Annotated in this window: 40 protein-coding genes, 1 tRNA gene and 1 pseudogene (2 of these 42 cut by a window edge); 22 read left to right on the top strand and 20 right to left on the bottom strand. The window is 54.5% G+C overall.

Annotated features, from left to right (window positions below; all coding sequences use genetic code 11):
- Both Pla52nx_RS13115 and Pla52nx_RS13120 read left to right on the top strand, forming a co-directional pair.
- Positions 1-434, top strand: the 3' end of a protein-coding gene (locus Pla52nx_RS13115) for a hypothetical protein (RefSeq protein ID WP_197455157.1). The gene continues 1189 nt to the left of window position 1, outside the view; the window shows 434 of its 1623 coding nt (coding positions 1190-1623); its start codon lies off the left edge, out of view; the stop codon is at positions 432-434.
- Between the two features lie 355 nt (positions 435-789).
- A complete protein-coding gene (locus Pla52nx_RS13120; RefSeq protein ID WP_146523734.1) occupies positions 790-3141 on the top strand; it encodes a hypothetical protein in 2352 nt (783 codons plus the stop codon).
- Positions 3142-3146: 5 nt separating this feature from the next.
- Here Pla52nx_RS13120 and Pla52nx_RS13125 read toward each other — a convergent pair whose 3' ends face one another.
- From Pla52nx_RS13125 to Pla52nx_RS13140, 4 genes are all read right to left on the bottom strand, one after another.
- Positions 3147-6866 (bottom strand): CHAT domain-containing protein, encoded by a 3720-nt coding sequence (locus Pla52nx_RS13125; protein WP_146523733.1) that lies wholly within the window; start codon positions 6864-6866, stop codon positions 3147-3149.
- Positions 6867-7509: 643 nt separating this feature from the next.
- Positions 7510-7899, bottom strand: coding sequence for a hypothetical protein (locus Pla52nx_RS13130; protein ID WP_146523732.1), 390 nt, complete (start codon positions 7897-7899; stop codon positions 7510-7512).
- 67 nt (positions 7900-7966) lie between these two features.
- Entirely contained in the window at positions 7967-9280 is a 1314-nt protein-coding gene (locus Pla52nx_RS13135) for a ThiF family adenylyltransferase (protein ID WP_197455156.1), read from the bottom strand.
- 498 nt (positions 9281-9778) lie between these two features.
- A complete protein-coding gene (locus tag Pla52nx_RS13140; RefSeq protein ID WP_146523730.1) occupies positions 9779-9988 on the bottom strand; it encodes a hypothetical protein in 210 nt (69 codons plus the stop codon).
- Positions 9989-11384: 1396 nt separating this feature from the next.
- Between Pla52nx_RS13140 and Pla52nx_RS13145 the strand changes: the two genes are divergently transcribed.
- The 5 genes from Pla52nx_RS13145 to Pla52nx_RS13165 all read left to right on the top strand — a co-directional run bounded on the left by Pla52nx_RS13145 (position 11385) and on the right by Pla52nx_RS13165 (position 15238).
- Entirely contained in the window at positions 11385-11585 is a 201-nt protein-coding gene (locus tag Pla52nx_RS13145; RefSeq protein WP_231742864.1) for a hypothetical protein, read from the top strand.
- 205 nt (positions 11586-11790) lie between these two features.
- Positions 11791-12054, top strand: a complete 264-nt coding sequence (locus tag Pla52nx_RS13150; RefSeq protein WP_197455155.1) for a hypothetical protein — start codon at positions 11791-11793, stop codon at positions 12052-12054.
- A 139-nt stretch (positions 12055-12193) separates the two neighbouring features.
- Positions 12194-12316, top strand: a complete 123-nt coding sequence (locus tag Pla52nx_RS13155; protein WP_261344288.1) for a hypothetical protein — start codon at positions 12194-12196, stop codon at positions 12314-12316.
- Between the two features lie 1381 nt (positions 12317-13697).
- Positions 13698-13985, top strand: coding sequence for a transposase (locus tag Pla52nx_RS13160; RefSeq protein ID WP_342190396.1), 288 nt, complete (start codon positions 13698-13700; stop codon positions 13983-13985).
- 713 nt (positions 13986-14698) lie between these two features.
- Positions 14699-15238, top strand: coding sequence for a hypothetical protein (locus Pla52nx_RS13165; protein ID WP_342190397.1), 540 nt, complete (start codon positions 14699-14701; stop codon positions 15236-15238).
- Between the two features lie 416 nt (positions 15239-15654).
- Here the strand turns inward: Pla52nx_RS13165 and Pla52nx_RS13170 are convergent, their stop codons facing one another.
- The 7 genes from Pla52nx_RS13170 to Pla52nx_RS13200 form a co-directional block, all read right to left on the bottom strand.
- Positions 15655-16923 (bottom strand): hypothetical protein, encoded by a 1269-nt coding sequence (locus Pla52nx_RS13170; protein WP_146521186.1) that lies wholly within the window; start codon positions 16921-16923, stop codon positions 15655-15657.
- Positions 16920-18614, bottom strand: a complete 1695-nt coding sequence (locus tag Pla52nx_RS13175) for an RHS repeat domain-containing protein (protein ID WP_197454749.1) — start codon at positions 18612-18614, stop codon at positions 16920-16922. The genes Pla52nx_RS13170 and Pla52nx_RS13175 overlap by 4 nt, the downstream gene beginning before the upstream one ends.
- Positions 18615-18894: 280 nt before the next feature.
- The gene (locus tag Pla52nx_RS13180) at positions 18895-20232 is read right to left on the bottom strand and encodes a Trx7/PDZ domain-containing (seleno)protein (protein ID WP_146521184.1); all 1338 of its coding nucleotides are present in this window, start codon (positions 20230-20232) and stop codon (positions 18895-18897) included.
- 413 nt (positions 20233-20645) lie between these two features.
- Positions 20646-22124: a hypothetical protein gene (locus Pla52nx_RS13185; protein ID WP_146521183.1), complete on the bottom strand. Its 1479-nt coding sequence runs from the start codon at positions 22122-22124 to the stop codon at positions 20646-20648.
- 605 nt (positions 22125-22729) lie between these two features.
- Positions 22730-24361: a hypothetical protein gene (locus Pla52nx_RS13190; protein WP_146521182.1), complete on the bottom strand. Its 1632-nt coding sequence runs from the start codon at positions 24359-24361 to the stop codon at positions 22730-22732.
- Between the two features lie 165 nt (positions 24362-24526).
- Positions 24527-28285, bottom strand: a complete 3759-nt coding sequence (locus Pla52nx_RS13195; protein WP_231742114.1) for a DUF7133 domain-containing protein — start codon at positions 28283-28285, stop codon at positions 24527-24529.
- A gap of 372 nt (positions 28286-28657) precedes the next feature.
- Complete coding sequence (locus Pla52nx_RS13200; RefSeq protein ID WP_197454748.1) at positions 28658-30343, bottom strand: sulfatase family protein; 1686 nt, start codon at positions 30341-30343, stop codon at positions 28658-28660.
- Between the two features lie 130 nt (positions 30344-30473).
- Here Pla52nx_RS13200 and Pla52nx_RS13205 point away from each other — a divergent pair, with 130 nt between their 5' ends.
- Entirely contained in the window at positions 30474-30743 is a 270-nt protein-coding gene (locus tag Pla52nx_RS13205; protein ID WP_146521181.1) for a hypothetical protein, read from the top strand.
- 140 nt (positions 30744-30883) lie between these two features.
- The gene (locus Pla52nx_RS13210; protein WP_146521180.1) at positions 30884-32341 is read left to right on the top strand and encodes a Gfo/Idh/MocA family protein; all 1458 of its coding nucleotides are present in this window, start codon (positions 30884-30886) and stop codon (positions 32339-32341) included.
- Between the two features lie 89 nt (positions 32342-32430).
- On the opposite strand, the gene Pla52nx_RS13215 is transcribed toward Pla52nx_RS13210, so the two are convergent.
- Positions 32431-35439 carry a secretin N-terminal domain-containing protein gene (locus Pla52nx_RS13215; protein WP_146521179.1) on the bottom strand — a complete coding sequence of 1003 codons (3009 nt, stop codon included), beginning with the start codon at positions 35437-35439 and terminating at the stop codon, positions 32431-32433.
- A gap of 834 nt (positions 35440-36273) precedes the next feature.
- Here Pla52nx_RS13215 and Pla52nx_RS13220 point away from each other — a divergent pair.
- Positions 36274-36346 (top strand) — tRNA-Asn (locus Pla52nx_RS13220).
- Between the two features lie 340 nt (positions 36347-36686).
- On the opposite strand, the gene Pla52nx_RS13225 is transcribed toward Pla52nx_RS13220, so the two are convergent.
- Both Pla52nx_RS13225 and Pla52nx_RS13230 read right to left on the bottom strand, forming a co-directional pair.
- On the bottom strand, positions 36687-38438 hold the full coding sequence (locus tag Pla52nx_RS13225) for a M56 family metallopeptidase (RefSeq protein ID WP_146521178.1): 1752 nt from the start codon (positions 38436-38438) through the stop codon (positions 36687-36689).
- Positions 38431-38829 (bottom strand): BlaI/MecI/CopY family transcriptional regulator, encoded by a 399-nt coding sequence (locus tag Pla52nx_RS13230; protein ID WP_146521177.1) that lies wholly within the window; start codon positions 38827-38829, stop codon positions 38431-38433. The genes Pla52nx_RS13225 and Pla52nx_RS13230 overlap by 8 nt, the downstream gene beginning before the upstream one ends.
- 749 nt (positions 38830-39578) lie before the next feature.
- Here Pla52nx_RS13230 and Pla52nx_RS13235 point away from each other — a divergent pair.
- The 6 genes and pseudogenes from Pla52nx_RS13235 to Pla52nx_RS13260 all read left to right on the top strand — a co-directional run.
- Positions 39579-40319: pseudogene (locus Pla52nx_RS13235) on the top strand (recombinase family protein); the annotation flags it as partial.
- Positions 40320-40373: 54 nt separating this feature from the next.
- A complete protein-coding gene (locus tag Pla52nx_RS13240) occupies positions 40374-41036 on the top strand; it encodes a zinc ribbon domain-containing protein (RefSeq protein WP_146521304.1) in 663 nt (220 codons plus the stop codon).
- Between the two features lie 1022 nt (positions 41037-42058).
- Positions 42059-43132: an NAD-dependent epimerase/dehydratase family protein gene (locus tag Pla52nx_RS13245; protein ID WP_146521176.1), complete on the top strand. Its 1074-nt coding sequence runs from the start codon at positions 42059-42061 to the stop codon at positions 43130-43132.
- Positions 43133-43183: 51 nt separating this feature from the next.
- On the top strand, positions 43184-43822 hold the full coding sequence (locus Pla52nx_RS13250) for an isochorismatase family cysteine hydrolase (RefSeq protein WP_146521175.1): 639 nt from the start codon (positions 43184-43186) through the stop codon (positions 43820-43822).
- Positions 43812-44426, top strand: coding sequence for an isochorismatase family cysteine hydrolase (locus Pla52nx_RS13255; protein ID WP_197454744.1), 615 nt, complete (start codon positions 43812-43814; stop codon positions 44424-44426). The genes Pla52nx_RS13250 and Pla52nx_RS13255 overlap by 11 nt, the downstream gene beginning before the upstream one ends.
- Before the next feature lie 68 nt (positions 44427-44494).
- Positions 44495-45022, top strand: coding sequence for a hypothetical protein (locus Pla52nx_RS13260; RefSeq protein ID WP_146521173.1), 528 nt, complete (start codon positions 44495-44497; stop codon positions 45020-45022).
- A 25-nt stretch (positions 45023-45047) separates the two neighbouring features.
- Here Pla52nx_RS13260 and Pla52nx_RS13265 read toward each other — a convergent pair whose 3' ends face one another.
- Positions 45048-45476, bottom strand: coding sequence for a winged helix-turn-helix transcriptional regulator (locus Pla52nx_RS13265; protein WP_146521172.1), 429 nt, complete (start codon positions 45474-45476; stop codon positions 45048-45050).
- An 85-nt stretch (positions 45477-45561) separates the two neighbouring features.
- On the opposite strand from Pla52nx_RS13265, the gene Pla52nx_RS13270 reads away from it, so the two are divergent.
- Both Pla52nx_RS13270 and Pla52nx_RS13275 read left to right on the top strand, forming a co-directional pair.
- Complete coding sequence (locus Pla52nx_RS13270) at positions 45562-46320, top strand: SDR family oxidoreductase (protein ID WP_146521171.1); 759 nt, start codon at positions 45562-45564, stop codon at positions 46318-46320.
- 165 nt (positions 46321-46485) lie between these two features.
- The gene (locus Pla52nx_RS13275; protein ID WP_342190398.1) at positions 46486-46821 is read left to right on the top strand and encodes a hypothetical protein; all 336 of its coding nucleotides are present in this window, start codon (positions 46486-46488) and stop codon (positions 46819-46821) included.
- 5 nt (positions 46822-46826) lie between these two features.
- On the opposite strand, the gene Pla52nx_RS13280 is transcribed toward Pla52nx_RS13275, so the two are convergent.
- Positions 46827-47252: a winged helix-turn-helix transcriptional regulator gene (locus Pla52nx_RS13280; protein ID WP_197454742.1), complete on the bottom strand. Its 426-nt coding sequence runs from the start codon at positions 47250-47252 to the stop codon at positions 46827-46829.
- 363 nt (positions 47253-47615) lie between these two features.
- On the opposite strand from Pla52nx_RS13280, the gene Pla52nx_RS13285 reads away from it, so the two are divergent.
- Positions 47616-48434: an HlyD family secretion protein gene (locus tag Pla52nx_RS13285; RefSeq protein ID WP_197454741.1), complete on the top strand. Its 819-nt coding sequence runs from the start codon at positions 47616-47618 to the stop codon at positions 48432-48434.
- Positions 48340-50004: an efflux RND transporter permease subunit gene (locus Pla52nx_RS13290; protein ID WP_146521167.1), complete on the top strand. Its 1665-nt coding sequence runs from the start codon at positions 48340-48342 to the stop codon at positions 50002-50004. Before Pla52nx_RS13285 ends, Pla52nx_RS13290 begins: the two co-directional genes overlap by 95 nt.
- On the opposite strand, the gene Pla52nx_RS13295 is transcribed toward Pla52nx_RS13290, so the two are convergent.
- Together Pla52nx_RS13295 and Pla52nx_RS13300 are read right to left on the bottom strand one after the other, a co-directional pair.
- Positions 50001-51572 (bottom strand): esterase/lipase family protein, encoded by a 1572-nt coding sequence (locus Pla52nx_RS13295; protein ID WP_146521166.1) that lies wholly within the window; start codon positions 51570-51572, stop codon positions 50001-50003. The genes Pla52nx_RS13290 and Pla52nx_RS13295 overlap by 4 nt on opposite strands.
- 357 nt (positions 51573-51929) lie before the next feature.
- Positions 51930-53717: a PQQ-binding-like beta-propeller repeat protein gene (locus Pla52nx_RS13300; RefSeq protein WP_231742112.1), complete on the bottom strand. Its 1788-nt coding sequence runs from the start codon at positions 53715-53717 to the stop codon at positions 51930-51932.
- Between the two features lie 209 nt (positions 53718-53926).
- Here Pla52nx_RS13300 and Pla52nx_RS13305 point away from each other — a divergent pair, with 209 nt between their 5' ends.
- Both Pla52nx_RS13305 and Pla52nx_RS13310 read left to right on the top strand, forming a co-directional pair.
- Positions 53927-54733, top strand: coding sequence for an SDR family NAD(P)-dependent oxidoreductase (locus Pla52nx_RS13305; RefSeq protein WP_146521164.1), 807 nt, complete (start codon positions 53927-53929; stop codon positions 54731-54733).
- A 109-nt stretch (positions 54734-54842) separates the two neighbouring features.
- Positions 54843-56114, top strand: a complete 1272-nt coding sequence (locus Pla52nx_RS13310; RefSeq protein ID WP_146521163.1) for a putative sensor domain DACNV-containing protein — start codon at positions 54843-54845, stop codon at positions 56112-56114.
- A gap of 56 nt (positions 56115-56170) precedes the next feature.
- On the opposite strand, the gene Pla52nx_RS13315 is transcribed toward Pla52nx_RS13310, so the two are convergent.
- Positions 56171-57397, bottom strand: coding sequence for a serine/threonine-protein kinase (locus Pla52nx_RS13315; RefSeq protein WP_146521162.1), 1227 nt, complete (start codon positions 57395-57397; stop codon positions 56171-56173).
- Positions 57398-57447: 50 nt separating this feature from the next.
- Positions 57448-57671 carry the final stretch of a hypothetical protein gene (locus Pla52nx_RS13320; protein WP_146521161.1) on the bottom strand. The gene runs 553 nt beyond the window's last position, so 224 of the gene's 777 nt are visible here — the last part of the coding sequence; its start codon lies off the right edge, out of view; the stop codon is at positions 57448-57450.

The following is a 57671-nucleotide window of genomic DNA, read 5'->3' on the forward strand; positions in this document are numbered from 1 at the left end:
GCACCGACATTCAGCCTCTGATCGATACGATCGTGATATCCCAGGACGACTTTGATGCGGAATCGAATGCGAACGCAGCGAAGAGAAACCAAGTGCAGCAAGCGATCGATCGGGACAAGCAGAAAAGCAACTCCGTATACGGCATTCACTTTCAGCCCTGCCGGACGATCCAAGATGCGTTGAACTGGATGTTGTCGGTCAATCAGTGGAAACGAGCACTCAACGAGTACAAGCTGAAACAGTGGGAAGATCAGTGGGATATTTTGCGAGATGAGAATGGAGACCCTGTGTTGCGGGACGGTAAAGAAATCAAAACCGGCTCCATCGAATACATGCAGAACCCGATCGGAGGAGCAGAGGAAACGGATCCCGAAACGGCAAGTGATTCGGACGATGACGATGAGCTGAAAGTGCCGGAGGACATGCCTGAGTGAGGTGGGCTCCGTTTGGGAAAGTCGGAGCGGATTGATCGTGCAGAGCCCTCCCCGGCCGCTTAGGCGTCCGACCCTCCCGGAGGGAGGGTGAGGTCGTGTTGAAGCGTTATTTCCGAATGCTACAAGCGGATTTGGTTCGGTGTGCATTTCGTCAGTTCACATTGCTCTCGCGAAGCAACCCGTAACAGCATCGAAGTGCATCTGGAGTAGCCCACATCTTTCTAGCGAAACTGCTATAGCTCACTGTTTCCGCGATATCTGTGATGGAGATCGCGGCATTTTTCGTGATGGCTTCATGAAAGGCAAGAACATCTGCACTACAATTCGCGGCTGTATTCCCTTTTCTTGATTCATCATGCACCCCACCAATTCTTTTACCGATTCAGGCAACCCGCCATTCATTGCGGACCAGCGGCTATCTGTTCTTGAGTTGAGCGAAAAACAGCGACGCAGCACCTTGCATTACTTGCGTCTTGCAAAGCTGCCCGACACTCGTGCGTGTCGCAGCGATCCTGTTCGGCTGCAGGGGACTACTACGCATTGGAGGGTGGAGAAGAATCGCTATGTTTTGATGGCAGATCTCCAGCACCGTTGCGTAGCGATTATCTCAGGTTCTGGCTATGGAAAAACGCAAGCGATTGACCAAATGGGCATCGCTCGCATGTCAGCGCATCCCGAGCACTTGGTCATCTCAATTCCTCTGCATGAGTTGCCCATCAATGCAGAGAAAATGTTGGATCGTCTTGCGGCCGAATACCTTTCGCAGCTGAAACAGTCGCCAGTCATTGCTAAAGACGCCGAACTGCCAAGCCGCGCCACGCTTTCCAAGCAAATCGAGAGAGCGATACGTTGCGGCGATTTCACACTTGCAGTTGATGAACTGGACGAGGCGGTCGATGACGCTGTCGCGCGGATCAGGTGTTTACGTAGATTTCTGCAATGGAACCGGCAGTGCAAGTGCGTGATCGCTGCACGCCGCACTGTGATCATTGAGGACTACTGGCGTTCACTGTTTTCGCGACAGCAGACGCTGGATGATCAGAGTTCAAGCTGGGAGTTCTGGCTCGTTGAGCCATTCAATATTGAACAGACCAAATCGTACTTTGGCACGGATTATCGACGACTGCCGGAGCCGAGGGACCAGATTCGATTCTCACCACGCGGACTACACGAAACGTTTTGCGAGCTGTCCACGACGCCCAAAAAGTGCTTTCAATCAATTGCCGAACTCTACTGGATTTGTTTGGTGGGGTCACTACGCAAGGAGTGCGAGAAACAGAGTTCGCCCGACGGAAGAAGAACACTCTCATACGAGGAATTACTCAACCTGCTTTCTGCAATTGCGGCAACTTTGGTGATGTGGAATGACAACCCACACCGCGAGCGAAAGCCAGGAAAGGGATTAGCCCCCGCAGGGAGCTCACCAGTTTTGTTAGTCGATGCTCAACACCTATCGGCATTCAAGAATCTCGTTTTCCTTCGAGTTCAACGCATTCAAGAGATCGACCAAAGCGAGTTTGAACGCATGTGGACTCAGCTTGTTCGACTCAACATTCACTTGATCGAATTTGCTTTTACTGTGGGCGGAAAACTCGACGGGGTCTATTGGCGTCAGAAAAACGAGCGAGACTTCTTCGCTGCCATGTGGATGACTCGTTCGGCTGACGCAGCTGAGTTCGATTGGTTGATCAGGCGGGCCCGCGAATCAACGGCTGATCCCGCCGTAAACGAAGAGCAAAGGAATGATAACTTCTCGCTGTTGCTGGATTTATGGCGAGCGATGCCCGTCGATGGGAAATCGATGTCGAAAGATTCCGCAGATCGCTTGGGCTACCAATTTGACTCTCCAAAGCCATCTCAAGACGCGATTAGAGCGGATGTCGAATTGAACCATCGCCAAAGTTCTGCTCTGGAACTCTCTGTTTTCACAGGTGGACATTCAAGTAGCCCGACGAATCAAAGGCTAGTGCTTGCGACCTTCGTTGGATTGGTCATCCTTTCCTTATTGGTCTTGGCCCCACGCCTGCTAACTCTTCGCTTGGAAAGAAAACTGGAAAGGGAATCGAATTCACGGCCCCTGGAAACGAGCCAATTACGTGCGGGGGTCCCGCGTCTGCGTGAGTTAGACATCGTCTTTGGACAAACGATCGAAAGCGACGATGGACGGCGGCGTTGGCTGTTCAAAAACAGCAGGTCGGTGGTAAAGGCCTACGAACCGTCTCAGGAGCTTCCCATCCGCGACGTTTTTCGCAACGACACAGACTTCTATCTTCGGCTCGTCGGTGAGAGACGCTTAACCAACGAGGAGTGGTTTTTAGTCGTGGGTCTTGTCGACGCATCAGGCAGTTTTTCGGTTCTTTCGACTGCTCCGCTGACCGATGAATCTGAAGTCTTTCCGTTCGGAACAGAAACAAACGGGGGACTTCGCACATTTAGGCTGCTTTCCTACGACGGCCAAAATGAGAAACCAACAGTTGGCGGCAACTTCTTCGTTGTACTTGCCCATCCTGGCCCCATAACCGTGCAAGATGTCGAAAACGCACTGGAATTCAAATTCGAAACGCCACCTCCACCAAGCCCACCGATGCGATCCGCCGTGAAGGGGCAAGGAGTGTACGAAACATTCAATGCAATTCCAAATCAAATCCGCGGGGCACTGAAAGCTCCATATCACTTTCTCGAATGCTTTTGGGTCGAAAACCGGTGAACGCACTATTGATTTGACTGCTGTGTGATCATGTAGGTTGCCCAGTGAATTGGGGGCAGTTTCTCTCCAAACGGCACGGCTGCCGTCACCTTTTGCTGGGGATCTTCCATCACCGAACCGCTGCGTCCTGCGCCTCGTTTGACCAGAGACATTATTTCGGGGTCAAATCGATAATTGGAAATCATTTCCCGCTGTGCCTCGGCGAGAGCGATACAAGGGGTAACTTTTGATTCCGCCTGAAACATTAGCTCGAACATCCGCGTAACCATCACCTGACTTGAATTGTCATAGACGTCCGATATCGTTCCTATTGATGAACGGGCACCAGCGTGAATTGCAGCCATCTGAAGACTGCGGACGGGTGAAAACAAATTCAGCTCTCCCAATGCTGTTCGGCAGCCAGAAAATACGGCAAAGTAACACTTGTCCATTCGCTGGCGTTGCAGTCGATTCACTGACAAAAAGGGACCGGTGCCCGCTTCGATGTCGACCATGTCGCTCATTCCAACAAATAGTTCGGCTGGAACGATGCTGATCTCACGCAGACGATTCTTACCACCGGGCAGATCGCTCAAAACAGGCGATACTCCATGCGACGCAGCCAAAATAACTGTAGCATTAACCGACTCCTCATCGAGTCGCGGGTCATTTCCCTTGAGTCGCACGACTCTAGAAAAGACAGGGGCGTTTTGTTTCGTTAGTCCAGCAATTGCGTTCTCTTCCGCTGCCGCACCCGCAGGACTGTTTTTCTGAGAAACAACGGTCAGCAGCAAATCATTCGACACTCCTATTTCGCCCCCATCACGTTGCCCCCCAAAATAGTTCAATGGCGAAGGATGAAACTCGACTGATTGCACAGCCTCAATCAGGTAGCGATCATTCGAAACCGGAAGAGCCGCAAACGGGATCAGGGGAATCGCCATGTCGCCGCTGAATACGACCGCAGTCTGCTTGCCCTTTTTCTGCAGATCTAGAGACTTGACCAATCGATCAATTGCCAGCAGTTCAGATAACTGTTGGCCAGGATGGCCTTGACGAAAAGGTGTTTCCTCTAATTTGTGTCTGGCCAAGTACTGCGTCAGTAGACTGCGATCCCCCAGTCGCATGATCTCGACGGCATTGGAGGTGATGATTGCGACCCACAAGTCAACAAAAGAACGCTGATCCCAGTGTTCTTTGGAAATATTCGAAGGGCGTGCTGAAAATTGTGAAAAGACATTGTTGACCGAGAAATAGTCAACCAAAATTTGGTTTGGTTTCAGCGAACGCTGTATCAAATCCAACGGACCTTCGGATTCAGCAGGAGCCGCTGTCGGTCCTAATTCCGCGGACGGTAGCTCCACTAACATTTGAAACTCTTCCATTATTCCACGGATTGACTGCTCGTGGATTCGCTGTTGTTTCGCTACGGCCGCCAGGATCTCCAGTTGCTCAGCTGTCCCTTCAGCTGTTTTTGCAAGCTCGCCAACGAGTTTTCTGATTTTCTCTTCGTACTCTGACTCCATCTCGTTGCGTGCTGCAAGCCGCGCAGAAAAAGACTGCTGATCAAAGATGAGCTTTCGATACCCAAGGATGCTTTGGTAAACATCTTCCTTCAAAGCTTGGTCCACTGCTTCATCGGCTGATGACCAACTAATTCGTCGATCGCTGGTGTTTTTCGCGGGCAGGCCAATTGGAACCTGGAAGAGATCATTCAGCTCAGGCCTCAGCAAATCGATAGTCGGGTGAAGCTCGTTCATCGGCAGTCTCCCCAGTTTTTGTAACACGTTAAACATAAGCCGAATTGCCTGCCGCTGTGCTCCCCAGCGATCTCCATAGAGCATTTGATGTACCAGCAAAGCGGTCGCAGTTCTTAGTGACTCGACCTCTAGCAAATCCAGCTTGAGATCACGTCGCATCATGATGAGCGCGCTTTCAAACTTTTCACAGGCCTGATCATGTCTACCAATCCTGCTCAACGCATCTGCATAGTTGTGAAGCTCTCTCGCATGTTGAAGGCTAGGCACATTATCGAAAGAAGCGATTACTTTATCAAAGTATTGAATCGCAAGATCTGCCTTGCCCAGTCGACTCGCTACTAATCCCGTAAGGCTCATGATCTTTACAATGTCACCTTGCTTGTCGCCGGAGCCATCGTTGAAAGTAGCTAGCACGGCCTGCAACTCTCTAAGCAAGTCGTCGCTTGGTGGTTCCGCTTGGTAGCGAGCCTCTACCAGACTGTACTGAATGCGAGCCGTCCTGACGCCACTTGGATCAGAGGACTCAGGCAACAAGTCAATCGCTTTACGGTAGTCAGGTATTGCGTTCTTGGGATCCCCATTCTTTGCTCTGATGTTCCCGCGTCCCAGATACAGATTACTCAACAATAACGGGTCCGCTCCCAGTCCCTGTAAGGCTGCGATGGCAGTTGACGAGACTTGAAACGTCAGCAGTGGGTCATAAGAGTTTCGCGTCAAGAAGGTGGTCGTTTCACTGATTACTCCGGACAGGTTCCGCATTTCTGCAGCGGACCATTTGCGATCAAGCAAACTGCCATCCGTTGCAGCATCAAACGTCGCACGCATTTCCGCCATCGCTAACGCGACCAGGTTTCCATCACGGTTTGTTTGGGCGACTCGAGCGATTGCATTCGCCTTACGCAACCTTAATTTCAAGACATCAATCTCCGAAGTGCTACCAAGTTTCCCCATCGCATCGTGAGCAAAGCCGAGCATCTTCGCGTTTGCATCGAAGTCGCCCCTGACTTGGGATATGATTGCGAGCAAATCATAGGCGTCGACATGATAGCGAGTCACCTCACTCGGAACCGCATCGAGATGTTTTAGTGCGGCAAGACATGAGGTTTCCGAGCGATCCATTTCGTTTGACGAATAGAGAGCAACTGCTTTTTGATATTCAAGCACACCAAGCGCCAGTTCCGTCCCCTGTGAAAGATTGTCCTCAATCAGTTTGATTGCAGTCTCGGCATGACGAATACAACTCGGCCAGTTACTCGCCCTTAAGTCTGCGGTTACACCTGCTCTCGCCTCAAGTATCTGAGAAACGATCTCGGGAGAGTTAGATACGAGTTGTTCAAGAGAGCGAAAAAATTCTTCCGATTGCTTTGCGCCATGCCATTCGGGTGATTCAACACCAAATCTTCTACCAAGCTCATCCTTTTCTAAGACACAGCAGGCAACACAAGCGGAGAGCGAACCAGGCATTCTGCTGAGTCGTGCCCGCTGGTTATCGAAGATTTGAGTGACGACTTGATGGCGGAGATCGCGGATTGATTCTTTAAACCTCTCCGAAACAACGGGGGCTTCGGGGGCATTCGGGTTGAATGCAACTAGCGCAGCTAGAAAGACCATCGCCGCAGAGGAATCAGGCACAGCAAGACGAGGCACTGCAAGATCCAGCATTGAGCCGTCTCGCATCACACGGACATTCGCGATTTCCGTGATGGGCCCAGCGAGCAGGCCCGATGCGTTCTCCAGCCGCAGCTCATAAAAGGCCGTCTCCGAATCGTTGGTTGCTTCAATTTCGACCAACAAATCTTGCGGTTGCAAGGGAGATCCAGCAACGAGAGCTGGATCTGTAACCCCTTTTACTCGAACTCCCGAGGAAGTGCCTTCAATCTGAATACCGAAGAATCCAAATTTCGGTTCGTTGCTTTCGGCGTGCTGTACGCCAACAAAGAGAAATAGGCAAATAACGATTCCGAGACTTCGAGTAGAATTTGGCATGATTTCGGGAGTAAATGAACAACTCTGTGAGAGTTTGACTGCTATTCCGCGTCATGGTATCTCACGTCCGGCAAGGAATCCAGTTTTGTTGGATCATGACTCCCCGAACACCGGAATAACACGCCACGATCGGTCACCGGACTGTGAATCAAGTGTACTTGCGGCGATCACCGAATACGCAGGAAAGGCGTTCGATATCCTTCCACGCTAATTTGCGCTTCGGAACCATCCTCATACAGGAACTCTTGATCAGGACTACCAACACTTCGGATTTCCAGCCGTGAAATGAGATTTGCATCGGTTTTCGACTCGGCCGAAGCTTCTTTCGCGCCACCGCCACCTCTCGCACGCGACCTATTGCTGGATCGTCAGGCAACGAATCAAGTTTTTAAGGCCACGTTCGACAGTGAGCCGGGAGCAGTTGGTAGTTCGTCAGATTTGTCCGATTACACGGTATCCATCACGCTTCGATTGTCGGGCTACGAAACGACCTCGATCTTATTCATTGAGCGCATTCGCAAAATTCCGTGTCTGTCATTCCACCTCGTCAAAGCCATCAACCGCCACGGTGAACTGGCCCGTACGAATCAGCGATCGCACCATCGCGATGATTGGTTTTCTTTCGGGCAGGCTTCATAAAGAATCATTGGAGAGCACTTCCAGAGTCCGCCTGTACCTCTGGTACCAGAAAAGAAAAAATGGAATTGGGTGCATCTTCTTTTCCGCACGTTGGGATGTCCTGAAAGCAAATACTGATCACGATGTGACGATACCGAAGATCCGATAGCAGGTGATATCGATCGGGTACTGACTCCCAGCGGTCTTGGCGATCGTCTTTCAAACCGGCCGTCAAGTTCTGGCCCTGATCCGGTAGTTGCTCCCGTTGCAGATACTGTTTTGCGGAACGCCTCTCGTCCGACGTCAATTTCAGAGAATAGACTCGCTGATCCGCGACGAAAGGCAGATTGCGAATCGCCGGGGCATTCTCGACCGCCGAGTCGGCTGTTGGGAAATCTGGATCGTCAAGGAACATGGCAGTGGTGACCGAGGACGCTGGGTGGACGGATCACAGTTTACCGAAGCCACCGCATCGAGTGAGATCACGTTTCACAGATCTCACATTTTCCAGGAGAGTGGACACGTTGAGCGACGGACTGGATTCCTACGCCCTGTTCCCAGCGAAGACGGTGCCAGAATGGACCATTGATCCGACCGGCGAGGAAATCGAACCACATCTGCATCGCCACGCCTACCGCCATGCTGTTGAGCGAAACCAAAGAGCCTGTGCGCCCGCCTCGTTGCCAGTCGGGCGTCAATTCAATGTCCGATGCTTGAGGAGTGGTCAATGTGGAATCCGACGTCATCGATGATACGTCCACGGCGCTGACGCATCGAACGCAACAACCGGGCAGCAGCAATCTCACATCGGCACCAAGATCTCGGTCATATTCCAGGTCAAAAGAGAGGGGCGACTCATTCTCAGATACATCACCGCCGAGATCATCCGGTTGTGGCGAGACTCGGTGTCGGACGATCGTTCCCAAGTCGAGATGTGGCTTGACCAACCGCGCGGCGATTCGGGACGCTTGTTCACGAGCGTCAGGATTGTCCACGCAACTGACCAACAGATCGACGCATTTCGCCTTTTCCAAAACCAACGGATCGTCTGCGGTCCGTGTCAGGCCAACGAGATGTGCGTCGGGACGAATTTCATTCAAGTGTTCGACTAGTCGGACCGTTTTGAATCTGCCAAGATCAGATTCCCGAGTTCCAAAGGTGGCGTCCAAATTGTGCGATTCAATTTCGTCGGGATCGGTGACGATCAGCTTCTGCACTCCGCTGCGGACGAGACTTTCTCCCATCAAGCCACCCAAACGCCCGGCGCCGATCAACAGAACACTCGATTCGTGAACACGCCGAAACACGTTTTCACCGAGCGCCCCGACCTGTCGACTCCAACGTGCGGGTTCGTCGTTGATGGGCGGGGCATTTTCTGCACGAGAGAACACCGGCATGCGTGGACCGACGAGTCGGACTTCATCCAGCGGCACCAGCTGGTCACCGCCGGCGATCAAGCCGATCCAGCCCGAGTGATCATCTCCGAGTCCGGTTTGCAGATACACCATCCATTGGCCCGAACAAAGCTCGCTTTGCTCAATTCGATGCCGAACCGTTGACTCTCCCGTCGATGACGGGTTGTCCAGGAGGAGCCAGTCGTCCATCGCGGAAAGTTTACGTCCACTAGGAGGGGTTTCACCAAATCGCATGTGTCGAACGATCAGATCACAGAAATGGTCGTGAAAGCTCCGTTGGACGTAGCCCCAAGCGATCTGCTGTCGCCCCGTAGCGAGTTCGCCGTACGCATTGTTCCAGAGTGATGAAGGGATGATTAGTCGTCGAATGAAGTTTGACATGTCAGTCGCATCGAGTGGAGAGCATTGGTTGATCATTAGGTGGAGAACACCAACTATCCAGGAGTCGGATGTTCTACGTCACCCTCCCAGCGAAGCCTCCGGGAGGGTCGGGAATCGAGCCTTCAGCGAGATTGCCGGGGAGGGCATAATCGCGATGTTCAAACGAGTGGAGAGAAATCAAATCACTCATCAGCGAACATCAATCGGTGTTGCTTCGCCGAATGTCGGCAGCCCTCCCCGGCCGCTACCGCGTCCGACCCTCCCGAAACGGGAGGGTGATGACACATACGCTCAATCTCGTACGACACCCTCCCAGCGCAGCGTCTGGGAGGGTCGGGAATCGAGCGTTCAGCGAGATTGCCGGGGAGGGCTGTCAGCGCGTATCTTCCGCCACTCGCCCCTACCCTCTCTTGGCTTCTCTGCTCCGACCTTCTCCAAAATTCCTGTCGGAAAGTTGAAGTGCCGCAATAAGGAATGTCCGAACTGGTTTCAGTTCGTTCAATCAGCGTCCGCGAGCGCCATGAACTCAGCCAAGGCCGCAGCCGCTTCCGCTTCACGGCGGATAGCTCTCTTCTTCCGCGTTTCTGCGAGCGAAGTTTCGATCCTGGTGGTTTCACTCTTTACCATCGCAAAGATTTCAAAGGTCGTCGCGATCTTTGGTGAGTCAGTTTGTGGAGAGACAAAGGTTTGGGTTGAAGCGGTACTCATCGAAGGTGCTCCTTCGCAAATCGGGGGAATGCGTGATGCTGGAAAAACCGGCGCACATACGCCGTCCAGCACACTGAAGAAGGCAGCCAAACTTCTCATCTTTGCCCGAGTGTTGGAGATTTGAGTCGAGATTCCTCTGCCTATTACAAGTCTATCTGTGCAGGAACACCGCCCTGGATCGATTCCGCAGGAGAACCCAACCCAGAGATTCCATTGATCACAGGTAACCGTCTCGCGGGAAAACGAACTTCGCGAGTTCCATCCTCCGTAAAGATTGATGAAACGCGTCATGCAAAATCTGACCATGACCGGATTTTGCGTCTTGAGATTGATGATGGATTAAATGCTCTATAGATATCCCGGTGAGAACGATTGTGCTTCCAAAGCACGTCGCTTCACAGAATATGGCAGACTGAAGAGCCCGTCAGCATTGATCGCGTTGAAATAGGTCGCCGTCTGATGATCGTTCTTCTTCACTGAAGGAGGGGGGAAGGGCGGACTTAGCGGAGAAGAAAAGTTGAGAGTTAGCGTTCTCATCATCGCGCTCGGTTTCGAGAACGCAAACGGTGCGCAACAACCGTTGAATTGCGTGTTCGCCGGTGCTTTAACAGCCAAACGTTGGACTGCGGAGCGGTAAGGCTGGGACCAACTGAGGTCGGCGGGGTAACATTTGAACCGTTTTCCATCTTTCGCGATCGTGCAGTTACCAAGCATCGCTGAACTCACGCGTGAGAACCAAAACATCGGGAATGTCATCGAGCGATTGCGACGATCAAGCGATTGCCGTTTCAAAGCGACGTTTGTAACGGTGCCATGTCGCTCCGCGCATAAATGGTACGCATACCAGAAATGGGTAATTGGCGACCTGGATTGACTGCTTCAATACCACTATGAACGCCCTTCATTGCAATTCGCATTGCACTCTGATAGGATGCTCTGCACGAAGAAAGCGGGGTTTTCCTTGCAAAAACCGTGGTTTGCTTAGAGCGATTAAAGTCGTTCGCAATGCAGAGGTCGAGGGTTCAAATCCCTTCAGCTCCATCTTTGAAAGTTTCGATCTTCGCGACGAACGTTTGAATCGTCGCTCGCGTCATCGTCGCTCGACTTTCCAAGTCGATAGCGTGCGGCATCCTAGAGGTGACCAGTTCATGCGCATTCCCGCCAGCGCAGGCCGAAGGTGCTGTGGTTTCGCAGATCCCGGATTGCACTACTCGACCGGTACCCATTTGCGATCAGCGGTGGGGCGCACTGGTCGTCTTCATCGCACCAGTCCTACTGGCGACTTAGAGTGGCCAATGTCATCACGTGATTCTAAAGCCTAGACACCAGCGACATCACCCATCTGCCGCAATGGTTTGCGTTTCAGTGAAATCATGCAGGCTGCGTCGCCCCCAACGTGCGTAAAAAGTACCTGGAGTTGTGCCGCAAGCTGTGGAAGCGATCGCATCCCGAGTCGGACGACCCGATGGAAGCGGATTCGCAATCGCCTTTGGAAGAATCAACAACCAAAGAACTTCACGACTGGACTGCTCAAAGTTTCGTGTTGGTATTGTTTTTTCAGTCCATGTTTTCATTGCATGCATCGCAATCAAAGTGAGCCTCAGGCGCTAGCCGTGGGCCGGCACCACTCAAAGTTCGGTGTTGACATTGTTTTTTCAGTCCATGTTTTTATTGCATGCATCGCAATCAAAGTGAGCCTCAGGCGCTAGCCGTGGGCAGGCACCACAATCCGCCTCATGCCCACGGCTAGCCCCTGAGGTTCACTGAGGCCACCAGCTGCGCCTGCAGTAGGGGACATAAACTTGCGCAAACCCAAAAAGACACAACCCCAAATCTTGAACAGCCCAGCGCAAGCCGCATCGACTCAGGTTGTTCCGCATTGGCGACGGGCACTGGCTGCGGTGATCGGGCAGCGGATATCGATGCCAAGCAAGAACGCATTCATCAATGGCATCCGATCTGGACTGATTCAGCCTGATGCTCATTGGTTGAACTTGTTCGAGCAGGCGATCGAATTGGTGAGCGAAGAAGCGGAGTGGCCCGAAGCAACCGCGAGACCACCGTGACATCGAGTTCAAGCATTCCATCACGTTGTTTCGCACCCATTGGTTTTCAATCACAAACCGACCAAGCTCCTCAATCGTCTGTGCTGATACTCGACGCCGATTTTGGCACCAAACAGCAAGTTCAACCGCCACGGCGTGAATGTTTCGAGTCACTCAGAGTGATCGCATCGCCTGCAATCGAGCCAACCAAGCGAAAGAGACCGCGTTGCTCACCCAAGTCACACTGGGCAGTCTCGGCAACCAGCTAAACCAGCAAATCTAGCTGGCAGCCAACCAAAGAAAGAAACCCTCAATCAACGTCTGCGCGCTCGTCGGAGGGTTCGAGAATTAAGAAGTGAACGCTCCCACAATGCAGAGCCGCGGAGGCGGCGGAAGCGTAAAGCCTGGGACGTGAGTCCCAGGTCTCGTTTCGAAAGCGGTCTCGATTGAGCCCCGAAGGCGGCGACAGATAGTGAGTGATACACTGCCGTCACTGTCGCCGCTTCGCGGCCTATCAGACGCGATGATGGGGTACCCCAAGGGGCTGACGCCCCATGCTTTGCCCTATCGCTGCTCCGCAGCTATCTGTTCAAGGCGAAGTCATCGTAGGTCATGCTATGCATGACGAAATACGGCACGCGCATTAACACGTGGGGTGACCTGTACTCGGGAACAACGCTCGGTGACGTCCGGTGTGCTGGTTGTGATGTACCGATGGCGTCATGCACAGCATGACCTACTGGAACTGCGGAGCATGTCGTATTGATGAATCTATCTGTTCAGCGCAAGGAATCTGTCGTGTCTCGAATGTTTGCACGCGAAGACGCTAAGGCGCGAAGGACGAGCCTCTTTCTTCGCGTCTTAGCGCCTTCGCGTGAGAATCAAAAAAGAAAAAGGCTGCGGGGGTGGAGATGACAGTCTCAAAGGGAGCCACCGTGGCAGCAGCAAACTTTCCCTCTACGCTCTCTGCGTTTCATCTTCAGCAGCCTTCACTCAGATCGCACATCAGATTGCAGTACTATGAGGTGCGAATAAAACCACCTTTTCGCCTCCCAGCGACGGGCACTCGCCGAAGTGCTTGCGCAGCGTTGCACGATGCCGAGCAAGAACGCATTCATCAATTGCATCCGCTCTGGACTGATTCAGCCTGACGATCATTGGTTGAGCAACGAACCGCATTGCTTACCCAAGTCACACTGGGCAGTCTCGGCAACCAGTTAAACCAGCAAGTCCTAGCTGGCAGCCAACCAAAGAAAGTAACCCTCACTCAACGTCTGGGCGCTCGGCAGAAGGTTCGGGATTTAAGAAGTTAAGAAGTTTAAGAAGTGGACGCTCCCACAATGTAGAGCCGCGGAGGCGGCGGAAGCGTAAAGCCTGGGACGTAAGTCCCAGGTCTCGTTCCGCAACGATCCCGATTGAGCCCCGAAGGTGGCGACAGATTGCGGGCGATATCGTGCCCTATCTGTCGCCGCTCCGCGGCTTTCGCAATCGGCAATGTGGCACCCCATGGGGCTGACGCCCCATGCTTTACGCTGCCGTCGCATCCGCGACTATCCACGACTCGGCTTTTAAAACCCCCTTCCCCTTATTGCGATTAAAACCCCCTTCCCCTTATTGCGATTCTGCTCTCCTGGGCGATCGGTTGCGACTACTTGCACCAAGTCGTGACCGTGCCGCATGAACTCAACGATCTGATCGCCGCCAACCAAGGCACACCGCCGGAGTACCGTGGCCAGAGCGAGAATCAGCACGTCTTCGGCTACCTGGCCAAGTACGTGGCGGGCGTGGCGATTGGTGATCGGCGATTGATCCGCGTCAACGATCGCGAGGTGGTGTTCGACGCGAAGGACTATCGCGACAAGTCGCATGTGGAAGTGTCGATGCCGCCCAAGGAGTTCTGCTACGAGTTCTCCCGACACATCCTGCCGCACGGGATGCCACGCACCCGCTAGGGACGTGAAAAGAATTGTTGCTGCCTATGACCGTGAAGCGGTCTCAGACGGTAGCCGGCGATAGAGCGCAGCGATCATCGCCGGTTCATTCGGTCTGACGAGAACCGACCCCGGAGGCGGTCGCAGCCCAGATTCCGAGAAGCCTGCGACACCCTGCGGGGTCGATTCAACATGGTCGTCGCATACGACGGGTGCGCCTTCGGCGACCCGTGGTTACCTTCTGCGATCCCTCGCGGGATCCAATTTAATCGCGTTAGAAACCCCGTTCCCCTTTTCGAAGAAGTACTCCGATTAGTGTTCGATCAGTGAAGATTAGTGGTTCTGCTTCTCTTGAAGTACGATCCGTTTTCACGTTTGCGATGCGTCGTTATTAATCAGCAAGCCGACCTGTATCTCACTGGCTTGAGTGTGGTTTGTTTTTGGGAACACTAATTGGCACTAATCGAACACTAATCAGCAGAACTGCAAGCAGGCTGGATGAAGGCGGCTGGCCAGCAGTTACCGGCGAGGCAGGATTTGGGTCGGTATTCGGGGGAGACAAGCCTCGCGAGCATTCAGATCAGCGGAAGAAGCTAGCCCTCCCCTTCCCCTTTTCGAAGAACTCAGTTGGCCAAGTGCGCTTTGGTAGAAGATTACTGGTAGCGACTGCACGGGCGAGCCGTTTTCTGTGACATTTTCTACCAGTAATCTTCTGCCATCTCCGGTCTGAACCATTGAGCGCCGCGCAAAATATTCGAGAGTGGACTCTGACTCTGTTGCGGAAGAATCGCAGAAGTGTGCGTCTGTCACGAAACTCTAAAAAATTCCCTTCCCCTTTCCAAGTACGCCGCACGCTGTGGAAGCAATCGCATCCCGAGTCGGACGATCCTTTGGAAGCAGATTCGCAATCGCCTTTGGAAGAATCAACAACCAAGGAACCTCACGACTATCGCTGTAAGAAGTGCAACGGCTTGGTCGACCCGGCCGGCCAGTTGGAAGGATCGCTAACGGTCTCGCTGTTGGCTGTCGCGCACTGGGTGGTGAAATGGCAGCAGACGCAAGCCGCAACGACTCAGGTCGTTCCCCATTGGCGCCGGGCACTGGCTGCGGTGATCGGGCAGCGGATATCGATGCCAAGCAAGAACGCATTCATCAATGGCATGCGATCTGGACTGATTCAGCCTGACGATCATTGGTTGAGCCTGATCGAACAGGCGATCGAATTGGTGAGCGAAGAAGTAGAGTGGCCCGAAGCAACCGCGAGACCACCGTGACATCGAGTTCAAGCATTCCATCGCGTTGTTTCGCACTCATTGGTTTTCAAACATAAACCGACCAGGTTCATCAATCGTCTGTGCAATCGCATCACGCCGATTTTGGCACGAAACATCATGTTCAACTGCCAAAGCGCGACCGTTTCGAGTCACTCAGAGAGATCGCATCACCTGCAATCAAGCCAACCAAGAGCAAGAGACCACGTTGCTTACCCAAGTCACACTGGGCAGTCTCGGCAACCAGGTAAACCAGCAAAATCTAGCTGGCAGCGTCCCAAAGAAAGAAACCCTCACTCAACGTCCGCGCGCTGGTCGGAGGGTTCGGGATTTAAGAAGTGAACTGCGGTTGAATCCCGAATCCCGAGTCTGACCCCGGCGAAGCCTTTTCAGACGCTGGTCTAAAGGCCGGTAACAGGTCACTTAAATAGTCTTTCCGCGGAACCGCGGTTTTGTTCGAAAATCTCAAAGTAGTCTAGCATGGGTTGTGAAAACAAAAACTTCCGTTCAGAGAGTAAAAGCGATGCTCGCTCCAAGACACCTTTGTCAAGAGTCGGTGCTGGATCTTCAGGAAAGTTCGAGCTGATCAAGCGTTGGAAGTCTGAGTAGTGCACGACGGATCGCGCCGCTAGCTCAAGGTCATCAGTGTAAACACATAGCCCAACAATTTTCAAAAACGACTCTTCATTTGCCTTTAGTATGTCTATTTTCTTTTCACCGAAGAAAAGAATGTCACTCAACAACTCTCGCATAAAATAGCTGTACGTTGACCTTGATTGACTTACACATTCTCCACTTCGAAATGAGTCATACAAAACAGTAGTAGAAACCGATACCTTGACAGGACCGATCAAGTTAATCCCAAGACTATTCAAATCTTGCAATGCAATCGTGATTTCACGGTCGTTCTCAACTTCCGGAAGAAAATATGGGTACATAGGTCTGACACTGGCTTTGTTCATTTCGGCCATGCAATTACCCACTTCCTTTGGGTTATCCCATAAGTCAAGTGTTTTTAATTGTGCGAACGCCACACGTAACTTGAGAAGGGATGCGAGTTGCCTTGCATCAACATCCTTGTCAAACACTTCGCAGATTGGGTCGATCAGACGCGTATCGGTGCGAATATCTATGCGCTTTTGTGATCGCACAACATCAAGTGATAATTCGTTGGCTTCAACAATCGCCGGCAAGAATAATGCAGGTATTGAATCTGGGTAACGCAATGCGACCGCACAGCTTAAACGAAGTTCCGGCGAACTTGTTTGATTGGTAATTACACTAATTAGTGACCCTCGCAATACACGAACGTCCGCATCTGTCGCATCAGCAATTGAGTGCCTGATTTTCGCCTGGAAACGCTTAATGTCAAGCAGTTTGCTGGAGACCCTATCCCCGTCTTCGTCGGCTGAAACTAAATCGGTCAACAGGTCGCGCGTTTGATGCTCTGCGCGATCAAATCGCGGTATCAAGCAAATAAACGGAGTCTTCTTGTCGTGTGACAAATAGCCAGCTAATTCATCAATCTCCTCGAAGGAAAGATTCTCGTTCCACTCACCAGCGATCCAGGATTTAGCCAACGTCGCAGAAATCTCAAATTGACCACTGCAATGACATGTATCAAAAAATTGCAAAGCTAACAGCAGAACAAACGATGTCAACTTAGTGAATGACGACAGGCTACTCATCTTTTGCACCTTCCTAAACAGCCATGGTACTCCTTAATTCCAGACCCGTTCCCCCATAGTCCGGTAAACCCTTCGCCCTTTAGAAGTATCTTTATCGCCCTTGAACACGATAGAAAGTTGCAGCACTCACCACAGAACTGCGGCGGAGGAGATGAAGCGTCTTTTGGGTCCCAGCATGGGAATCTCTCGGGCTTTTCTCCTGGAGGCTTGTCTGAACGTGTAGACTTTTCGCACGGATCACCGACACCTGGCTTATTCTTAAACGCCTCGCAACAAATCATGTGGGATAACGCAGTTAAAGCTTCTTCGCCCTTGTCAGTTAAGTCACCTAAAGCAGCGGCTTTGAAACAGTCAGTAACTCTATTTACATATCTTGGATCTCCCGGTCCGAATGGTATTGACCCTACGCATTGCCCTAGTTTCTTCATTTTTTCAAGTAGCCCCTCCGTTTCGAGATCGGGCGCGATCCAAGAATACATTAAAGCGCACTCACGCCCGGTTTCCGCCGGCTTTTCGCGTGTATCTTCTGGTGACCTGCCATCTGCGTCTACGTACACGAGAGGCATATCATCCGTATAAAGGTAAGCCGCTAACGCTTGCAATAGTCTTCCAATTGGATCTCTGGAGCAGAAGCGACCGACGACCGGGTCGTACATGCGGGCACGGTAGTGATACACATCCATCGACTCGTCGTACTCGCGACCGGTGTAGGTGTAGCGATTGCCCTCGGCCGTAGACGTGCGTGCCGTGCCGCTTCCGTCAAAGATCGAGAGCATTCCGTAGGCTGAGTAGGCGTAGCGTTCCTGAATGGTACCGCTTGTGTCCGTCAACGCCGTGATGCTGTATTGCTGGTTCCTGTGGAAATAGCGATTGCCTGAGCCGCCCGTTCGCAGCACCGGTTCGTCGATGTAGCTGGCGTAGAGGTACGTGTACGTCGGCGAGGTCGCGGCGGTGCCCGATGTGTAGTCCGCGATCGTCTGCTGACCGGACTGCACATAAACCATCGCGGTCGTGCCGTCGTCGCGACCGACTCGGCGGCCAAGGGCATCGAACTGGTAAGTGATGTCGTCAGTGCTATCGTTGTCGATGTCTGCTCCGATCAGCTTGTTCTCGAAGTCCCATTTCATCTTCAGAGGATCAGTGCCGGGGCGAAGCACGGCTGGGATCTCCGTTTGATTGCCTTTGGCGTCGTGCTCGACTGCCTGCGATGCCACCGTCAGGATCTCGTGGGTAGGACCGTGGGTTCGTGACTGCGAACTGCCGTTCTCCGTGATGCTATTCCAATCGCCCACCAGAGAGAGGTTCCAAGATTGGTCAAGGTTGGTGTCGGCTCGCTCCCAGTTCACCAAGCGGTCTTCGTCGTCATAGCCACTGGTGCCCACGCTGAACCCGTAACCCGACATCGTGCCGGTGATCGACTCAGACGTCTTGTTCTTGTTGTCGTCCCAGCCGTAGGTGTAATTGCCGATCGCGGCACCAGAATACGAGATGCTGGCCAAGGTGTTGTCGACATTGTAGGTTCGGGTTTCGCTCACCCCATTATTGTACACACTGGTGAGCATCCTGCCCCCGTCGTCGTAAGTTCGCGTGTCGATCGTCGTGCTGCCCAGGGCAATCGTGGCCAATTGCCCGCGGTCGGTATAGGTGCGAACGACGTCGCTGCCATCGGGAGATTTCTGGAGGCGAAGCACTTTGCGGGGAAAAGACTTCTTCGGGCGGCAATTCCTAGGTGCTCTGTCCCCAGGATTCTGTCCCCAGGATTCCATGTCTCGAGTATTCCCGTCGTTCAGACCGGGAATGGTAGAAAATTAACGGGTAGAAAATGTCGCCGAAAACAATTCTCCGGTGCGGTCGCTGCCGACAATCTTCTACCCGTAATCTTCTACCAAATCGCAATTGGCCAACTGGTGTTCTAGCTGATCAGTCGATTCACCACCGGAAGGCCAACGGTCATTCCCATTCACATGACGATCATTTTTGAATCGGCATGGAAAGCGTTTTTTTGTCCCTGCCTCGCAGAATTTCAACCGCGACTTTGTCGCCCGGTCGTCGGTTCGCGTTTGCGTAAGCGAACAAGTCTGCTTCGCGCATCAAGTCAGTCCGTCCGTCGTAGGACACGACAATGTCATCGACCAGGAACCCCGCTTTCATGGCTGTCGCATGAGGGCCATATTTGCCGACCGAAGATGCACGCAGCGCCATGCCGTCAACAATCCCGCGTTCAGCGCGTTCTTCGTCCGTCAATGCCTGCAGACGCATTCCGCCCGTCATCATGCGCGACATTCCCCATGAGGAAACACGCCAGCGGGGATCATCCAAACGCCGCCATTCGCTCGGCAACGAAAGGCTTGATTTCGTGATTGCTCCGTCGCGACGAAGCAACAATTCAACTTCCTGTGGCTCCGAGTTGAGATTGTGCAGGACCCACTGGACGTCGGCCATGGAAACCAATGGCTGACCGTTCATGCTCAAGAGATCATCCCCGGGTTGCAAACGTGACGCCGCCGCCGGAGTACCCTCGGTCACGCTCTTGATCGTGGCCCGTTTCGTCGGGTCCAGCACCAAGCCGATCGATTTTGGGTGAGGATAGGGAAACAGGAGCTTTTCAGGTATCGGTTCTGAGCGGCTCCAGTAGAATTCCCTGCGGGCGTCGCCGATTTGGTGGCAGTGAATGCAACTCTTGACCACATCGCCTTCGTAATTCAGTCGATCGGTATACTTTTCATTCAGCGAGGGGTACTGCTCGGGCGAACTGAACTCCAACGCCGCACCTCGTTTTGCAGCCAACTGCTCCTGATTGGACGGGTAACGAGAATGCAGGGCCAGCGAAGCCTTCAATGCTTCGGCCATCCCCTCGATCGAAACGTCGCCGAGCCAATCCGTTCGATGCGAACGAGTGCCGAACCGACCGTAAATGGTCTTGTCCGCGTTGAGCATGAATATTGCAAAGGATTGATCGGTGTCGTACTGAAACGTATCCAGATCCAGTCCGTTGGTGCCAACGACACGAACGCAAACGAATTTTTCTAGCAGCGGTCTGACCACGGGGTCGTTCTCGATCAAGTCGTCATCCAGCTTGACGCATTCCTCGCAGGGCAAACAACGCATCGACACCAGGATCGGTTTTCCGGTTTCCCGGGCCGTTGCATAGGCCTTGTCCATGTCGTTGTAGATCCAAAAACCCTCGGCTTCCACTTTCGCCCGATCCGCCCGAACCTTTTGCTCTCGGGTGGACGGTTCCGCGGCAGGTGCAAGATGATTGATCAACACGGCGATCAAGAATGCCACGACTCGCAAAGAACTTTTCATCACACTCTCCCGATGGACAGATCATTCACGAAACAAATTGGACTGTTAGTTTAGCCGACCAAACTCGACGCGTGTGCGTTGACAGTGCTTTTGAAACCGGCGCCAGCGTCTGACCGGACGTGCAGCTTGTCGATTGAGTGTGGCTCCAGGCGATAGCCTGGGCCGTCAAAAGGTCGGTATTGGCACGGAATCCAGTTCCGCAAGTTTTGTTCCGCGAAGCTCCTTCCGTCGAGCTTGTCTCGGCGGAGGAAACAACTGACGGCTACCTTCTCAAGAATCTGTTTGCGCTAAAATCAATCATCCGCATGAATAATCCGCGCCTAGCCTTTACGCTCACCATTACAGAACGCAAGGCGAGTGGAACGACAGCTGACTTCACAAACGAGAATAAGCCGAAGATACGAAGCCTTGGCTCAGCGAGATGCGGCTTCCGTCGCCGGTGGACCGCCGCGGCGGTCGGTGGTGCTAGCGGGAGCGGCTGGAACCGCGGCCATGTCACTGGCCCGTCTCCCCGCCCCGGAAACATAGTCGCTCCATCGACGTCGCCCTTGAGACTCCGACGGGCCGGGTGCGATCAAGAAAACGGCTCCCAGACCGAAGATCAAACCCGCCATCGCTGCACCACCTGTCAAGGTCGTGGTGCCCGCGTTGACCGGGTTGTCGGAGACTTGGGGAGGCCCCAAAGCCGCGACCAAGTTCGTCGATAATGCGGCGGATCGGCTGGCGTGAGCATCCGTCAGACGCCGCTCCGCATCGGCCAATTGTTCGGTACGCTGTTCCAGTTCCGAGTCGATTTTCGCGTATCCCGTTCGGGCATTCGCCAAGTCACCCAAGCGTGACGACAGACGCTCCTTCTTGGCTGCCAGCTTCGCCACACGCTCACGTTCCAACTCCAGCGTGGGCTTCATCGATTCGATCACGGCGACCGTCTCTTGCTTGATCCGGTCACGGATCTCCCTTTCGGCGGCGATCGCAGCGCGACGTTTTGGGTTTCGAACGGTGTACACACCTGATAGTTCACTCGATCGCAATTGTGCATCGATCAGTCCATCCTTCAGTCGCAATAGGGTCGGTTGGTTGGTCAACAGTTCGCTGCCACTGATCAACAGTTTTTGGGGATCGTTGGCTCCCTCATTGAGCAGCCGGTACATCGACTCCAGTTTGCTCAGCTCCAACTCAGCGACTTGCAACTCGCGAGTCGTTTCCTCCAGCGTTCGGCGGTTGGTGCCGTCGCCCGAGATCGTGTCGTTCAGGTTTCGCAAGTCCCCAAGGTCTTCTCCGAATTGCGTTTCGACTTCACGCATCCGGGCAGATACTTCGTTGAGATTCTGACGCGCCAAATCTCGTGCGTGTGTCAGTTCCTTGATCACACTGTCTGCTCGCACGCGTCGCACGTTTCGCAGGTGTTCCGTCAGGTTGTCGAACATCGCCTCACAGAAATCCAAAGCCCGCTGTTGATCCGACGCGTTGACTTGCAGGTAGACGACTTCGGTGTTGCCGAATTCGGAACCCTTGGGGGCCCGCAGATTCACGCTCTTTTTGATGGTTCCGTCGATCGTGGCGATCGAGGGCCAATTCTCGTCACTCTTTCCCGCGGGTGGACCGATTTGACGTAGTGCGGCAGCGACCACATCTCGGTTCTGGCACATTTCCAGCACGGTTTCTTGAGCGGCCTTCAATTCCGTCTGGCTGCTGAAACGCCCCAGTCGGTCCACTGCGCCCGACGCTTCGTCACGCACGATCAAGGGTTGGCGCGCGGTCCAGACGTCACCGCTGAACAAGGCGTAAACCAAACCGCAGACACCAAAGATGGCGGTGGCGCCCAGCCACAAGGGGGCAAACAGCACGAGCACGTTGCGAAGATGTTTCCACGGAATGGGAGGTGCAGACATTTGGAAAACTCTAGCCGGAATGGAGGTGATATTCCTGAAAAGCTAGGTTGCTGATTGTCAACGCCGTTGCGTCACCGCCACACTTTGGACTTCCGTAGAGACCGATCTGCCGGTCGTGCGGATTCGACGGATGCTACCGTCTCGATCGAAACATGAAACGCGGCGGTAGTCTGTCAGGCCACGGGTGGCTGCAGGAGAGGGGAATCGCGTGGTTCAGGTGAGAGGCCCGGCCGCTTACGGGTCACGACGCAAGGCTGGTGCTTGGGCGGATGGTGGTGTTCGTTCTCGACTTGGAAAGTCGAACGACAATCGTCGCTCGACTTTCCAAGTCGATATCGCGCCCCGATAAGCGTTTTGCCAATCCTAATCGTTGACTTGCCCAGGCACGCCCCTGGCATTCGTCTAAAGGGCTCTGCTCGACCTCCCCCAAGTTCCCTTGGGGGAGGTGGCTGTGCGCGTTGTTTAACGACTAGCCACAGGCGTCATCGCCGCAAACAATCGGATTGCACCGCAGAACCAAACGCTGCCAGCGGTTTCGGCTCCGGGTCAAACAAATCTGGACCAAACTGCGATATGAACGAAATCGCTTTGCATGATCCAGATTCCTACTCGGCGATTTCCATCGGGATGCTGGCTTGCCCATATTTCTTCCCATGGACGTCTTCCATGGTCAACTGCAGCCGATAGGTCCCCGGCTTGAGTTGCTTAGGCAAGTGCATTTGGTAGGCGACAAAGTAGTCACGAAGATGATTGCGAGAGACTTGGCGGTCGGCAGGCAACAACTGACTGATCAACTTGTTGCCTTCACCGTCGAATACGTCGTAGGTGCCCTGTAGATGCGTTTCGAACATCGCACCATTGGGATTTGCGACGAAGTTCTCGACTTCGCAGTACAGGATGACTTGCTGTCCGGCAACGAACCGATTTCCGGCAAACGGTTTGATTTGACCGTACGCTTCGATTTCCGTACAGAACTCAAGGCTCTTGATCTCAAGTGCATCGGTTGCGGCGGCCATCTGCAACGTCGCTTCGCGGAACCTTGGCAACGCCTCGGAGATCCTGCGCCCTGACGACGGATGTCCTTTCGGATCCACCATCGCCCATAAACCATGCAGCTGGCTGACCAAGTACTGCTGGTCGGCTTCATTCAGACCGTCCATCGACTCAGTCGCTTTGTCGGGCGATCCCGACAGCACCGTCAAGTGCTTGGCAATGATCAAACGACGACGTTTCTCGGCGTCCGACATTTCGTCCGTGGTTTGCAGCAGACGTTGTACGAGGATTTCATAAAGTTCCTTGTCGGACAACTTTGCCGCGTGTACGGGTGCCCCGCTCGTCGAATCGGCGTCGTGCGATACGCGTTGTACCGTCGGTCGGGTGCCAGCAGTTGGCTGCAAGTCCGCCCCGTCGATTTGATTGTCTTCTGAAATGTCGTCAAAGCTCGCCAGACGCAATGGTTCGACAGGGGACGACGGTGTCGGATTTTCTACCGCTGCTAGTCGCGTCGGGAATTGGTCCGTTGGTTCATCGCTCGGCGGGGGCAACTCGGGCAGCTCCTTGAGCGATGCTCGTAATGCAGCAGCCAGCGAATTGGGAACCGCGGTTGTCGTATCGACAGGGACATGGGCGGTTGCATCGCCAGATGGATCCGCAGGGGATGGACTGGTGTCTTCTGGGGCGGACAAGTCAGTCAACGATGCTGCAACCAGCTCCGTCGAATCGGCCGGAGGCTGCTTCGCCTCGGCTACGACGGAAGTCGTGATCGGGTTGCTCTGCGCTGGCGAGTCCGACAACGACATTTGCGTTGCACCCGATTTCGTTGGGCTCGATGGCTCCTTTGCTTTGTCAGATGCAATGACATCGTCTGTCGTTGAATCCTTCTTCGGCGCTGACGTCGGAGTCGCATCCGGTTTAGCGGTTTTGTTCGCAGCGCCTTCGGTCGGTTTCTTGGCCGCCACGGTCCGTGCGGATGCCGGCGCCGCCGACTTGTCTTGCGTGGCAACGGATGGCTTTGGGGAATGGTCCGTCCGCAAGGTCGCTAGACGTTGTTCAGGCGCAGGGATGGATTCCCTGATCGACGACGGCTCTTCGGTGACTTGGACCATTGATTTGCGATAGGCAGACTTACAGCCTGCGGACATCAGTGTCGCCATAAGGATTGCGACGCAGGCACTGCCCAAGAGCATTCGTTGTGTCAGTGCGTGACTGAAGAGTCGAGTGGCAGATGAATCTGTCATTGCCGTAGTGGACGGGGGCACGACTCCCTGCAGCGAATAACCGTGTCGAGGACTCGAAAACTCGTCCACGACAAGTGAATTTGCATCTGCCTCTCGCCTAATCGAATCGCGCATCCTGGCTTCGCTCTTTCTGGACGTATTTGGTCTTCTGCAATAGATCACTGATCACTCCTCGGGGCGTTGTGCCACTTGAGCAGACGGCAACGCTCCCAAGTAAGCCATCAGGTCACCGATCTCTTTCAGGGTCAGTTCGTCCACAAGGCCGCTCGGCATGATGCTGCTGGTGCTTGGCAGGATCTGATCGATGTCCTTGGACGCGATCACGGTCGTGGTGTTCTTGGCATCGCGGATCGTCATCGTTCCGCCGCTGTCGTCGGAAACCATTCCCACAAAGACGCGTCCGTCCAATGTCAGCACTTTTTTACTTGCGTACTGATCGCTGACCACGTGTGCCGGATACAAGATCGATTCTACGATCTCTCGTCGTGTGAATCGTCGTGCGATACCAGACAGATTGGGGCCGATCGACTCGCCGTAGTTTCCAAAGCGGTGGCACTGGGCACACTGTGCTTTGGTGTAGGCAACTTTGCCGAGTTCTGGGTCGCCGAAACGACCTTCGTCACTTTCCAGATGGCTGACCAGTTGCTCAAAGTCCCAACGCGACTCGTCTGGTTTGGGCGGCACAGCGGCTGGACGATCCGGATACGTTTTGGAGAACCATTTTTGCCAAGGTCGCATGGACTTTTGGCCGCCGTCAGGTCGTTCCATTCCAGTCCAGTGCTCCAACAGACGTTCTACGTTCTCAAACGGTAGCTGCTGTTCTTCGGCGCGAACGCCCAACAGGATCAGGTGTCGTAGAGCGGTGGGATCGTCGGTCGCGATCGGAACGGTTCGCAACGCCTTGACGACTTCGTCCGCAGCAACGTCTTCCAGAATATTTAGGCTTCGCACGAGGTAATCCCAATTGTCGCCCTCGGGATGGACCGACAATGCCATCGCGATCACGGCGCGGCGTTCGGGTTCCTCACGCCACAGCAGACGCAGGTATTCGCCCGATTCCTCGGTTTCCGATGTCGCCAGCAGCGCGACAATCCCGGTCCGCAAGCGTCGCTGAGCGTCACGGGTTTCGCGATCATCGGCACGCAGTTTTTCATCCAGAGAAATCAGTGATTCAGCGGTGTCGTCGCTAATCGGCCGTTCCAGTTTGTAGATGGCCGCCAAAGCAGCATTCTGCCACACGTGACCTTGTTCCAGGATGGCATTCAAATCATCTTCGGATAGCGAATCGGCAAAGTCACGCGTGACATTGGTCATGTACAGGGGCAGCGAGCCGTCGCTTGAGCGGTTGGCTGCCTTTTCGTAGTACTTTAGGATCGCGAATCGTTGTTGAGCATTCCAGTCATGCGACAGAAACTGCAGGCACATTGCAACCAATGTTCTGCTGTCTTCAGGCGCATCGGAATCGAGGTAGTCGATCGCACGGGTGGCCAAAGAGTCCGATCCGAGATAGGCAGCCAAGCGAATCAGCTCGTGATTGATTCGTTGCTCACCGGCCGGAAACTCTTCGGCGATCTGTTCGCCAAGCGGCTGCAGCTTGGATGCGTCCACTTTGCCACGACTGATGGCGACTTGGGTCAAACGCAACACGTCTGTAAAATCGGCATCGCTGAGGAAGCCCGTCATCATCTCACTGACACGCTCCAACACTTCGATCGCAGTTGCTTCGGTCGGCTCCGCATTGACCAAGGCCAGCATGCCGACGATTGCGACACGAGCGTCTGCGGTGTTCAACACTTCTTTACGCCAACGGCTGACCGGCATGCGTTCCAGCACTCGACGTGCAACGAACGCCAGCGTTCGGTCTTCGCTGCCCAATAGCGGCATCAGGGCTTCTGTGTCGGTGGGCAGCAGTTCGCCACGGATCATCGATTCACACGCGGCGCGTTTGACATGCGGGTCATCATCGGCCAACAGCTCCACCAGCCGCTCACGGCTCCTGGCTCCAGAGCCCATTCCCAGCATAGTGGCCGCCTTGGCTCGAACTTGTTCGCTTTCCGCTTTGCTCAGTTCCAGCAACAGATCTTCGCTTGGAACTGGTCCGAACAGTTGCATCAATGTCATCGCGCGGACACGATACTCGGGCGGGTTGTCGTCGCTGTAGGCAACGCCGGCAACCATTTGATTCCACTTGTCGCCCAGTTCCCGTTTGATCGATGCGATCTCTTGACGAGTCCAGGCGGATTCGATTTGAGGCTGACGAACCGCCGAGGCGATCCCGCTGCCAAGGTTTTTTACGCGATCAGGAATCTTGCCTTTATAGACCACGCGGTAGACTCCACCTGCGGTCGCTCGGCCACCGGTGCAGAAGTACAACGCACCATCGGGGCCGACTTCCAGATCGGTGACGTTCAACGGCTGGCCTTGCAAGAAGACTTCGCTATCGGCAACGTATCCCGCGCCACGAGGCTTCAGTCGAACATTCAAGATGCGGCCTTCGCTCCAGTCTGCCATGAACAAAGTGTTTTGGTAGCGGACGGGGAACATGTAGTGTTCATAGCACACGCCGCCGGTCGGACTTCCGCGGCCGGTGTCCAACAGGTCGGGCAAGCGGTCGAGGTAGTACTCCGGCCACTTGGACCAGCCGCTTCGCCATCCGAACTCGGCGCCTTCGGTGACATCAAAGATCGCGTTGGGACGATACCATGCGGTTCCGATGTCATTTTCCATGTCAGAATCGTGAATGAACATTCCGCCGCTGGGATGAAACACGATGTCGTAGGCATTTCGTAGACCACCGGCAACCGTTTCCACGACCGAGCCGTCCACGTTGGTTCGAATGATGGTTCCGCCCGGAGCTTTGACACCGCGGCCGTGTCCACTGGGGTCCTCGTATCGTGGCAGGACGTCGCCCTCGTAAGGATCACGGTAGGTTTCACCGTCACCACGTTTTCCGATCGAGCGCACATGGCTGCCCAGGGCGACATAGATCATTCCATCGTGTCCCAGTCTCAGACCGTGCGGACCGTGCTCGCCACCATCGCCTTTGAACTTCAAGATCGCAGTCGCCTTTTCCAGCGAACCGTTTCGATCGGTGTCAGACAAACGATACAGGGCGACGCCCTCGGGACCGTCGCCGGTCACAAAGACTTCGCCATTGAGCGCCAAGATCCCTTGGCATGATTTGACTTTGTCGCAGTAGGTGCGGACCGTCTCGGGAATACCGTCTTCGTTTTGGTCGTAAACCAACAGCAACGGGCCGCCTTCCTGTGAAAGCAGCATGTGTCCGAACTCATTGAAGGTCATCGCGATGACGGAGCCGATCTTTTCGTCTGCCAAGACCCGTTGGACACCGAACCCTTTCTGGATTTGGAAACGTTCGGATTGCTCCGTTTGCTGCTCCGCGACCACTTCTTCGTCGCGATCCCACGGTGCTGTGTCGCCCAAAGCACCAAACATCGCCGCCGATCCCCACAGTCGGTCATTGAAGACCACGGTTGCCCAAAGCGGGATGTCTTCTGGATTGGTCTTCCACGATGCGTCGCTGTTGAAGGTGTACCACTTGTCGCTATTGCCGGGCTTGACCGAGACGCGAGCCATCAGTGCGGCCGTATCGCCGTGCGTGTTGAGCACGCGGACCGCCACGACATTGCGTCCTACTTCCAGGTAGTCAGTGATGTCGAGCTCGTCGACTTGACGCGATGAACTGCCTGTTCCGATTTGTTTTCCGTTGACAAACAGTTCGTATTGGTCGTCGGCGGCGATTTCGATCCGTCCCGTCGCGGGGACTTTCAAATTGATCGTCTTGCGGAACAAGCAGACCGCGTTTTCAGCGATCGGCTGGTCTGCCGTTGTTCCAGTGGCCCAGATCCACTGAGCTTCTTCTGCCGTGGAGATCGTGGTCATGCTGCACAAAAGTACCAGCATGACGCCGCTCATCGGTCGCAACAACCAATGTTGTAGGGCAGAAAATGTCCGACGCACGGGCCGACATACGGTGCGTGGTTGATGTTTTCGTTTGCCGTCCATGGCGATATCAAATCTTCTGGGGGGAAGGGACAGTTTCGGCGAAGGTAGAGAGGTCACCCCGACCGGTGCAAGAGCGTTTCCCACTTAAACTGTCCAAACTTGCCATAAGAAGCTGGATTCCACCCGTCAGACACGCACCCCTACCCCAATTCACACCCGTTGGAGTCCAGCCTTCAGGCGCCCGCGCGCACCCCTACCCCTATTCACACACCCGTTGGAGTCCAGCCTTCAGGCGCCCGAGCGCACCCCGTACCATCTCCGCGCGACGGATCACTTCCCCTGTTTCGGCGTCCCCGGGATCGGCTTGACCATCACCACCTCAACATCGTTTGCTAGCGACTCTCCGGGCGTAGATCGTCCCTTTTCAATATTTTCACGCAACATCCCCAGCATTTTCTCAACACGCTGGGGATCCTTGGCGAACAAGTTGTTTTCTTCTCCGGGATCGTTGGCCAGATCATAAAGCTGCATCGGCGGCAACTTGGTCAAGTTCGCGCGACCTGGACGCGGATCGCTCCAACCGCCTGAACCAGGACACACGCAGAGTTTCCAATTGCCGTCGCGGATCGCGAACTGCCCGCCGATGGATTGCGAAACGATGGACGTTCGAATCGGCTCCTTGGCTTCGCCCAACAAGACTGGCAGGAACGAGACGCTGTCTTCACCTGCATTCTTTGGCAGCGCTGCGCCGACGATTTCCGCAGCCGTTGCGAGCAAGTCCAACTGGCCGACCAACTGCTCGGTCCTTGTTCCTGGCTTCACTTTCCCCGGCCAACGAGCAAGGAACGGAACACGATGCCCGCCATCGAAAATGTCAGCCTTGTGACCGCGAAAGATGTAGTTCTGGTCATGGCCGGCGGCTTCCAACTCTGGAATATTGGCCTGAGGGGAGCAACCGTTGTCGGTTGTGAAGATCACCAAGGTATTGTCCGCAACTCCCGCTTCGTCCAACGCATCGAGTACTTGCCCGACCGTCCAGTCCACCTGCATGGTGAAATCCGCATACGTGTTGATCTTGCTCTTGCCCTGCCATTCCTTGGTCGGCACGATCGGAGTATGTGGTGCATTCAGCGGAAAGTAGATAAAGAACGGTGTGTCATCGCCGGCATGCGATTTGATTTGACCGACCGTTTCTGCGGTGAGAGTCGGCAGCACATCGACGGCTTCGAAGTCCGCGCCGGCGGGGCCTTTGCGATGAAAGGCTTTCTCGACAGTAGCCGCTTGAGTGGGACGACGGTTGCGCACAAACACATAGGGAGGCATGTCGAGCGAGGCGCTGATGCCAAAGAAGTAATCAAATCCGACATCGTTCGGGCCGTTCTGAATGTCGGCTTCATAGTCGACGTTCCATCCGTCTTTGAACTTGCCTGAGAAATCGCCGCCATCGTCCGCATAGCCACCGCCTTTCAGTGGCCAACTCCACCCCAAGTGCCATTTTCCGATGCAAGCGGTGTGGTACCCCTGGTCTCGCAAAAAGGATGCGACCGTGGTCCGGCCTTTCGAAATCAGCGGAGGTGAAAAGCCGCCCAACACGCCCTTTTGCAATCTCGTCCGCCAGTGGTACCGGCCAGTCAAAATTGAGTACCGCGTCGGCGTGCAAACCGAGGACGACGTATGCCCATCACCAAAGATCATTCCTTCGCTGGCGATCCGATCGATGTTCGGAGTCGGAATTTTGGATTCGGGGTTCAACGCCGAGACATCACCAAACCCTTGATCGTCTGCCAAAATGAATACGATGTTGGGACGATCCGCTCCCTCGGCACTGGGAACTAACCATCCGATACTGGCTATGCCAAGCACCAGGGCGACTTGAAACACCTGCAGACGAAACACCTGCAGACGAAACACCTGCAGACGAAACACCTGCAGACGAAACACCTGCAGACGATGCACCTGCAGACGATGCGTCGTACTTAAATTGGCAGCCTTTGTGGCGGCGGTGGAGAAAATCATGATTGATCTCAGGCGTAAATGACGGTGGGGAATCGACTCCGGTTTCGCTCAGTCTCATCGTTCGCTCTTGCCCTGTCAAATCTGCCGCCTTGCACTGCGTGAACCCCCACGTTCCTGAATGAATGACACCATGAACGAGCAACCATCAGAGGTCACAGACACGTCTGAGCACAAGCGCACGTTTGGACACAAATCGGGTGGCTTGGGGCAATTCGCATCCACTGCGATCTGCGGACACGACATCACGTCGTCTTGTTTGTACGTTTCGGCGTTGGCGATCATCTATGCGGGTCCCTGGGCGCCCCTTTGCGCATCATCCTCCGAAACACAAACGCTGAAATTCCAGCAAACCACTACAAAACCGGCAACCATTTCTCCAGACGACCTCAAGATGATTTGATCTCTGCCCCTGGTGTAAACTGTTGTCGCGGGGCATTTTGCCCCAGTTCTTCGGCCTTCTCGTCCATGGAACAGCGATCATCCAACAAACTTGATCGGTTTTTGCATGACGAATTCACTTTCCCCAAGGCGATCCTCACCATGACAAACGCAGACGACTCTCGCTTGCCGAGACGCTCTGATGGCCCGACCCTCAATCGCCGACAATGGCTCGCCGCTGGCGGGGCCATCTCCGCGGCCGCGATCGTACCACGGCACGTTCTTGGTGGGCCGCGTTTCGTTGCACCAAGTGATAAGATCAACGTCGCGTTGGTTGGTGCCGGCGGTCGCGGACTTCAAAACGCTCGTGAGTTGATGAAGTTGTCCGATGTCCGAATCCCGATCGTCGTCGATCCGGCTCAGCAGTGGGATCTGAAAGATTTCTATTACCGTGGCCTCGCCGGTCGTGAACCGGTCAGACAAATCATCGAGACGCACTTTCGGGAAAATGAACCAGGGTTTCAATGTCGTGGGTTGGCAGACTTCAGGGAGATGCTCGCGGAGCCCAACAACGGGATCGATGCGATTCTGTGTGCCACGCCCGATCACTTGCACGCGACGGTTTCGATCGCAGCGATGAAAGCGGGCAAGCATGTGTATTGTGAAAAGCCATTGACGCACAATGTCGCTGAAGCACGTCGGGTGGCCGAAGTCGCTCGCGAATCGGGAGTTGCGACCCAAATGGGCAACCAAGGTCACTCGCGTGACACGATCCGCGAAACTTGCGAGTTGATTTGGGCCGGAGCGATCGGCGATGTCCAAGCCGTGCACGCTTGGGTACCCGCCACACGGTGGAACAAAGGCATGCAGGCACCACCGACAGACTCGCAGCCGCTCCCCGCTGGCTTGGATTGGGATCTATGGTGTGGTCCGCGTGTCCCGCCTGATTTTCATTCCGCCTACGCACCGGTCGCGTGGCGCGACTTTTGGACATTCGGTTGCGGAGCCATGGGCGACTTCGGATGTCACGACCTCGACTCTGCCGTTTGGGCATTGGACTTGGGAATGCCAACATCCGTTGAAATGCATGCGGCAGGAAACACGCATCCTGATATGGCCCCTTGGGGAGAAATCGGCTATTTCGATTTCAGCTCCGCCCGAGTCGGCAAGGATCCGAACAAGCGTTCGCCGATACGAGTCCACTGGTACAGCGGTGGCTTGAAACCGAGCCGGCCCACGCAGTTACCCCACGGAACGAATTTGCCATCTCGAGGCGTGCTGTTCATCGGCAGCGAAGGCGTCTTGGTATGTGGCGGGGCTGGCGGTCCAGCCGATCTGTACCCCGTGAAACGTCGAGAAGCCGTGGGGCAGGTGCCGCAAAGCTTACCGCGGTCCGCCGGTCACCATCGAGACTGGATCGACGCGATCAAAGGCCAGGGGAGTGCCAGCAGCGAGTTTCATTACGGAGCAAAGCTGACGGAGATCACGCTGCTGGGACTCGTCGCCCTCCGCAGCAGAGAACGCATCGAATATGATGCCGAGGCGATGAAGGTCACCAACTCTGACCCGGCCGACCAACTCCTACACGGCCAGTATCGAAACGGATGGGAGTTGGCCTGAATCAAACGAAAGAGAGTTGAGCGTGGCACAATGGTCTCCAACGTGAATCACGGCGGAGACCGCCGTGCCACTGATTGACCCGTCGTACCTTAGTCACGTTCTTGACGCAGGTCGTCACGGGAACGATTCTGATCGAAATCGCGTTGCCGCGATTCACGACCACGGTCGTCGCCACCTGTCCGCGCAGATGACCTCGGTGTCATCACGATCTCCTCTGCAGAAATATTGGGTGACAAACCTTCCAACAATTCCACCAAGTTGCCCGAGACAGACTGCGTTACAGGAACAAACTCGATGGTCGGCTCCGCGTCTCGAAACGCCAAATCTCGCTCACGTACAACCGATTCAATTTCCTGAAACAATTGGTCGTTACAGGCAACCAGCAATTCTCGCGTTGTGGTATCGACCGCCAAGGTCAGACGAATCCCCGGTGAATCCTGGCTGCCCTCCGTTGCACGCGGTCGTGAACCCTGCTCATCGGAGCTAGCCTCGTCGTTGCGGTCGTCCGGACGTCTGGAGCCGCGTGAGGCACGCATCCGCTCGGCCACCGGATCGACCAAATAGTCCTTGTATAGATTTCGGATCAAAGCCTCGATGTCTTCGACGTCCGCATAGTGCACAGGGATCGCGTGAGGCTGTCTGCTGTTGAACGATCCTGGAACATCCGTGGCATCGATGAACTCCAAAAACATCTCCACTCGTTCCGCCTGCTCGTCCGTGCCACTGACGAACAAGGCGTTGGTGCGTGCGTCGGGAATGATACGCAGCGGCGGAGTCGATTGCTCGGCGAGGGAAACGCCAGACGTCCCCATGTAATCGTAACCCGAGTAATCGTAATAGGGTTGATTCAATAGGTCTGTTAATTGCAGCGACGCTTTCTGCGCCTCAGCGACCTTCAAGTAAAAGACGGTCCACCGCGTGCGTGAGGGCATCTGTTGCACCAACTCTCGAATCGTCCTTTCGACTTCGCCCAACGCCTGAACGTCGCCCGAATAGATCATCAGTTGACCATCGATCAGTTCGATCTGAACCGTTGATGGAGTGCCATTGCGATCCGCTTTGTTCACGATCGGCGTATCGGTCGACTCCGTAGGTTCTTCCTCGCCAGTCAGGCTCACCAATTTCGCTCTCATCAAGCTTGAGGTTGACTGCCGACCATCATCTGCACCAGCGGGTTCGTAGGTTCGATTCCTTACCGATGACGAATTATCCTTCTCTAACCGGCTTCGAGAGCCAGCTTCTTTCTCAGAGTTTGAGTCCTGAGCGGCCGATTCCAGGTCTTCACGACGAGGGAAATCACTTGACTTCTCTCCTGGAATCACGACGCGAATGCTATCGCGGGTGCTTCGCGAAGACGAATAGATGCGTTTTGCGGTCTCAGCGATTCGCTCCGCGTCGTGGCCCCCCACTTCGATACGTCGAACACGCGACGTACGCTCACCCAAACGCTGACTCTCTCCGGATTCCCCAAATTGACGCAGTGCATCGCGTACTTGATCGATCTGGTTGGACGTTCCCCGAACCACGATCGAACGACTCGGAATCTCCGCTTGAACCATGGGACGCTCATCGCGATCGTCATTTTCAAACATTCGCTTCAAAAAGGACGCCATGGCTGCCGGATTGGAGTTTCGCAGGGGAATCACCTCGACCATTCGGCTGCCACCCTCCGTGACGTCCAACGTTCGAATCAAACGCTCCACCTCCTGGTGCTCATCAGGCGTCCCGAACACGTGAATCGTATCCTGACGAGAGTCTTCATTGACAATGACCCCCGGCATCAAAACATCGATCGTCTTGGCTACCTCTCCCTCGTTCGCGGAAACCATGCCGTAGACGCGAAGCTCGGGTTCATTCATCCGCGACAGTTGCTGGGCCGTTTTGCCGCTTGGCACGTCCAACGCTTCCAAGACCTGCTCCACCAAATCCAACCCTTCCGGTGTGGCGGTTACCAACAATGTGTTGGTCGAGTTCAGTGATGATACTTGCATGTTCATTGCCACCTTCTTCAACAGCGGGATCGGAGGCGGCGAGTTTTCGCGATCGCGTGAGTCTCGCGATCCACGATCCCGATAATAGTTAGATCGCTCGATTTCGTATCGCGCGCCACTGACGTTCTTGGCGCGTTCCGGGCCACTCACGCCAAACAAATTGCGGATCTGTTTCTCTGCGTCGGCCACGGGGAGATGCTTGATGACGTACGCGCGAAAATCCAATCGGTCGTCGGTGATCGCCGGCCGACTCCTACTGAGCACTTCGATCGCTTGACGGAGCCGGGCACCAAATCCCTGCAGCAAAACCGAACGCGAACTTTCCAGCGGAGTCGCTTTCCCAAAAGTCCCCAATACTCCCGCGACCTCCTCCGCCGCGACCTCCGCCGGTATGTCTTCCAACGGAAAGACGACCCGCATCAATTCATTGTCACCACGATCATTCATCTGATCCAATGTCACCAGCGGGATCAAACCCACCAACGCCTCGTTTTCCGTCGAGATGCAAACCATGAATTGATCCCTTTGTAACAAGACAAACCCGCGTGGCAGCAAGTATCCATTCAGAATGTCAATCGCTTCCGACGGCGTGTGGTAGCGGTTGTCGAAATAGCTGAAATAGCCAGGCGGCGTATCGGTGAGATCGAGTGTTCGTCCCGTCCACTGCGCGAACTGACGTAGAACATCAGCCCAGGGCGCATCCTGGAACGTGAATCGAACGTTGCCGGGTCGTTCTCCAAGCTCGATGACGGTGTTTTCCGTTGCCGTCACTGCTTTTTCCACCGAAGGCGGGCCATCGCGTTGACCAAGGTCAGAGCCCTTCGCCTGTCCCTCGGTCGCCTGTCCCTCGGTCGCCTGTCCCTCGGTCGCCTCCTCGACATCTGATGGCTTCTCCGTCGTCGACGTTGTCTCTGATGAGATTGAATCTGGTGGTGATTCGGAGATCGAGCGATCAGTGTCACGGCTCTGCTCGTCACCCACGGTATCGCTGCCGCTGGCATCGCCACCGGCACCGCACGCAAGAGCGATCGCCAACAACGGGAAAAGGAACAGCCGTACGCAACAGCGGGGCAACACCCCAAGGGTGGAGTCTGATGATTCGTTCACAATGAAATTCAAATTCGAGGAGAAAGTGTCACGGCATCGCGGAGTAGCGTCACGACGGTTTACACGAGTTGCTGGTGGGTGCGCCGCTGGACGCGGGGCGTTGAGGTGAGGCGTTGAGGTGGGGCACCTTGATGCTGAAAAAACTCCAGTTTCTTAACTCACCGTCTGCTCGGTCCCATGGCAGTGGCGATGGCAAATCTCGCGAATCGAAAACCTCGTGCGAGATTGCGACTGGAACGGCGAAGCATGTGAGGGATCAAATTCGCCCCAAGGACTGCGATCGCAATCGCCCGCAATCAGCGAACACGATTTCAGCATATGCAAGCGATCCAGATGGAGCCGATGCCGATGCAAGCCGTGGCGTCGATCAACCGTGCCACGCAAAACAACGCGGTGTTCTGTCATCACACGGTAGGCGTTCGGACAGCTGTCTATGAAACCCCACGTGTTGGTGGTCTGTCCCGATGGTTTTCGCAAGGGCGGACCAACGCCCGGGCATTGCAGACGGTGATTGGTGAGAGCGGAACGCCGGTGGGGCAAAGCCGGAGACAAGGATCAGGTGGACATTTTGCCAATCATTTGGACTTCCTTTGCGCCAGTTTCCACCATTGTCCGATTTGCCAAAGGAACGTTTTTGTGAGATGCAATCGAAAGAAAGCGTCGGAAAACCATTAGAAAAGGAATCGTCGTCAAAAAACGAGACAGTTGGCAACTCCCGGGGCAATTTTTGGTCCAAACGGACCTTGCGAGTGCAAGAAAGCTCCAGTATGTTTCTCGATCTCGCGAACCGGCAAACCGGACAAAAGGTCTGAGCCTGAGAGCGAGAGTTCCCAATCCCCTGTAGCTCAGTTGGTAGAGCAGGCGGCTGTTAACCGCCTTGTCGCAGGTTCGAGTCCTGCCGGGGGAGCTTTCGGACGGTCATGCAAACCCTTGATCCCTTTTCCTGGCTGTCGAGAATTTTCTGTTGGTGAGGTTTGACCCGAAGTCGGGTGATGGAACTTTCCGGCCCTCGCAACAACAAAGCCGCTCGATTCGCTTGCGCTCTTGCGCTTGCCCCGCCACCCGTCCGGCCGAAGAAGCATCGTGATCCCACGGCATCCATGACGACCGGACTCGCTCGACCGAGCAATCATGCGACTCACGCGATTCAATACGCCGAACATCAGCAACCTGACGCACTTCCCCTGAGAAAGAAGAACGTTCGCCTCACCGTTTGCACTGATGGCACTCTTCGGGCGCCAAGCAGTTCATTGCTTTGTTCCATTCGGTTCCCGATTGTCACCCAACAATTCTCTCTGCAATTGTTCTACAACCGAATCGAACCGCCGAAGCGTCTCCGTTAACTCTTCGTCCAACAACAAGATTTGGACGGAGTCCTTGCCGTCAAACAACCAGATTCGGCAGGACTCCTTGGGTGTTTCGCTTCCAGATCGCTTTGCGGTCGCTTGAATGATGTCTGAGCGATCTGATACCGGATCGTCAATCGCATCGCCAAAAAACAGTGCCCTCTTGCCATCCGGCAGTTTGCCCTGCAATTGTCCTGCAACCGAATCGAACCGCGACCGAAGCTCCGTTAAGCGTTGGTCTAACAACAAGATTTGGACGGGCTCCTTGCCGTCAAACAACCAGATTCGGCAGGACTCCTTGGGTGTTTCGCTTCCTGGCCGCTTTACCGTCGCTTGAATGATGTCTGAGCGATCCGATAGCGGATCGTCAATCGCATCGCCGAATAACAATGCCCTCTTGTAGAATCGGCCGTTCTCGGGAATCCCGTCAACAGAAAGTTCCCAACGCGATACTCCTTCTGCTGAACTGCTACTTCGGGGAATGTCACGTTGTCGTTCAGCGGTAGGTTCGCCTTTCGTCAAGCGACTACCTTTGCCTTCTTGTGCCAACACGGCATTGTTTCCAGCTTGAATTCCAACAATCGCGACGAGAAGCAGGGGAATCGAGACGGCCGTGATGCTAGCGAGCCACACTGGTTCGCGTTGCGCAGGCTTGTCGGTTCCCAGCACGTTCTCAATTCGTCTCAACAGCTTCATCTTTCGATCTCCCGTAAATGACATGGCAAGTTGGCGGCTTCCTTGCACGTGCAATCGTCCTACTTGTTCCAGTGCGATGGCATAATTCCCTCGGTCGTCAGTTGCATCCACAGCCAGTTCGTCGCAGCACATCTCGCGTTCGAGACGAATTTGATTTGAGAGCCACCACACAGCGGGGTGGTAAAATAACAGTGCTTCAACAACTCGTTGAAGCAAGTTCACCCAGACGTCGTACCGCCGAATATGAGCCAGTTCGTGAGCAATCACGGCCTCGAGCACGTCCGTCGGAAGTGTAGTTAGCCATGAGGTCGGCAACAAAACTACCGGCTTCCAGAATCCAACAACAGCCGCTTCACGGATTCCAGTTGATACGAAAACTCGGGCACTCGTCAGCCCGAGTCGACGAGCATAGTACGTGGACCGGTTCGCCAGCGTAGGTGGAACCGACGTGCGCCCGCAGCGAAGCAAGAGGAAACTCAAAAACCCCGTCGTTAGCCGAGCACCTGATACCATCACTCCGGCCACCCATAGAAATAGCACAAATGGCTGAGATGCATCGAACACCCGTTGGATTAAGGCAAAACACCGGTAGCCTTCTGACGACTCACCGAGATTTGAATCCAACTTGTTCGCGGTTTCTCGACCAGTCGACATCGAGCCATCCTTGTGAGCGGCTGACGCCTTCGACGCAACCGATGAGCTTGCAGCCACGGTGGGCACTGGCATCTCATCGACTTCAACCGCAGAATCGTACACGATCGGAAACGTCACTAACGGGCATAGTGACATGACTCCCAACGCAAGAAGAGAAGATGTGTACCGGATTCGAGTTGATCGAATCCCTGTCGCGGCGAGCAGTGCCCAGTAGACAACTGCAATCAACAAGCCCTGCCAGAGGAAATGCAGCAGGGTCAGCGTGAGGCCATTTGCTACTGGCGAGGCGAAGCGCTCAAACATTGTTTCCTTCCTTCCGCTGCCAGGCCGAAATCGCCTTTCGGATTTCGGCCAACTCCTGCGTCGTGGGCTTTGACTGTTCCAAAACCTGAGTAATCAGTGAGGTCGTCGATCCTTCAAATGCCCTTCGCAGCAGATCCTTAACCACGCCGCCAAGCGTTTTTTCGCGAGACTTGCTCGTTCGATATAAATAGGCACGCCCTTCATTTTCACGCACAACGAGCCCCTTCTCGTACATGACATTTAGCATGCCGAGAATCGACGTGTACGCGCGGGGTCGCGTTTTGTTGAGAACATCAACGACTTCCCGAACCGTCGCTGGCTCACGTTTCCAAAGAACTTGGAGAATCTCAAGTTCCACTTCCGTTGGAGTTTCTTGTCGATGTCGAGGCATGTGCCCCACCTCTGATTGTTCGATGACCAGCTCAGCCTGACTCTATTTCTACCAATTTATTGGTAGATGTCAACCAATAAATTGGTAGACCAAAGAAAATTGAGATGCCAGGTGCTTGAATCCGTCTCGATTCTTGCTTACCCGAAGCAACGTGGCACCGGAGAACCGATGGTTGGATGGAGGCGGAACCTCAACAGCGGAAGGTTGCGAATCCAGCCGCTGGAGCTGTCACTGATGCTCGCTCAATCGACGCAAAACCTGGGTAACTCGCGCTCGACTGACTCCGAGGTATCGAGCCAATTCAGTCCTCGTTTCGAACACTCCGGAATCGAGAATTGACTGATATTCGCGAGCCAGTTTCAAGCGGTCGTAGCGAGGCCCCTTTAGTTTGTTTTGGGGCAAGGGAATGGCCGAAACTGGTGTCCACTCGTAGAATGGCACACGGAACGGTCGACGTAACTTGTTGATTTCGTAGGAACCTAACTCGACGAGGCCGTGGTTTGAATAGAGTCCGACTCGGGGAGCTGAATTAAAAAAAGCGAAAACTCTCGCGAACCAGTTAACGCCCGTCGGTCCAGCATGACCCGCGGGCGTTTCTCGTTTCCGCCCCCTTTTTCGCGGTCTTTCGCCACCGCGGCGGCCAAATCCCAAGTTCCAACTTTCGCCGAGAGAGTCCGGGCTGCTGAACTCAACCGTCCTGGTTCGCCCCACACCCCAGAGACAACCCCGAGAACTCTCTGAGTTTCTGTTTGACATCCGGGTCTCGGTTTACACCGGTTATTGTCAGCCAGCGAAGTGAAGGCTGGCAGTGCATCGATGAACGCTACGATGACGGCGGCTTCTCTGGCGGCAACCTCGAGCGTCCCGCCATGAAACGCTTGATAGCGGACATCGAAGCCGGCAAGATCGACTGAGTGGTCGTCTATAAGGTTGATCGGCTGAGTCGAAGTCTGCTCGATTTCTCGCGTTTGATGGAAACGTTCGAGAAGCACAAAGTTGCCTTCGTTTCCGTCACGCAGCAGTTCAACACCGCCAGCTCGATGGGCCGGTTGATTCTCAACGTGCTCCTTTCATTCGCGCAGTTTGAACGCGAAATGATCAGCGAACGCACCCGAGACAAGATCGCGGCCACTCGTCGCAAAGGCAAATGGTGCGGTGGCGTGCCGGTCTTCGGATTTACGATCGAAGAGACCAAACTTGTTATCGTACCTCACGAAGCCGAACGCGTCCGACAAATCTTTGATCTCTACCGACGAACACATTCTCTGCGCGAAACGGCCAAGGAAGCCAATCGCCGAGGTTGGCGGACCACGCAGTGGACGACCAAGAAGGGATCAACTCGCGGTGGTCTGCCATATGACAAGAACCGCATCTACCAGATGCTGACCAACGTCACATACATCGGCAAATTGACGTACAAGGACGAGATCCATGAAGGCCAGCACCAGGCAATCGTTGATCCTGAGGTTTTCAAAGAAGTCGGAGAGTCGCTGCGAAAAAATGGTCGCATCGGACTGATACGAGCTTCCACCAGCTTCGACGGAATGCTGCGCGGCATCCTGCGGTGTGCGAAGTGCAATCGAGCCATGCGGCACACGTCCTCAGGCCGCGGCACGAAGCGGTATCGTTACTACGTGTGCGGCAAAGCCGAAAAGCAAGGTTACGAATCCTGTCCATCGCCTTCGATACCCGCGAGACAGATAGAGAGTTTTGTCGTCGAAGAGCTTCGCGTGTTCGCCAATGACGACCAGCTCATCCGTGACATCTACGAACGCTGTCATGAGCAGAACCGCGAGGACGTCGATTCGCAAAAACGTGAAGCCGATTCGATCGCGAAGTTTCTCAAAGAGGACCACGCCGAGATGACTCACCTTGTCGCAACGGCCGCTAGCCTTGACTTGATTGAAGCAACGCAATCACGCATTGATAAAAGCGAAACACGATTGAAAGAGCTACGTGAAGCCATCGACAACCATCGGCCGATTCGCGTCAGCCATGCATCGATCCGCAAGACCCTCGGTGAACTGGACAAAGCCTGGGACACGATCCCACCGAGAGAGCGTTGCCGACTGATGGAATTGTTGATCGAACGGATCGACTACGACGGTGTTGAAGGCACGCTTGATATCACATTCCATCCAGCCGGACTCGCGTCACTCGGCCAGGACGGCAATTTTGCCCGGCACATCACGGAGACTTTGAATTGAGCGACCTATCGAACAATCCAAACGAAACACCGCCGCGCACGTCGGCGATACGCCGTACCTTTCACGTTGCCCGCGTGGCTCGCGGACCTCGCGAACTTCGCGGCGGTGCTGCCCCACTGCGGCCCACAACGGGCCAACTGCCAAGACTGTCCCGGCTGATGGCACTCGCCATCCATTTCGACCACGCTTTGGCATCGGGCCGCCTCCGATCGCAAGCCGACTTGGCGCGAGCTGGCCAAGTCACTCGAGCTCGCCTCAGCCAGATCATGAACCTCTGCAATCTCGCCCCGGATCTTCAAGAAGAGCTGCTCTTCCTAAAGCCCTATTTCAATGGCCGAGCGCCCATCACCGAGCGCCCATCACCGAGCGCCCATCACCGAGCGTCAAATCCGCCCCATCGCCGCCGAACCCAACTGGGAAAAGCAACGCCGCCGCTTCAAAAAGCTTATCGGTTCTGCTGGTCGTAACGATCAGGGGTAGCTTGAAGGTCCGATAACCTCTGCTATGTCGCGAAACTTTAGCGATTGCAGCGGGAATGAAGGACTTACCAGTGTTTTGACCGCCCCAAATCAGCGGAGCGTTTGCACTGCTGAACGGAATGCCACAGGGCGATTTGGTAAAGCGATTTGTGCGGGGATCGCAAATCTTTGAACGAGCACCGTTCCACGGACAGTGACGATCGCCCCTGGGTCACCAAGCAGAGCTAGCGATTCAGTCGTTGGCCCTTCGGAACGAAGCAAGAATTTCACGAAAGTCCTCTCTTGCACTTTGCAAGCCATTCGGATAGCTTGTGAACTGCAATCGATATGCGTGCCGTAGAAGTTCGGGACAAGCGATGCAATTTTTTCGAAGAGTAAACGAGATTGGCGGGGCGATCTAGTGAACTCTGCTTACGCCCCAAATCATTCATTTCCAAATACTTTCAAAAACAAACAACATGAACGCTGCTGCTTTGCAAGAGATGGGAACGCCTATCCATTCGTCGTTTCATGTAAATAGAATCTTTGTTTAAGAGCAGCCAAATGGAAAACCGTGTTATCCGCCCGACTCGTGTTTTGGTCACTGGCGCGACTGGCTATGTCGCGGGTTGGGTCGTAAAACGACTGCTGGAGGAGGGGCACGAAGTCCATGCGGCGGTACGCGATCCCAATCGAGCGAATCACCTCATGCACCTTCGTGAACTTGAAGCAAACACTCCGGGCACGCTTCGCTTTTTTGCTTCCGACCTGCTGATAAATGGCTCGTATGCGGACGCGATGATTGGATGCGAAATCGTTTTCCACACCGCCTCTCCATTTGTCCTCAAGCCCGAGGATGTTCAGCGAGATCTGATCGAGCCGGCCAAACAAGGCACCATCAATGTTCTTAAGCAAGCGAGCGAAACACCATCGGTCAAGCGAGTCGTGCTAACCAGCAGTTACTTTGCGACAATCGGCGACAATGCGGACTCAAGAGACAGTGGTAAAACTGCAGTTACCGAAGACGACTGGAACACCACGTCTTCGCTGACCCATCAACCCTATGCTTATTCAAAGACCATCGCCGAGCGCGAGGCTTGGCGGATTGCCAAGGCGCAAGACCAGTGGGATTTGGTCACGATCAATCCCGCGTTCGTCTTGGGGCCGGCCATCAATCCGAATGCGACGTCAGAATCGTTCAACTTCATCAAGGATTTCGCCAGCGGAAAATTGGCTAGCGGAATTCCAAATATTGGGATGGTGTTTGTTGACGTTCGTGAGGTAGCCGAGGCTCACTTGCAAGCAGCATTTCGACCCGAAGCGGGCGGACGCTATCTCGTTTCAAGTCACAATGGATTCATTCCGGAGCTCGTTGAAATCTTGAAGGCTCGGTTCGGAGGCGGAACGTATCCGTTTCCGAAACGCGTCCTACCAAAACTTGCCGCTTGGTTGACCGGGCCGATCATTGACAAGACGATCACACGGAAATACGTCTCTCGAAACGTTAATCACCCGGTCAAGGTCGATGCGAGCAAAAGCATCAAGGAACTGGGGATCGTGTACCGACCACTCACCGACACGATGGCAGAAATGTTCCAGCAATTAATTGACGCAGGAATTGTCGGCGCGAAGAAATAGCGGCACGGTGTTGAAATCCGCAAGTGAGAAAGCCAACCAGAGGAGCTAGTGATGCAGATAGACGAAAAAATTCGCACGGCATTGATCGTCGTCGACCCCTTCAACGAATTTCTTTCGCGGTGGGGGAAAATGTGGAGCAGTGTTGGTGCAACGATCAAGGAAGTGCATCTTCTGCCCAATCTCAGAAAGATACTCGATTCGGCGAGATCCGTCGGGTTACAGATTGCCTACGCACCCCATCACCGTTGGCAGCCGGGCAGCTTCTCAGACAAGAAATATTTGCACCCGTCGCAGGCGCTGCAAACTGCTTTCAAAGCATTCCCGCGTGATGGCTTTGGCGGCCAGTACTACAAAGGGCTGGAACCACAGCAGGGCGACATCGTCGCCAGTGAACACACCTGTTCGAGCGGCTTTGCGGAAACCGACCTGCACGATCAACTCCAGAAACTCGGAATCACTCACCTGATCCTTGTGGGAATGGCCACCAATTCCTGCATTGAAGCTACTGCCAGGAGCGCAGTCGACCTGGGCTATCACGTCACGCTGGTGACCGACGCCGTGGCCACGTTCTCGCGTAAGGAACACCATACGACGGTCGCTGAAATTTATCCGCAGATCGCTCACGCTGTTCTGGACACCAATCAACTGGTCGATGCACTGCAAACCGAAAAGGTCACCCATGATTCCTGAGACAATCGGTACCATTACCCGTTGGTGGTTGCACCGACGTTTCCGCCCTTATCGAACCTATCCGTCGCGCCAGACGGCGGTCTTGCTGGTCGATGTGCAGAAGGGGCTTGTACCCGACTCCAGCCGATTGATGTCGTCGCTTCTGGATCTAGTCGCGTTGGCGCGACGATCCGATTTTTGCGTTGTCTACAGCAAGTTCGACGCCGCAGCGGAGCAGACGTTCGAGACTCGCGCCCATCGGTTGCTTAAAGAGGCTGTGAAACCGGTCGATGGCCGTGACGGCATCCCCGACAAGTTGTCGCCTGGCCCTGATGATCTGGTGCTTTCAGCACGCAGCACGTTCAGCGCGTTCAAGGGCACGGACCTACATGAACAGCTTCAAAGGCGAGGAATCGAACATCTAATCATCGCCGGTCCGCTGGCTCGCATCTCGATCGACTCAAGCGTCAGGGATGGCGTCCAACTGGGCTATCACGTGACGCTCATCCAAGAAGCGCTAAGCGAAGACGTCGGAGAGATCTCCGAATACGCTAGAAGCACGTTGTCGCGGTATGCACAATCTATTTTGAGCTTCCAGCAATTCAAAAAACTCACGCGACGATAATCAACCGCTGTCGATCCCGCTTGCAGTTCACAAACTACTTATCACTTTCGCAAAATCGGAGATTGTTCATGCAAAAAATCGGAGAAGCAACCGCCAAAGCGATTGTCAACGCGCCGATCGAGTTGATCAATTTGGGTGAGTGGATGTTTACGATCACTTCGGAAGAGTACGCCGCCTGTGCTGAGGCGCACCAGAGTGCGGCACAAGGGAGATTGGCCTCCGGCAAGAGATTCTCGGTCAATCTCGAAACGACTGAAAATATTCTCATTGTCCAACACTACCTTGAGAAGCTGTCGGAAAGAGATCATGTTATAGGGTTCTCTCCAAACAGCATGTTCTGGCTTAGCGATACGGAGTACGCCTTTGCTGAGGTAACGTGGGAAGTGAAGGTCGTGAAGATTGATGAAACGCGATGCGAACTAATTTGCAGAGCGTTCAGCGAGACTGAAGATGAAGCGTTCGTTGCCAGACTACATAACGCACTGAAAGAAGCGCCAGCCGGTTACAACCCTCTACAACAACATATCGAAGAAGAAACCTCATTGTTTGCCAAAGATATCGAACGTAAGGCGTTGGCGGGTGTTTGGGGTTCGTAGCCAGACCTAATCCAATTCCTGTCGGTTATTGCTGATTGTGGAATTCTTCGACACTCTGACGTGCTTTGGCTTCTAGGTGCGCAATCATCGTTTCTCGATCCTTCCGGATGGCCGCCGCAAATTCGGCTCCACTAGTGGCTGAAGTGTGCGCGTCGCCCCAAACCAGCAACTCGACCAGTACGCGAACCAGCGAGATGCCCTTTTCCGTGGGAAGGTAAGCTCGTCTTCGTTTGTCTGTAGGGTGCTGGAATTGCTCGATGACTTCGGCGCATACCAGTCTTTCGAGTCGATTGGAAAGCACGTTGGTCGCGATTCCTTCGTCGGCCCCGATCTCGGTGTAAGCGAAACGTTGACCCAATACGATGTCGCGGACGATTAGCAGCGTCCAGCGGTCACCGAGTAGGTCGAGCGCACTTGCCACTGGACAATCTGATCGATTTTCATTCGGAGACACGGTATGTACCTTGCAAAGAGCAAGCGGCTAAGATAGCTTGTTAAGTACAAGTTAGCATATTTTCCCATGAGGCGAGCACTACATAATGAAAATCAACGAGAAAAGTATCGTCATCACGGGTGGCAGTTCTGGAATTGGTCTTCAGATGGCCAAAAAGTTCGGGGAAATTGGGGCCGACGTGGTGATCACGGGACGGAATCAATCGACGCTCGATCAAGCGGCATCCGGAATGACTTGCGTTACTCCGTTCGTTTGCGACGTCACCAACGACGAGCAAGTTGTCTCGCTTCGCGATTTCATGGACGGGCGCGGTGGTACCGACGTTCTAATCAACAATGCGGGGGTGATGGACTTCTTCGACGTTACTCAGGGCCATCCCTTGGAAAAGCAGCTCGCCGAGATCGCGATTGATGCCGCCGGCCCAGTACGTTTAGTGCATCACTTCCTGCCGGGGCTACTCAAACGCCCGTCGATCATCGTCAATGTCAGCTCGGGCTTGGCTTACGTCCCCTTCGCGGCGGCACCTGTCTACTGCGGGTGCAAGGCGTTCCTTCATTCATACACGCAGTGTTTGAGGACGCAGCTTGCTGGGACATCGGTACGAGTGGTCGAGTTGCTGCCTCCCGTCGTCGATACGCCGCTGGCGGCAACTCTCGACCACTCGTTTTCAAAAATGCCGCCCGAGAAACTTGTGGCGTCTCTCATCAGCGGTCTTGAGCGAGGGCGTGACGAGATCGCGCCTGGTCAGTCAGCGCAACTGAGATGGCTCAGTCGACTCGCTCCAGGGTTCATCTATGGGCAGCTCAACAAGAGTTACAAGGCGGCACGGCGGTCTCCGCCGTGATCCCGAGTCCAGATTCACGGTGGCGACCACCGTGCCACTATTTCAAACTTCGCTTCCAATCAATAGTGAGTCAGAATGTCCAAAGGTGTCAAATGGTCGATCGCGTTGCTCATGTGCTTCACGATATTCAGAGCACAAACTGTGCTGTTTCTTCCGAAAGTTGAAATGTTTGGAGGTCCTGCAGCCGATGCTTGGTTCGCGCCGTGGCTCAGTGATGCAATCTTCGGATTCCTCGTTCCAGTGATGGTCTTTCTCTTTCTGAAACGACGTGGCACCAAACTCTGGGGCGCTTTGGTGATCTACAACGCGCTCGGTGCATTTGATTATGCCAATGGTCTGGCTGCCCAATGGATCGCACCCATGCCAGTAGAGATGGCAACGGCAACGACCGTCTACCTTGGCATTTCAGTCTTCATGGTATTCCAGTTGATCGCGCTGACATTGCTGTTCCGCGATGATGTCGTTGAGCACTTTCGCGGAAAGGCAGAAGTGACGAAATGATCCAATCACGCCTTGGGCAAATTGGCGGCACGACTCGCTGCCGCTCTTGCTTCGATGTTCTTGATCATCCCTTCGCGATCTTGCTTGATCGCTTTGGCGATTTTCCTGACGCCCTGAGCCGCTGTGTGATCTGTGCCCCAGACCACCAAGTCGACCAAAATAGGGATGAGCTCGATGCCACGCTGGGTCGGCAAATAAATTCGCCGTCTACCGTCTGTCGGATGCGCATAGCACTCGATGATGCCGGCCTCGGTCAGTCGTTCCAGCCGATTCATCAGAATGTTGGTCGCAATTCCTTCCGGTACCCCAATCTCCGAGAACGCAACCTTTTGTGTCAGCAAAACGTCGCGAAGAACGATCAACGTCCAGCGGTCACCAATCACATCCAGCGATGCGGCAATCGGGCAATCAGAACGAAGGTCATTTTTCATTGCGGAGGCGGCCGAACAAAGGGGCCGTTCATGGAACGCATGACACGGGCGGTGGTTTGCACAACGTAAACCTCCCATTGTTGCATGGAGTTCCGCGCATTCCAAGGCCTTGAATCCATCGAGAAAGAGGGGCCTACCCAAAACGAGAGCGTTTCATCTCCTACGCGTGGGTTGCACTATGCAAGGCAACTGCGTCATTTGCCGGAGTTTAGTGGTCTTTTTGCTGAATTGGCGAGCGTTTCATTTCAAACACCGCAAACAGAATTCCGTTAGTCGCCTGATATGAATCCAGCATCATTGACACGTAAGTTCACTATTCCAATTGCGCTATTTCTATCGGTTGGGTGCGGGAGGCAAGAGAAATTGATTCCCGAGCGTCGTCCTCGGCCGGTTGCGACCGCGGTCCTCAGCCAGCGGTTGCCACCCAACGCGGCACTGGTGACAGCATCAACCGGAACTTGGAAGTCGGAACAGCTCGGATTCGAGGTCGCAGGTCGAATTGAATTTGTCGCGGAGCAAAACACGGCAATTGATGGACGGATCCGCGATGCCGAAGGCAAGTTGATCGTTGAGGGAACTCCGATCGCGAGAGTTGAGAGCGAGCGGTACCAACTGGCCGTCGCCAATGCGGAAGCCTCGGTTGCTCGCGCCGAGCAAGACTTGATCGTTGGAAGAAACGATTTGAAGGAAACCATTCCGGCCCAAATTGATGCGGCGAACGCGTCGTTGGAATTGGCAAAAGTCGAGTACGACCGTAGCCGGCAACTCGGAAGACAGAATGCGATTTCACAAAGTGAACTCGACAGGGCAAAGTCGACTTATGAGAACGCCGTCGCTCAATTGAGGCAATTGGTCGCTTCAGAAAAATCGCAGCAGGCTCAGATCGCATCGCTTGAGAGTGCTTTGTTGCAAGCCAAACAAGGCCTCCGAGATGCACAGAGAGATCTCGAAGACTGCACTTTATATTCCTCGTTTCAAGGCGTGATCTCCGACGCGTCAGTCGTACCCGGAAGTCTGGTCAGCGCTGGTACCCCCGTGGTGACGCTTCAAATGATGGACCCCATCAAGGTGGAGTTAGAGGTCTCCGGTGAGCAGTCGCGGAGGCTGCAACGGACCGAAACGCTTCACCGTCGGCGTTTCGGTGCTGTTGCTTCTCGCTGTGTTGCAGTTGCCGGTCGGTAGCGAATATTTTCCACTCGATCGACGCGACCAGTTCTACGTCACGGTGACATTGCCCGAGACAGCAACCGTATCGCAAACCAATGTGATTGTTGCTCAGGTCGAAGACACGCTGAAGAAATTGAGTTCATCGTCGGACGAACAAGGTAACCCCATCGAGCGGTTGCGTGCGATGCGTAGCATGACCGCGTTTGGCGCTGCACGCTGGTCGTTGTCGGTGACTCCGCTTCCGCCAGCGTCCAATACGTCGGAGATCTTGATTCGCACGACCAGCAGCGAGTGGACCGAGTCGATGATCCGTGATCTTCGCCGCGCGGTGGATGAGGGCGACAGCGAGCGTGGGATTCGGCCCATTGCGGGTGCTCGCGTGACCACCAAGCGAGTCCAAATGGGACCGCCGGCCAAGCCGGTCGAGCTCCGAGTCTCAGGCGATGGATTCGCCAACGTCAGTCAGCTTCGGCGAATTGCGGACGAGGTGAAGTTGATGCTTCGTGATGAACCGGGAACATGGGACATCTCCGATTCGTGGGGTATCGACAGCTTTCAATTGGACGTCGAAATCGACGCGGAGAAGGCAAACTTGTCCGGCGTTTCCAACGCGAAAGTGGCCGATACCTTGAGCGCATACTATTCCGGATTGAAGTTGACCGATTTTCGCGAAGGCGATCATGTGGTCCCGGTCTACTTCCGATTGCGGCCAGAGGATCGCGTTGACCTGCAGAGCATGGACGCGGCCTACGTCGAAGGCACCAACGGGAAACTGCCGCTCAATTCGGTCGCAAAGATCGTCCCCAGTTGGCAACCGGGGAAGATCGAGCGCCGCGACCAGAACCGCACGGTCAAGGTGTTTGCCGAGGTGGAAGACGGTGTATCCGGGAACGACGTGGTGCTTCGCGTGTGGAATTCGGACCGCATGGCAAGGCTGCGTGATTCGCTGCCACTGGGTTACAAAATTGAAATTGGTGGGGCGTTGGAAGAGAGTCAAGACGCGGCCAGTCGAATGATGATTTCTTTTGGCATTTCCTTCTTGGCCATCATTCTAATCTTGGTTATTCAGTACAACGGTTGGTCCAAAACACTTGTGATCTTGATGACGCTGCCACTGGCCGTGATCGGGGCTTGGTTTGGGCTTTGGCTGACCGATAATCCGCTCGGCTTCATGCCCCAGCTTGGCCTGCTTTCCTTGTTCGGCATCGTTCTCAACACCGGGATCATTTTCATTGAGTTCGCCGACATACTGATCACGCAAAAGAGCGTCGTTGCAGCGAGGTCTGAATCTGCCGATGGTCCCATCGTCGGTCTGACGCGGCAAGAGTTTCGCGAGTGTTTGGTCGCCGCTGGCAAGCAACGCATGCTGCCGATCTTTCTTACTACTGCGACAACGGTCGGAGGATTGTTCCCGCTCGCGTTGGGAGGTGGCCCACTCTGGGAAGGTATGGCATGGCTAATGATCTACGGTCTGCTCGTTGCAACCTTGTTGACGCTTTACATCGTGCCGGCGCTGTACGCGATCATCGTCGAAACATTCGGCGTCAAGCCAATCGAAACTCCTATCGCCGCCGCGCCAAGTTAGCAGTCCGATCGTTTATGAAGCGGTTCGCACCGCGGTGGTTGGTCGCGCACGACTTCATCGTCGCGATGCAGTCGCAGGATGCGGATGACCTCGTTGATCGTCTCTATGTGTGTGTGCAGGTAGTGGTTGGCGTCGATCAAAAGTTCAGTGTCGGTACCGGGATGCCTTGCGCTGGAAACCGGCACGACGCCGTCTGTTGGTTCTCGTTTGATAAGTGTTTTGTGCCCCGTACCGATGATCGAGTGCAAGTGAACTCCGTCGGCAACGGGTAAACGAAACACCGCCGCCAAGACTGGGTCGTCTGAACGAAGTAGATCAACGCTCTTGGGGATTCGCTTGTAGGCGGGATTGCGAATACCGACGCTGTTTTGGAGGATTTGTTCGGAGTCACTTAGCGCGTCTTGAGGCAACTTCGCCAACCGCGATGCCACTTGGCCGAGGCTTCCATCAGCCAGCCGCGATCCTTGATGAGGCGTGCCGATAAAGATCACGCGAGCGACTTCTTCGGAGGGTTGGAAGGTCACCATGGATTTTACTTTCGCCTTTACCTCCGCCGGCAACTCCACTTGCTCCAGACCATCGGTGAAAATCGCATTCTCAATTTGGTTGGTACTGGTGGTGACTTGCAACTTCGCGAGCAATCCGCCCATGCTGTGTCCGACCAAAACCGTTTGATCGAGCGAACGGTCTCGGCGAAGGGGATCGTAATGATTTCGCAGCTTCGCGAGCTCAGCCCTCAGAACGGCTGCTGCTTCGGGGAATGTTAGACTGGTTCGATAAACGAACGTCCAAAACTGAAACTTCGCGACCAGATCGGGATGCGTGCGAATTTCATTCAGCATCGGGTGCCATGCCGTCTCGCTGGATGCCAAACCGTGGATGAAGATGACCGGAATCTTTCCAGTCTGGAACGGCTCGGCCATCCGAAGTCCAAACTCGGTTGCATCATGCTTGGCTGGGCGAAGGAGTCGTTCGACGCCGTGCTCTCCCTTGGTGGTTTCGAGGAAGGCATACGGAGCAGAGAGATTGAACGCGATTGGCACGCTTCGCCAATAACTTGCGATTTCAAGCTGGCTTGGCGGTTCCACTTGAATACTGAGTTCCCTGATCATCAACGGATTGATTAAGTCCAAGATGAACTCTTCCGCTCGCCCCGTGAAGACGGGATGAACAACGGCGGTTGCCGAAAACACTGGGTCTGGTATTTCAAAAGGAAGCGTTCGAGCGGACCTTACCAACAGCGGAACACCCATTCCCGACTGCTGTTGGATGGGAGCATCTCCCGTCAGCCGACATTCCCCGACGACATCCATCACAGCGAAGTCCTGTGGTTCCCAGGGGAAGCCCTGGTAACGGACCGGCAACCATCGCTGGTCGCTGGCTCGTCCCGAAATCAGCACGCCACGGATGGGGTCGAATCGCTCAAACCGGATCGCGGATTCCACCAGCTTGCCCAACGCCGAATCGTAAAGCTGCTTCGCTTTTTGGTTGGTTGCGGACCCAGGATCAGAAGATTCGGCGACGATTTGCGGCCAGACGAGCTTAACGCATTCAAAGTAACCCGCCAAGCAATCACTCGATTGATTTATGTCAAGCTTAACCGCGTTGGCGTAGGCCTTCGCGGCCTCGTTGAATCCTCGTCCATGCGAGGTTGACTCGTTCGGGCCAAGCGACGCCAGCGAAATAGTGGAAGCCGGTCGATAGAAGCTCTTGCCGCTTTGGCATCCGGAAGATGCAAGCAGAACAACTACCAGGAGCACAGCACCAATTCTTAGGCTAGTGATCGCTTTTCGCTTTGAAAACAAAAATGAGATGTGGTCTTTCACTAACTAAGCCGACCGTGACAAGTGAATAGATTGAAAATAGAGGCACGATGATCCTCCACCGTGCTCCGCCGTATTTCACGGTTGCGGACCACCGTGCCACTATTGGACCGCGAGCTCAAAGCAAACTGCCTCGGCACCGTTTCGTAGGTAGACGCGATTTTCAATCAGCACCGGATGATTCCAGGTCTTGCCGTCGATGGCATCGATAGATGCCAACTCATCCAGATTTTCTGGTGTCGCCTGTACCAAGACCAGGTCACCATTCTCGGAGACGATCAGGAGCTGCCCTGCATCGGCTAGCAATAGCAGTTGGCCTTTTCCGTATCGTCCTCGTTTCCACTTTCGTTTGCCGGATTTGAGATCGACGCACGCAAGGATGCCCGAGTCGAATCCATACAAGTGATCTTGGTAAACAACGAAGTCGTTAAAGTCAGGTTTCATGTCTCTTGATAACCATTCCAACTTCACTTGCCACTGATCGGAGTCTCGGCTGACTTGTAGGCAGTACGTTCCGCTGCCTTGGCTGCTTCCCATCAGCACTCGGTCACCGATGATCAATGGTTGCAGTATCCGATAGCCTTCGCCGGGTTGACCGAAGCTCCAAATCTCCGAACCGTCAGAAGGATTGAGGAACTGGATTCCAGCGTCGGTAATCATTAACAAACCTTCCACTCCGCAAAGCGTTGCCGTGTGAGGCGAGCTATAGCTGTCGACGCCCGATGGGCTCGACCAAGCTGGTTCACCGGTTGTTGCATCGTAAGCCAACAAGCCTTTGTCGCTTTCGCCGCCGGCGTGAACGATGATCAAGTCGCCGACCAGTAAAGGCGACGAAGACCAACCCCAGATCGGCGGCTCTCGGCCGGCGTCTTGTCGGAGTTCTCTCGTCCAAATTTCTTTTCCAGTTCTTGGATTCAGTGCCGCGAGCTGCCCTTCTGCCCCGAGCGTGTAGAGGACATCATTTCCGATTGTGGGAGTTGCACGAGGCCCTGCGCCACCGATACCCTCATAGAACCGGGCGGCATGCGTTCGTGACCAACGAGGCTCGCCAGTTGTTGCATCAAGGCACATGACCGCTTCGTCATTTCCTCGCTGTTCTTGCGTAAATAGATTGTCGCCCGCTACAGCGAATGAAGACCAACCTGGACCGATCAGTCTTCGCCAAAGCTCTTTGGGCGGCGACGATTTCCAATCGGGCGAAATCGAAACGCCCCGAACAACGCTGTCCCGGTTCGCGCCACGGAAACCAGGCCACTGGGCAGTGGCTGTCGTGATCGGTTCGCTAACTTTCGCGTCGGACAATATCATTTCCGCACTCAGGTCCGAGCGTTCCGAAAGAGAGGCCAGGTAACGCTGTTCAGCTGACGGATTCCATCGCCAGTCGAACTCAAACGCGAACATTCCCGAGGTACCCCCAAACTGCAACAAGCCCCAGAAACCGAATCCGACCAACGATAGCAAGATCGCACAGGGAACACGTCGCGTCGGAGAGCGTGGAAGTGTCACTAGCGGAAGAGCAAACGCTGCAACACCAATCGGGACGAAGAATACGACCGCCGGTAACACCCGCATCGTTGGATGAAGTAGCAAGAATGTAAGACCTGCGACGACACCCAGGCCAAACAGACCGCCAACTTTCTCCTTTCTGCCCGCACGGCTGGCGAAGAGCCACCAAACGATCAACAACAAAGCGGCGGCGGCAGGCCCCAACAGACTGGCGACTTGGACGGACTGCGGAGGCTCCGAAAACAACCATGGCAAGCCTTTCGCGATCATCATCAGTGACAACAGGCCGATCGCTGGCCAGGTCCTCAGTGCCGCCCAGCTGTCGTTGCCCGATGGCATTGGGTCGTCGGCAACCTTCGGGGTCAAGTCGTTGACGCTTTCCATCATTTATCCTCACGTTGGTCCGAGTCCGCTATTCCGCTTGCACGATGCAAGCTACCGGAAATGTCTGCCGGATGCAATACTAGAGCGATCTCGTCAAAACGGAATCCAAGATCCCTTGAAAGGTCCATTGCAAGTTGCAAGCGAAACGGCTAGGCTATGTGCGTGTAAGTCAACGGCGAGCCGCCAGAGTTGCAAAGGAACCGCGTGGAATGAAAAATCGCAAAGTCTGTTTGGTCGTTGGTGCTTCGTCGGGAATTGGGAAAGCTGCCGCAGAAGCATTGGCCGGGCGGGGTCACCGAGTCTATGGAACCAGCCGAGATGCTTCGCGTGTGACCACCGCCAACGTTGTCGGCTTGGACCTGGAAATCAACGACGATCACTCCATTCGTGAGGCGGTCGGAAAGATTCTGGAAGCTGAAAAGCGGATCGATGCGATGTTCTACGCGGCGGGCTTTTACACGGCCGGGGCGATTGAAGAGACGACGCCGGAACAGATACACCAGCAGCTCGATGCCTATTTCGTCGGTGCTCATCGTGTCACGCGCGCTCTACTGCCTCACTTCCGAAAAGTCGGTGCGGGTCGCCTATTGTACATGAGCTCAAATGCCGGGGACGCGGCTTTACCATACCACGCTATTTACTCTTGCAGCAAAGCTGCTCTTCAAATTTATTGCGATGGGTTGCGGTATGAAGTCGAGCCATTGGGTATCCAGGTTTCGTACTTGCAAAACGGTGGCGTGAAAACCGGTGCCGAAGCAAGTTTCCGTCGAGCCGCCGAACCCGTTGCCGCGTACGACGGACCGCGTGATCGGGCTATCGCCGCTTTCCATCGGATGCAGCAAAAAGGTCCGGAACCAAAAGCCATCGGCGCGACCGTTGCCGACGCGATCGAAGCAAGGACGATGAAGCCGGTAATTCGGGCGGACAATTTTTCAAAACTGATTGGATTTCTCGGTGCCGTGATGCCTGCCAAACTGTTCAGAAGTCAATTGAGAAAATCGCTGGACATCGCGTGAGCCGAATCAGTCAATCCCGAATCAGCGAGCCGCAGTCTGTGCCGAGTTTTCTGTGCCCCGAAAACTTGTCCGGCTGCGGCTCGCGTTATCGAACACCCTAAAGTTCTTGATGATCGAGCGTTCATTGTATCCCGTTGACTTGAGTAACGTTCTGCGGAAACGTTGGGGGGAAGAAGCCTTTGATGCGGCGGAACTTCCAAATGACTCGATTTTAGAATCGCTCATTGATACAGCCTATCAAGCAAGTTTGTTGCGAGAAGAAAGCGATCCGGTCCAGTGCCGAATTATGGTTGCGTCGCCCGACGACGTCGAGCTTGCGGCCGTGGCAAAGGCAGACGGACTGTATTCCATTGAATTTGAGGACCAAAGCGCGCTTTCGGCGCATGAGATCCGTAAGATGGCGGCAGCTGCCGGATACTACCGATCTTTAATTGCAGTCAACGTGGACGCGAGCGAGAATACGATCAACATTTGGGGAATGGTGGTCACGGGAGCAAATTGGGTGAATCATACGGAATTCACCGTTCACGATGCCGCCGCGTTGCCAGGGAAATTGGTGATCCATGTTCTCGGAGCCGGGCATTTGATTTTTGCGAAGGGGCTCCGCCGTGTGGTGGAAACCGTTGGCGGACAAAGACTGCCAGAGGGCTTTGATCCGTTTCGATCCAATTGCCTTCCGAACCGTTTCAAGACCTTTCGCGACAGGCAGTTGAGCAAGCTCAATTTGGTTTCGCACAGTGACGGGATGTGCAAGCCTTGTGATTCCTTTGCTCGCGATGTCAGCCAAAGTGTGATTCGACGAGTGCTGAGTTTGGTGCGTGGGCGTGGTCATGGTGGAATGATTATCTACGTCAGCGATGCGCTGGACCCGCGTTTGGACAAATGGCTACGGATGAGGATACGGTTCAAACCAGGCGACTCGACAATGCGTTTTGAGCAACTGTTGTTGAAGGTCGTGCAGCGAGCTGTGGAAGTGGGCGCGATGAACGGGCTTTCCAAAGTTCGCTGGCAAGACTTCCTTCAAATGCATGATGCGTCGCTAGCCAAGCTTCACAACTCGCTGGTCGAATACAGCCATTTCCTGGCCGACTTGATGAGCGTCGATGGTGCGCTGGTGATCGATCACGAACTGAGGCTGATCGGATTCGGCGGAGAGATTCTTGGAGATTCACACGTCAGCAGCATTGAACGAGCAATTGATCTTGAAGCGGAAAAGTCGGTTACCGAGTCCGCCGACTCATCCGGAACACGACATCGTTCAGCCTATCGATTGGTGAGCAGCGTCCAGGACGCGATCGCCATGGTCGTGTCGCAGGATGGTGGCGTGCGTTTTGTCGCCCACGAAGGCGGACGACTCGTGTATTGGCCTTACCTTCCATAGCGGCATGGTTATCATCCGCCGTGAAGTAGGAATCAAGTCAGAGACCAACGAGCGACCTATCTTCCAAATACGACCATGCAGGTGGTCACGATCCCAATTAGGAACAGGCAAGCGGTCGCCGCATAAAGACTGACTGCGAGAAACGGATGTTTGTCGACCAAGCGTTCAAGCCTAGCGTTCGTAGACTTGATCAAAGTACCAGGGCACTGGATCGGCGGTTCACCTGATCGGATGCGTTCTAAAACGCGAAGTACTTCGTCCGCGCTCTGAAAACGATCCACCTTCGATGGCTGAAGGCCGCGACGCAAAAAGTGGCGAAGTTCCGCTGGCACCGCCGGCTGGTAGCGACTGGCGAAATTCGGATCAAGGAACTGTGGAGCTTGACGTTCCTTCGCGTCAGCGATCACTTTCAACAGCGAATCGCCGCGTGGGGCGAACGCTTGCGTTGATAAGAGTTCATAAAGAACGACAAACGCGGCGTAGAGGTCACTTCTCGTGTCGATCTCTTCCGAATGCCCGGAGGCCTGTTCGGGCGACATGTATCCGATCGTGCCGATGATGGAGCCATCGATCGTTTGTCCCGATGCACGCGGCATCTCAACCGCAGGCTTGTCGTTATCTGCTGAGCTACCTTGGTGGTGATTGACATGACGAGCGATGCCCCAGTCGGTTAACATGACTTCGCCGAAATGGCCGACCATGATGTTCTCAGGCTTCACGTCCCGATGCAGCATGCCTTGTTCGTGAGCGTACTGAAGAGCCCTCAGCAAACCTGAAAAGAGATCCAGGCGAGCCTCGAAACTGTATCGCTTGTGATACTCGCGGTCACCCTCGCGCAGTCGTGAGATGATCGACGCGAGAGTTTCTCCGTCCACATATTTCATCACGAAGAATAGGCTGTCGTCGGCATCGACGCCCACATCGTGTATGGGGACGATGTTGGGATGCTCAAGTTTGCCGACCGTGCGAACCTCGTCAATAAAACGCGCTACCGACTGCGGATTCTTTTTGTCAAGCAAGCGTTTGACCGCCACGCGCCGACCGATGTCTTGGTCACTGGCAAGCTGAACTTCTCCCATTCCGCCGCGGCCTAAAACACTCTCGTTCCGATAGCGTACTTCATTGCGAGACGTGAGAGTCACCTGGTTCCCCGATCGACTGACTTCAGGTAACGAAGTCAGTCCGGCCGTTCCGGTCAGGTGAGGATTGACCTCGTCGCCGGCCGCTGTCGGAACGGGGGCGATCGTTTCGGGCAATTCATCATTGCGTTTTTTACCAGTCACGTGATCGACACTTTACCTTTTGGCGTTGAGATGCACCAACAATGTCTTCCTCATTTGTTTTCGACTGAGGATTTGGAGTTGAGTGAGTCGTATTGATTCACCCAGGTACTCGCAGCGTTGAGTGTTAAAGGACAAAAACCGCATTCGTTGTCATTCGAACTGGTGAGATAATTGGAGATGGTTTTCGAATTTGCACCACCATGCGAGAGATCGCTCCAGCTCATCTCGTCGGTCAGGTGCCAGGCGACCGCCTGTCCGATGAACGGATGAACTT

The sequence above is a fragment of the Stieleria varia genome (assembly GCF_038443385.1).
In the GTDB taxonomy this organism is placed as follows: domain Bacteria; phylum Planctomycetota; class Planctomycetia; order Pirellulales; family Pirellulaceae; genus Stieleria; species Stieleria varia.

Coding starts and splice junctions, on each gene's coding strand:
- Pla52nx_RS13195 (WP_231742114.1), bottom strand. CDS start 28,285: ATGCTGGTACTTTTGTGCAGCATGACCACGATCTCCACGGCAGAAGAA.
- Pla52nx_RS13125 (WP_146523733.1), bottom strand. CDS start 6,866: ATGCCAAATTCTACTCGAAGTCTCGGAATCGTTATTTGCCTATTTCTC.
- Pla52nx_RS13155 (WP_261344288.1), top strand. CDS start 12,194: ATGTTTCGAGTCACTCAGAGTGATCGCATCGCCTGCAATCGAGCCAAC.
- Pla52nx_RS13255 (WP_197454744.1), top strand. CDS start 43,812: ATGATTCCTGAGACAATCGGTACCATTACCCGTTGGTGGTTGCACCGA.
- Pla52nx_RS13310 (WP_146521163.1), top strand. CDS start 54,843: ATGATCGAGCGTTCATTGTATCCCGTTGACTTGAGTAACGTTCTGCGG.
- Pla52nx_RS13260 (WP_146521173.1), top strand. CDS start 44,495: ATGCAAAAAATCGGAGAAGCAACCGCCAAAGCGATTGTCAACGCGCCG.
- Pla52nx_RS13200 (WP_197454748.1), bottom strand. CDS start 30,343: ATGATTTTCTCCACCGCCGCCACAAAGGCTGCCAATTTAAGTACGACG.
- Pla52nx_RS13230 (WP_146521177.1), bottom strand. CDS start 38,829: ATGCCTCGACATCGACAAGAAACTCCAACGGAAGTGGAACTTGAGATT.
- Pla52nx_RS13250 (WP_146521175.1), top strand. CDS start 43,184: ATGCAGATAGACGAAAAAATTCGCACGGCATTGATCGTCGTCGACCCC.
- Pla52nx_RS13300 (WP_231742112.1), bottom strand. CDS start 53,717: ATGGAAAGCGTCAACGACTTGACCCCGAAGGTTGCCGACGACCCAATG.
- Pla52nx_RS13270 (WP_146521171.1), top strand. CDS start 45,562: ATGAAAATCAACGAGAAAAGTATCGTCATCACGGGTGGCAGTTCTGGA.
- Pla52nx_RS13135 (WP_197455156.1), bottom strand. CDS start 9,280: ATGTCAAACTTCATTCGACGACTAATCATCCCTTCATCACTCTGGAAC.
- Pla52nx_RS13280 (WP_197454742.1), bottom strand. CDS start 47,252: ATGAAAAATGACCTTCGTTCTGATTGCCCGATTGCCGCATCGCTGGAT.
- Pla52nx_RS13205 (WP_146521181.1), top strand. CDS start 30,474: ATGAACGAGCAACCATCAGAGGTCACAGACACGTCTGAGCACAAGCGC.
- Pla52nx_RS13225 (WP_146521178.1), bottom strand. CDS start 38,438: ATGTTTGAGCGCTTCGCCTCGCCAGTAGCAAATGGCCTCACGCTGACC.
- Pla52nx_RS13140 (WP_146523730.1), bottom strand. CDS start 9,988: ATGAGTACCGCTTCAACCCAAACCTTTGTCTCTCCACAAACTGACTCA.
- Pla52nx_RS13170 (WP_146521186.1), bottom strand. CDS start 16,923: ATGAGTAGCCTGTCGTCATTCACTAAGTTGACATCGTTTGTTCTGCTG.
- Pla52nx_RS13185 (WP_146521183.1), bottom strand. CDS start 22,124: ATGTCTGCACCTCCCATTCCGTGGAAACATCTTCGCAACGTGCTCGTG.
- Pla52nx_RS13210 (WP_146521180.1), top strand. CDS start 30,884: ATGACAAACGCAGACGACTCTCGCTTGCCGAGACGCTCTGATGGCCCG.
- Pla52nx_RS13130 (WP_146523732.1), bottom strand. CDS start 7,899: ATGTTCCTTGACGATCCAGATTTCCCAACAGCCGACTCGGCGGTCGAG.
- Pla52nx_RS13120 (WP_146523734.1), top strand. CDS start 790: ATGCACCCCACCAATTCTTTTACCGATTCAGGCAACCCGCCATTCATT.
- Pla52nx_RS13240 (WP_146521304.1), top strand. CDS start 40,374: ATGCTGCGCGGCATCCTGCGGTGTGCGAAGTGCAATCGAGCCATGCGG.
- Pla52nx_RS13305 (WP_146521164.1), top strand. CDS start 53,927: ATGAAAAATCGCAAAGTCTGTTTGGTCGTTGGTGCTTCGTCGGGAATT.
- Pla52nx_RS13190 (WP_146521182.1), bottom strand. CDS start 24,361: ATGACAGATTCATCTGCCACTCGACTCTTCAGTCACGCACTGACACAA.
- Pla52nx_RS13245 (WP_146521176.1), top strand. CDS start 42,059: ATGGAAAACCGTGTTATCCGCCCGACTCGTGTTTTGGTCACTGGCGCG.
- Pla52nx_RS13275 (WP_342190398.1), top strand. CDS start 46,486: ATGTTTGGAGGTCCTGCAGCCGATGCTTGGTTCGCGCCGTGGCTCAGT.
- Pla52nx_RS13180 (WP_146521184.1), bottom strand. CDS start 20,232: ATGAAAAGTTCTTTGCGAGTCGTGGCATTCTTGATCGCCGTGTTGATC.